General features: G+C 63.0%; 48 protein-coding genes, 3 pseudogenes and 1 other annotated feature (2 of these 52 running past the window's edge). Of the genes and pseudogenes, 19 read left to right on the top strand and 32 right to left on the bottom strand.

The genetic code is table 11. From position 1 onward, the window contains the following. The 3 genes from SBI20_RS08720 to SBI20_RS08710 form a co-directional block, all read left to right on the top strand. On the top strand, nt 1–794 hold the 3' portion of the coding sequence (locus SBI20_RS08720; protein ID WP_317974667.1) for a hypothetical protein. The gene continues 934 nt to the left of window position 1, outside the view; 794 of the gene's 1,728 nt are visible here — the last part of the coding sequence; its start codon lies beyond the left edge, outside the window; it ends in the stop codon at nt 792–794. A gap of 266 nt (nt 795–1,060) precedes the next feature. After that, nucleotides 1,061–5,701: a glutamate synthase large subunit gene (gene gltB, locus SBI20_RS08715; RefSeq protein ID WP_317974666.1), complete on the top strand. Its 4,641-nt coding sequence runs from the start codon at nt 1,061–1,063 to the stop codon at nt 5,699–5,701. 12 nt (nt 5,702–5,713) lie between these two features. Beyond that, nucleotides 5,714–7,147: a glutamate synthase subunit beta gene (locus tag SBI20_RS08710; protein WP_317974665.1), complete on the top strand. Its 1,434-nt coding sequence runs from the start codon at nt 5,714–5,716 to the stop codon at nt 7,145–7,147. Nucleotides 7,148–7,297: 150 nt separating this feature from the next. On the opposite strand, the gene SBI20_RS08705 is transcribed toward SBI20_RS08710, so the two are convergent. The 6 genes from SBI20_RS08705 to SBI20_RS08680 all read right to left on the bottom strand — a co-directional run bounded on the left by SBI20_RS08705 (nt 7,298) and on the right by SBI20_RS08680 (nt 12,887). Then, complete coding sequence (locus SBI20_RS08705; RefSeq protein WP_317974664.1) at nt 7,298–7,780, bottom strand: DUF2478 domain-containing protein; 483 nt, start codon at nt 7,778–7,780, stop codon at nt 7,298–7,300. Further along, on the bottom strand, nt 7,777–8,460 hold the full coding sequence (locus tag SBI20_RS08700) for a M24 family metallopeptidase (protein WP_317974663.1): 684 nt from the start codon (nt 8,458–8,460) through the stop codon (nt 7,777–7,779). The genes SBI20_RS08705 and SBI20_RS08700 overlap by 4 nt, the downstream gene beginning before the upstream one ends. Beyond that, nucleotides 8,457–9,149, bottom strand: coding sequence for a uracil-DNA glycosylase (ung, locus tag SBI20_RS08695; RefSeq protein ID WP_317974662.1), 693 nt, complete (start codon nt 9,147–9,149; stop codon nt 8,457–8,459). The genes SBI20_RS08700 and ung overlap by 4 nt, the downstream gene beginning before the upstream one ends. A 96-nt stretch (nt 9,150–9,245) precedes the next feature. Beyond that, nucleotides 9,246–10,067: a class I mannose-6-phosphate isomerase gene (locus SBI20_RS08690; RefSeq protein ID WP_317974661.1), complete on the bottom strand. Its 822-nt coding sequence runs from the start codon at nt 10,065–10,067 to the stop codon at nt 9,246–9,248. Then, on the bottom strand, nt 10,064–11,104 hold the full coding sequence (locus tag SBI20_RS08685) for a mannose-1-phosphate guanylyltransferase (RefSeq protein ID WP_317974660.1): 1,041 nt from the start codon (nt 11,102–11,104) through the stop codon (nt 10,064–10,066). Before SBI20_RS08685 ends, SBI20_RS08690 begins: the two co-directional genes overlap by 4 nt. A 301-nt stretch (nt 11,105–11,405) precedes the next feature. Beyond that, the gene (locus SBI20_RS08680) at nt 11,406–12,887 is read right to left on the bottom strand and encodes a phosphomannomutase (RefSeq protein WP_317974659.1); all 1,482 of its coding nucleotides are present in this window, start codon (nt 12,885–12,887) and stop codon (nt 11,406–11,408) included. A 281-nt stretch (nt 12,888–13,168) separates the two neighbouring features. On the opposite strand from SBI20_RS08680, the gene SBI20_RS08675 reads away from it, so the two are divergent. The 8 genes from SBI20_RS08675 (at nt 13,169) to SBI20_RS08640 (ending at nt 22,175) form a co-directional block, all read left to right on the top strand. Beyond that, nucleotides 13,169–13,789 carry a ribonuclease D gene (locus SBI20_RS08675; RefSeq protein ID WP_317974658.1) on the top strand — a complete coding sequence of 207 codons (621 nt, stop codon included), beginning with the start codon at nt 13,169–13,171 and terminating at the stop codon, nt 13,787–13,789. Between the two features lie 14 nt (nt 13,790–13,803). After that, nucleotides 13,804–14,457, top strand: coding sequence for an LPS export ABC transporter periplasmic protein LptC (gene lptC / locus SBI20_RS08670; protein WP_317974657.1), 654 nt, complete (start codon nt 13,804–13,806; stop codon nt 14,455–14,457). 27 nt (nt 14,458–14,484) lie between these two features. Beyond that, nucleotides 14,485–15,087, top strand: coding sequence for an LptA/OstA family protein (locus SBI20_RS08665; RefSeq protein ID WP_317974656.1), 603 nt, complete (start codon nt 14,485–14,487; stop codon nt 15,085–15,087). 190 nt (nt 15,088–15,277) lie between these two features. After that, on the top strand, nt 15,278–16,300 hold the full coding sequence (locus SBI20_RS08660; RefSeq protein WP_317974655.1) for an NAD-dependent epimerase: 1,023 nt from the start codon (nt 15,278–15,280) through the stop codon (nt 16,298–16,300). A gap of 324 nt (nt 16,301–16,624) precedes the next feature. Further along, entirely contained in the window at nt 16,625–17,272 is a 648-nt protein-coding gene (locus tag SBI20_RS08655) for a polysaccharide biosynthesis/export family protein (RefSeq protein WP_317976083.1), read from the top strand. Nucleotides 17,273–17,285: 13 nt separating this feature from the next. Continuing rightward, nucleotides 17,286–19,523, top strand: coding sequence for a GumC family protein (locus tag SBI20_RS08650; RefSeq protein WP_317974654.1), 2,238 nt, complete (start codon nt 17,286–17,288; stop codon nt 19,521–19,523). A 107-nt stretch (nt 19,524–19,630) separates the two neighbouring features. Continuing rightward, entirely contained in the window at nt 19,631–20,809 is a 1,179-nt protein-coding gene (locus SBI20_RS08645; RefSeq protein ID WP_317974653.1) for a hypothetical protein, read from the top strand. Nucleotides 20,810–20,864: 55 nt separating this feature from the next. Next, entirely contained in the window at nt 20,865–22,175 is a 1,311-nt protein-coding gene (locus SBI20_RS08640) for a lipopolysaccharide biosynthesis protein (protein ID WP_317974652.1), read from the top strand. A 163-nt stretch (nt 22,176–22,338) separates the two neighbouring features. Here SBI20_RS08640 and SBI20_RS08635 read toward each other — a convergent pair whose 3' ends face one another. Both SBI20_RS08635 and SBI20_RS08630 read right to left on the bottom strand, forming a co-directional pair. Continuing rightward, entirely contained in the window at nt 22,339–23,124 is a 786-nt protein-coding gene (locus SBI20_RS08635) for an acylneuraminate cytidylyltransferase family protein (RefSeq protein WP_317974651.1), read from the bottom strand. 5 nt (nt 23,125–23,129) lie between these two features. Beyond that, entirely contained in the window at nt 23,130–25,403 is a 2,274-nt protein-coding gene (locus SBI20_RS08630; protein WP_317974650.1) for an N-acetylneuraminate synthase family protein, read from the bottom strand. A gap of 323 nt (nt 25,404–25,726) precedes the next feature. On the opposite strand from SBI20_RS08630, the gene SBI20_RS08625 reads away from it, so the two are divergent. After that, nucleotides 25,727–26,689 (top strand): hypothetical protein, encoded by a 963-nt coding sequence (locus SBI20_RS08625; RefSeq protein WP_317974649.1) that lies wholly within the window; start codon nt 25,727–25,729, stop codon nt 26,687–26,689. A 14-nt stretch (nt 26,690–26,703) separates the two neighbouring features. On the opposite strand, the gene SBI20_RS08620 is transcribed toward SBI20_RS08625, so the two are convergent. The 7 genes from SBI20_RS08620 to SBI20_RS08590 all read right to left on the bottom strand — a co-directional run bounded on the left by SBI20_RS08620 (nt 26,704) and on the right by SBI20_RS08590 (nt 37,021). After that, entirely contained in the window at nt 26,704–27,855 is a 1,152-nt protein-coding gene (locus tag SBI20_RS08620) for a glycosyltransferase (RefSeq protein ID WP_317974648.1), read from the bottom strand. Next, the gene (locus SBI20_RS08615; protein ID WP_317974647.1) at nt 27,852–29,111 is read right to left on the bottom strand and encodes a hypothetical protein; all 1,260 of its coding nucleotides are present in this window, start codon (nt 29,109–29,111) and stop codon (nt 27,852–27,854) included. The genes SBI20_RS08620 and SBI20_RS08615 overlap by 4 nt, the downstream gene beginning before the upstream one ends. Nucleotides 29,112–29,330: 219 nt before the next feature. Continuing rightward, nucleotides 29,331–31,364 (bottom strand): acyltransferase family protein, encoded by a 2,034-nt coding sequence (locus SBI20_RS08610; RefSeq protein WP_317974646.1) that lies wholly within the window; start codon nt 31,362–31,364, stop codon nt 29,331–29,333. 143 nt (nt 31,365–31,507) lie between these two features. Continuing rightward, nucleotides 31,508–33,283 carry a hypothetical protein gene (locus SBI20_RS08605; RefSeq protein WP_317974645.1) on the bottom strand — a complete coding sequence of 592 codons (1,776 nt, stop codon included), beginning with the start codon at nt 33,281–33,283 and terminating at the stop codon, nt 31,508–31,510. Nucleotides 33,284–33,353: 70 nt separating this feature from the next. Continuing rightward, on the bottom strand, nt 33,354–34,985 hold the full coding sequence (locus SBI20_RS08600) for an O-antigen ligase family protein (RefSeq protein WP_317974644.1): 1,632 nt from the start codon (nt 34,983–34,985) through the stop codon (nt 33,354–33,356). Nucleotides 34,986–35,091: 106 nt separating this feature from the next. Beyond that, nucleotides 35,092–35,352, bottom strand: coding sequence for a hypothetical protein (locus SBI20_RS08595; RefSeq protein WP_317974643.1), 261 nt, complete (start codon nt 35,350–35,352; stop codon nt 35,092–35,094). 454 nt (nt 35,353–35,806) lie between these two features. Next, nucleotides 35,807–37,021 carry a polysaccharide pyruvyl transferase family protein gene (locus SBI20_RS08590; RefSeq protein ID WP_317974642.1) on the bottom strand — a complete coding sequence of 405 codons (1,215 nt, stop codon included), beginning with the start codon at nt 37,019–37,021 and terminating at the stop codon, nt 35,807–35,809. 585 nt (nt 37,022–37,606) lie between these two features. On the opposite strand from SBI20_RS08590, the pseudogene SBI20_RS08585 reads away from it, so the two are divergent. From SBI20_RS08585 to SBI20_RS08575, 3 genes and pseudogenes are all read left to right on the top strand, one after another. Then, nucleotides 37,607–37,911 (top strand): annotated as a pseudogene (locus SBI20_RS08585) (transposase); the annotation flags it as partial. A gap of 208 nt (nt 37,912–38,119) precedes the next feature. Next, the gene (locus SBI20_RS08580) at nt 38,120–39,058 is read left to right on the top strand and encodes an IS110 family RNA-guided transposase (RefSeq protein ID WP_317973750.1); all 939 of its coding nucleotides are present in this window, start codon (nt 38,120–38,122) and stop codon (nt 39,056–39,058) included. Beyond that, nucleotides 39,050–39,163 (top strand) — a sequence feature (AL1L pseudoknot). Its footprint overlaps the gene before it by 9 nt. Then, a pseudogene (locus SBI20_RS08575) lies at nt 39,073–39,996 on the top strand (IS3 family transposase); the annotation flags it as partial. (Overlaps the previous feature by 91 nt.) A 303-nt stretch (nt 39,997–40,299) precedes the next feature. Here the strand turns inward: SBI20_RS08575 and SBI20_RS08570 are convergent. From SBI20_RS08570 to SBI20_RS08555, 4 genes are all read right to left on the bottom strand, one after another. Further along, a complete protein-coding gene (locus tag SBI20_RS08570) occupies nt 40,300–40,911 on the bottom strand; it encodes a recombinase family protein (protein WP_317974641.1) in 612 nt (203 codons plus the stop codon). Continuing rightward, complete coding sequence (locus SBI20_RS08565) at nt 40,908–41,330, bottom strand: type II toxin-antitoxin system VapC family toxin (protein ID WP_317974640.1); 423 nt, start codon at nt 41,328–41,330, stop codon at nt 40,908–40,910. Before SBI20_RS08565 ends, SBI20_RS08570 begins: the two co-directional genes overlap by 4 nt. After that, the gene (locus tag SBI20_RS08560; protein ID WP_317974639.1) at nt 41,330–41,584 is read right to left on the bottom strand and encodes a FitA-like ribbon-helix-helix domain-containing protein; all 255 of its coding nucleotides are present in this window, start codon (nt 41,582–41,584) and stop codon (nt 41,330–41,332) included. Before SBI20_RS08560 ends, SBI20_RS08565 begins: the two co-directional genes overlap by 1 nt. Nucleotides 41,585–41,777: 193 nt before the next feature. After that, complete coding sequence (locus SBI20_RS08555; protein WP_317974638.1) at nt 41,778–42,428, bottom strand: recombinase family protein; 651 nt, start codon at nt 42,426–42,428, stop codon at nt 41,778–41,780. Nucleotides 42,429–42,867: 439 nt separating this feature from the next. On the opposite strand from SBI20_RS08555, the gene SBI20_RS08550 reads away from it, so the two are divergent. Beyond that, nucleotides 42,868–43,719, top strand: coding sequence for a hypothetical protein (locus SBI20_RS08550; protein ID WP_317974637.1), 852 nt, complete (start codon nt 42,868–42,870; stop codon nt 43,717–43,719). 515 nt (nt 43,720–44,234) lie between these two features. Here SBI20_RS08550 and SBI20_RS08545 read toward each other — a convergent pair. The 8 genes from SBI20_RS08545 to SBI20_RS08510 all read right to left on the bottom strand — a co-directional run bounded on the left by SBI20_RS08545 (nt 44,235) and on the right by SBI20_RS08510 (nt 50,521). Beyond that, nucleotides 44,235–44,843, bottom strand: coding sequence for an HvfX family Cu-binding RiPP maturation protein (locus SBI20_RS08545; RefSeq protein ID WP_008070457.1), 609 nt, complete (start codon nt 44,841–44,843; stop codon nt 44,235–44,237). Then, entirely contained in the window at nt 44,821–45,534 is a 714-nt protein-coding gene (locus tag SBI20_RS08540; protein WP_232281092.1) for an HvfC/BufC family peptide modification chaperone, read from the bottom strand. The genes SBI20_RS08545 and SBI20_RS08540 overlap by 23 nt, the downstream gene beginning before the upstream one ends. Beyond that, on the bottom strand, nt 45,521–46,360 hold the full coding sequence (locus SBI20_RS08535; protein WP_008070453.1) for an MbnB/TglH/ChrH family RiPP precursor modification enzyme: 840 nt from the start codon (nt 46,358–46,360) through the stop codon (nt 45,521–45,523). Before SBI20_RS08535 ends, SBI20_RS08540 begins: the two co-directional genes overlap by 14 nt. Next, entirely contained in the window at nt 46,348–46,641 is a 294-nt protein-coding gene (locus SBI20_RS08530) for a hypothetical protein (RefSeq protein WP_026166977.1), read from the bottom strand. The genes SBI20_RS08535 and SBI20_RS08530 overlap by 13 nt, the downstream gene beginning before the upstream one ends. Before the next feature lie 20 nt (nt 46,642–46,661). Next, nucleotides 46,662–47,639 (bottom strand): MBL fold metallo-hydrolase, encoded by a 978-nt coding sequence (locus SBI20_RS08525; protein WP_018075834.1) that lies wholly within the window; start codon nt 47,637–47,639, stop codon nt 46,662–46,664. A 33-nt stretch (nt 47,640–47,672) separates the two neighbouring features. Beyond that, the gene (locus SBI20_RS08520) at nt 47,673–48,755 is read right to left on the bottom strand and encodes a YeiH family protein (protein ID WP_050805637.1); all 1,083 of its coding nucleotides are present in this window, start codon (nt 48,753–48,755) and stop codon (nt 47,673–47,675) included. A 206-nt stretch (nt 48,756–48,961) separates the two neighbouring features. Then, nucleotides 48,962–49,852: a LysR family transcriptional regulator gene (locus tag SBI20_RS08515; RefSeq protein ID WP_008070444.1), complete on the bottom strand. Its 891-nt coding sequence runs from the start codon at nt 49,850–49,852 to the stop codon at nt 48,962–48,964. A gap of 360 nt (nt 49,853–50,212) precedes the next feature. Then, nucleotides 50,213–50,521, bottom strand: a complete 309-nt coding sequence (locus SBI20_RS08510) for a hypothetical protein (RefSeq protein WP_317974636.1) — start codon at nt 50,519–50,521, stop codon at nt 50,213–50,215. A 187-nt stretch (nt 50,522–50,708) separates the two neighbouring features. Between SBI20_RS08510 and SBI20_RS08505 the strand changes: the two genes are divergently transcribed. Further along, nucleotides 50,709–51,542, top strand: a complete 834-nt coding sequence (locus SBI20_RS08505) for a DUF3800 domain-containing protein (protein ID WP_317974635.1) — start codon at nt 50,709–50,711, stop codon at nt 51,540–51,542. A gap of 228 nt (nt 51,543–51,770) precedes the next feature. Here the strand turns inward: SBI20_RS08505 and SBI20_RS08500 are convergent, their stop codons facing one another. Beyond that, nucleotides 51,771–52,535 (bottom strand): IS6 family transposase, encoded by a 765-nt coding sequence (locus tag SBI20_RS08500; protein ID WP_063142267.1) that lies wholly within the window; start codon nt 52,533–52,535, stop codon nt 51,771–51,773. A 176-nt stretch (nt 52,536–52,711) separates the two neighbouring features. On the opposite strand from SBI20_RS08500, the pseudogene SBI20_RS08495 reads away from it, so the two are divergent. Beyond that, a pseudogene (locus tag SBI20_RS08495) lies at nt 52,712–52,798 on the top strand (IS5/IS1182 family transposase); the annotation flags it as partial. A gap of 87 nt (nt 52,799–52,885) precedes the next feature. After that, nucleotides 52,886–54,142: an IS701 family transposase gene (locus tag SBI20_RS08490; protein ID WP_317974634.1), complete on the top strand. Its 1,257-nt coding sequence runs from the start codon at nt 52,886–52,888 to the stop codon at nt 54,140–54,142. A gap of 121 nt (nt 54,143–54,263) precedes the next feature. Here SBI20_RS08490 and SBI20_RS08485 read toward each other — a convergent pair whose 3' ends face one another. From SBI20_RS08485 to SBI20_RS08470, 4 genes are all read right to left on the bottom strand, one after another. Continuing rightward, nucleotides 54,264–55,142, bottom strand: a complete 879-nt coding sequence (locus SBI20_RS08485) for a Pnap_2097 family protein (RefSeq protein WP_317974633.1) — start codon at nt 55,140–55,142, stop codon at nt 54,264–54,266. A gap of 86 nt (nt 55,143–55,228) precedes the next feature. Beyond that, nucleotides 55,229–56,512, bottom strand: a complete 1,284-nt coding sequence (locus SBI20_RS08480; protein WP_317974632.1) for an MSMEG_0569 family flavin-dependent oxidoreductase — start codon at nt 56,510–56,512, stop codon at nt 55,229–55,231. A gap of 21 nt (nt 56,513–56,533) precedes the next feature. Next, on the bottom strand, nt 56,534–56,821 hold the full coding sequence (locus SBI20_RS08475; protein ID WP_317974631.1) for an MSMEG_0570 family nitrogen starvation response protein: 288 nt from the start codon (nt 56,819–56,821) through the stop codon (nt 56,534–56,536). After that, on the bottom strand, nt 56,814–57,671 hold the 3' portion of the coding sequence (locus SBI20_RS08470) for a sll0787 family AIR synthase-like protein (RefSeq protein WP_317974630.1). Its footprint extends 117 nt past the window's final position; 858 of the gene's 975 nt are visible here — the last part of the coding sequence; the start codon falls outside the window, past its right edge; it ends in the stop codon at nt 56,814–56,816. The genes SBI20_RS08475 and SBI20_RS08470 overlap by 8 nt, the downstream gene beginning before the upstream one ends.

Here is a 57,671-nt window from a genome sequence, read left to right as displayed (position 1 = left end):
TGACGGACGAAGATGGGGCGCTGCACGGGGATCATGATCCGCTGCTGGCTGCGCACCCTGCGCGCACGGGTCTGGCCTCGCCGGTGGCCCAGGCCGATCTCGACGGATTGGGGCTGGTCCAGCTGGTCGAGCGTCTGGCGCTGGCGATTGCCAGCCACCGCGAGGACCGCGACGGTTCGAGCATGGTCGGGTCGAGCATAGTCGGGCGGGCCCCGGTTTTTGCGGCTTCCGAAACTGTCGGTGCTCCTGTCGGGCCGTCCGATGTCGTGACGATGCCCCGCTTGTCGCGCGCTTTCGATGCCGAGCCGCGCGCGGAAGCCCGAATCGCCAGTAATGACGGGTCTGGCAATGACGGGCCTGGCAATGACGGGGGTGTCAACGATGCTGGTCAGGGCGGGGTCTTCACCCTCGCGCGTGGCGAGCCGGCTGTGCTGGAGGATCGCTATTCCTCGCTCACCGATGTCGTGCCCGCGCTGCGCCGTGGCGACGACAAAATCTTGGGTGACAGCCTTTCCGGGGAAAGTCTCTCTGGCGACGAAAATTTTGCGCAAGGGCGCCCGCTTGTGATCTTCCCGGGGCAGGCACGGGCTCTGGCGGCTGATGGGCCGGTTCCCGCGCGGGCTTCGGCTGGCGATGTTTCGCCTGCGTTCGAGCGGCCGGTGCTGGCCTCGGTGCCGACGCGCTTTCAGGCCATCGCGCGTGGCGACGGGGCCCGGACCAGCGATCTCGACGATCCCGAGCAGGCCCTGCGCGATGCGCTGGCCACGCTCCAGAAGATGACCGCCAACCGCTGAGCGGGGGCTTGCGGGGCTTGCGGGTTCCGGCCCGGCCCCGAATTGTGCATACCTCTCTGCGACATGTGATCGCAGCGGGCCGACACACTGCGACATTTACGCATCGGCGCGACATTTCCCGGCGGGCTTTCCCGTCTGCGGGCCTCAGGGAGGTTGCAAAATAACTTTCTTCAAGTCATGGGGGATTCTCGCGCAATTTTCGGCACCTCCCGGTGTCGTGATTCGTGCGAGTTCTCTTTGTTTTTGGGGTAGGGACGATCAACGCGATGGGATTTCCGCCGGTTCAGGGCCTGTATGATCCGCGTAACGAGCATGACGCATGTGGCATGGGTTTTGTCGCCCACATCAAAGGCGTCAAAAGCCACGCGATTATTGGTCAGGCGCTGGAGATTCTGCGCAACCTCGACCACCGTGGCGCGGTGGGCGCCGATCCGCTGCTGGGCGATGGCGCGGGCCTGCTGATCCAGCTGCCCGACCAGATGTTCCGCAAGTGGGCCGCATCGGAAGGCAAGGAACTGCCGCAGCCGGGCGACTATGCCGTGGCCATGTGCTTCCTTCCCCAGGATGAAGCCGCGCGCACTTTCGTGACCGGCTTCTTCGAGAAGTTCATCGCCAAGGAAGGCCAGGAACTGATCGGCTGGCGCGACGTGCCCGTCACGCTCGACGGCCTTGGCAAGACCGTGATCGAATCGATGCCGGTGATCCGCCAGTGCTTCATCAAGCGCGGCGAGAACTGCGCCGATCAGGACGCCTTCGAGCGCAAGCTGCTCGCCATCCGCAAGCAGACGCAGAACCCGCTGGCGGCCATGGCCGAAAAGCATGGGCTGCCGGGCGTGACCCAGCTCTACATGCCCAGCTTCTCGTCGCGCACGATCGTCTACAAGGGGCTGCTGCTGGCCAATCAGGTCGGCTCGTTCTACGACGATCTGCGCAACCCGGACTGTGTCTCGGCGCTGGGCCTCGTGCACCAGCGTTTCTCGACCAACACCTTCCCGAGCTGGAAGCTCGCGCACCCGTTCCGCTTCGTCGCGCACAACGGTGAAATCAACACCGTGCGCGGCAACGTGAACTGGATGAACGCGCGCCGCCGCACCATGGAATCGGACCTTCTGGGCCCCGATCTCGACAAGATGTGGCCGCTCATCCCCCATGGCCAGTCGGACACCGCCAGCCTCGACAACGCGCTCGAACTGCTGATCGCGGGCGGCTATGGCATTGCCCATGCGATGATGGTGCTGATGCCCGAAGCCTGGGCCGGCAATGCCCTGATGGACCCCAAGCGCCGTGCGTTCTACGAATATCACGCCGCGCTGATGGAACCCTGGGACGGCCCGGCGGCGGTCGCCTTCACCGATGGTCGCCAGATCGGCGCCACGCTCGACCGCAACGGTCTGCGTCCGGCCCGCTTCTCGATCACCCGTGACGGTCTCGTGTGCATGGCCTCGGAAAGCGGCGTGCTGCCCTTCCGCGAGGAAGACGTCGTGCGCAAGTGGCGCCTCCAGCCCGGTCGCATGCTGCTGATCGACCTCGAACAGGGCCGCATTGTCGAGGACGACGAACTGAAGGCCCAGCTCTCGTCGGCCGAACCTTACGAGGAATGGCTCGACGCGGCGCAGTACAACCTCAAGGATCTGGAAATCGCCGATCCTGAAGTCGTCGCGCTGCCGGTGGCCACCGACAGCCTGCTCGATCGCCAGCAGGCGTTCGGCTACACGCAGGAAGACGTGAGCAAGTTCCTCGAACCCATGGGGATCATGGGCGAGGATCCGATCGGCTCGATGGGCACCGACACCCCGATTGCGGTGCTCTCGAAGCGCGCGCGCCTGCTCTACGACTACTTCAAGCAGAACTTCGCCCAGGTCACCAACCCGCCGATCGACCCGATCCGCGAGGAACTGGTGATGAGCCTGGTCTCGATGATCGGTCCGCGTCCCAACCTGCTGGGCCACGATGCGGGCAGCCACAAGCGTCTGGAAGTCGACCAGCCGATCCTGACCAACGACGACGTGGCCAAGATCCGCTCGGTCGAGGCCGCGCTCGACGGCGCGTTCCGCACCGCCACCATCGACACCACCTGGGACGCCAGCACCGGGGCCGAAGGCCTCGAAATGGCGCTCAAGGAAATGTGCTGGGCGGCCACCGAAGCCGTGCTGGCCGACAAGAACATCCTGATCCTGTCGGACCGTGCGCAGAGCGCGCAGCGCATCGCCATGCCCGCCCTGCTGGCAACGGCTGCCGTGCACCATCACCTCGTGCGTCAGGGCCTGCGCATGCAGACCGGCCTCGTCGTGGAAACCGGCGAAGCGCGCGAAGTCCATCACTTCTGCGTGCTGGCCGGCTATGGCGCCGAGGCGGTCAACCCCTACCTCGCGTTCGAGACGCTCGAAGCCATCCGCCTCGACAAGGGCGTGCCGCTTTCGGCCTATGACGTTCAGAAGAACTATATCAAGGCGGTCGGCAAGGGCATCCTGAAGGTCATGTCCAAGATGGGCATCTCGACCTACCAGTCCTATTGCGGTGCGCAGATCTTCGACGGCGTGGGCCTGTCCTCGGCCTTCATCGAGAAGTACTTCACCGGCACGGCCACCTCGATCGAGGGTGTCGGGCTCAAGGAAGTGGCCGAAGATACCGTGGCGCGCCATGCCATGGCCTATGGCGACAACCCGATCTACAAGAAGATGCTCGACGTGGGCGGCATCTACCAGCTGCGCCTGCGCGGCGAGGAACATGCCTGGACGGCGGACAACATCGCCAGCCTGCAACACGCCGTGCGCGGCAACATTCCTGAAAAGTACAAGGAATTTGCCCAGACCATCAACGACCAGTCGGAGCGCATGCTCACGATCCGCGGGCTGATGGAACTCAAGGCCGCCGACAAGCCGCTGTCGATCGACGAAGTCGAACCGGCCAGCGAGATCGTCAAGCGGTTCGCCACCGGCGCGATGAGCTTCGGCTCGATCAGCCGCGAGGCGCACACCACGCTGGCCATCGCGATGAACCGCATCGGCGCCAAGTCGAACACCGGCGAAGGCGGCGAGGAACCCGACCGCTTCAAGCCGATGGCCAACGGCGATTCGATGCGCTCGGCGATCAAGCAGGTCGCCTCGGGCCGCTTTGGCGTGACCGCCGAATACCTCGTCAATGCCGACGACATCCAGATCAAGATGGCCCAGGGCGCCAAGCCGGGCGAAGGCGGCCAGCTTCCCGGTGACAAGGTCAACAAGGTGATCGGCAAGACCCGTCACTCGACGCCGGGTGTCGGCCTGATCTCGCCGCCGCCGCACCACGACATCTACTCGATCGAAGATCTCGCGCAGCTCATTCACGATCTCAAGAACGTGAACACCAAGGCGCGCGTTTCGGTCAAGCTGGTCTCGGAAGTGGGCGTGGGCACCGTGGCCGCGGGCGTTTCCAAGGCGCGCGCCGACCATGTGACGATCTCGGGCTATGAAGGCGGGACGGGCGCTTCGCCGCTCACCTCGCTGACCCACGCGGGCAGCCCCTGGGAAATCGGCCTGGCCGAAACCCAGCAGACCCTGCTGCTCAACAACTTGCGCAGCCGCATCTGTGTCCAGGCCGATGGCGGCCTGCGCACGGGCCGCGACGTGGCCGTTGCCGCCCTGCTGGGCGCCGACGAGTTCGGCTTTGCCACCGCGCCGCTGATCGCGGCCGGGTGCATCATGATGCGCAAGTGCCACCTCAACACCTGCCCGGTCGGCGTCGCCACCCAGGACCCGGTCCTGCGCGCCCGCTTCACCGGCCAGCCCGAGCACGTGATCAACTACTTCTTCTTCGTCGCCGAAGAACTGCGGGCGATCATGGCCGAAATGGGCTTCCGCACGGTGGCCGAGATGGTGGGCCGGGTCGACCGCCTCGACTCGCGCAAGCTGGTCTCCAACTGGAAGGCGCAGGGCGTCGACCTGTCGCGCCTGCTGCACAAGGTCGAACCGGTTGCCGGCACGAGCCTCAACTGGTCGGGCCATCAGGACCATGGCCTCGAAGCCGCGCTCGACAACGACCTGATCGCTGCTGCCGCGCCCGCTCTCGAAGCCCGGGAACCGGTGCGTATCGAGCGTTCGGTGATCAACGTGAACCGCACCGTGGGCGCGATGCTCTCGGGCGAGGTGGCGCGTCGCTATGGCCATGCGGGCCTTCCCGACAACACCATCAACATCACGTTCAAGGGCGTGGCGGGCCAGTCGTTCGGCGCGTTCCTCGCCTATGGCGTGACGCTCGACCTGATCGGCGACGCCAACGACTATGTCGGCAAGGGCCTGTCGGGTGGCCGCGTGATCGTGCGCCAGCCTGCCCATGTCGACCGCGAGGCGACCGAGAACATCATCGTGGGCAACACCGTGCTGTACGGCGCTGTCTCGGGTGAGGCGTTCTTCAACGGCGTGGGCGGCGAACGCTTCGCCGTGCGCAACTCGGGCGCCATTGCGGTGGTCGAGGGCACGGGCGACCATGGCTGCGAATACATGACCGGCGGCGTGGTCGTGGTGCTGGGCAAGACCGGCCGCAACTTTGCCGCGGGCATGTCGGGCGGTGTGGCCTATGTCTACGACATCGAGGGCAACTTCGCCTCGCTGGTCAATGGCGCGATGGTCGATCTGCTGCCGGTTTCGGCACAGGCTGACGAAGACGATGGGGCTGGCCGTCCCCAGCAGCGCGGCAGCGGCGTCAACGACGCAGGCATGGGCGACATGCTGCGCCACGATGCCGAGCGTCTGCGCGTGCTGATCGAGCGTCATCTGCTCCACACCGGCTCAAAGCGCGCCCGCGCGATCCTCGACAACTGGGACGAGGAACTGGGTCGTTTCGTCAAGGTCATGCCGCGCGACTACGCGCGTGCGCTCCGCCAGCTGGAGGCCGAGCGCCTCGCAGCCGCCTCGGTCGCTGCGGAATAAGGATTTAGGACAATGGGTAAGGCAACCGGCTTTCTCGAAATCGAGCGCAAGGACCGCAGCTACGATGCTCCGGCCGAGCGACTGAAGCACTATCGCGAGTTCGTCATCCCCCACGATGCGGCCTCGCTTCAGGGTCAGGCTTCGCGCTGCATGAACTGCGGCATTCCGTACTGCCACAACGGCTGTCCGGTGAACAACCAGATCCCCGACTGGAACCATCTGGTCTACGAGAACGACTGGCGCGAGGCGCTGGACAATCTCCACTCGACCAACAACTTCCCCGAGTTCACCGGCCGCGTCTGCCCCGCCCCGTGCGAGGCAGCGTGCACGCTGAACATCATCGACCAGCCCGTGACCATCAAGTCGATCGAATGCGCGATCGTCGACAAGGGCTGGAAGGAAGGCTGGATCGAGCCGCAGGTGCCCACCCGCAAGACCGGCAAGTCGGTCGCCGTGGTCGGTTCGGGCCCGGCAGGCATGGCCGCTGCGCAGCAACTGGCGCGGGCGGGCCATTCGGTCACCGTCTTTGAAAAGTCGGATCGCGTGGGCGGCCTGCTCCGCTACGGCATCCCCGACTTCAAGATGGAAAAGCACCTGATCAACCGTCGTCTGGTGCAGATGATGGCTGAAGGCGTCGATTTCCGCACGTCGGTCGAAGTGGGCGTGACCGTTTCGGTCGACTCGCTGAAGGAAAACTTCGACGCGGTGGTCATGGCTGGTGGTGCGGAAGATCCGCGCCCGCTCGCCATTCCTGGCTTCGAGCTTCAGGGCGTGCGCTTCGCCATGGAATTCCTGACCCAGCAGAACAAGCGCGTGGCCGGCGACGACGAGATCCGCGCCGCGCCGCGTGGCTCGCTGACGGCGACGGGCAAGCATGTCGTGGTGATCGGCGGTGGTGACACCGGGTCGGACTGCGTGGGCACCTCGAACCGTCAGGGTGCCCTGTCGGTGACCCAGCTCGAAATCATGCCCCAGCCGCCCGAAAAGGAAGACAAGGCGCTCTCGTGGCCGAACTGGCCGCTCAAGCTGCGCACTTCGTCGAGCCACGAGGAAGGCGTCGTGCGCGAGTTCGCGGTGCTGACCAAGCGCGTGATCGGCGAAAACGACGTGACCGGCCTCGAATGCGTGCGCGTCGAGTGGGTCGATGGCAAGATGCAGGAAGTGCCGGGCAGTGAATTCGTGCTCAAGGCCGACCTGATCCTGCTGGCGATGGGCTTTGTCGGCCCGCGCAAGCGTGGCCTGCTCGACCAGTCGGGCGTGGAACTCGACCCGCGTGGCAACGTGAAGGGCAACACGGTCGACTACAAGACCAGCGTCGATGGCATCTTTGCCTGCGGCGACATGCGCCGTGGCCAGAGCCTGGTGGTCTGGGCGATCCGCGAAGGCCGCCAGTGCGCCCGCGCAGTCGACGAAGCGCTGATGGGGGTCACCGAACTCCCGCGCTGAAGGCAAAAGAAGGGGATGATCCCGGGGGCCATCGCCCCCGGACCCCCGAAACTGGTGTTTGCTGGCATTCCTGACATGGCCGCCAGCGCCAGTTCAGCCAAAGCTAATGGGGTGAAGGGGGCCATGCCCCCTTCATTCTCTTTTTCTTCTTTACCCGCGATTGCCCCACCATCCCGCGATGGCTTCAGCCTGCGGCGCCAGCGTCTCGGCCAGCGGCCCGGCAAATGCCTGCCAATGGGCGGCAAAGCGCGAGCTGATCGCGGTCAGCACCGGAATGTTCAGGCTTACGGCCATGGCAAAGGCATCGGTCAGCCCGCTGTTGCTTTCCGCTTCGAGCCTGCCGAACTTGTTGAGCACGACAAGGTCGCAGCCCTGTTCGATCCGGGGCAGGAGCGCACCGCAAGCCTGCGCCGGGCCTGCCGGATCGAGCGAGCAGGCGTCCGCCCCGCTGCCGAGCGGCTGAAACAGCCGGTAGCGCGCCCCGCTCGACAGATCGACCAGATCGTCCCCCACCTCGACCACCCCGATCACGCGCACTCCGGGGGCAAGCGACCGTGCAAAGGCGAGCATCAGCGCCTGTGTCGCTTCGCCATCGGAGCCCGCGATGGCCCCGATCGGGCGCGAGTGGGTCATGCCAGAAGGTCTTCGTAGAAGGCCCCGAACGGGCGCGTGGGGTGGCGGATCTGGATTTCGAGGATCCACAGGCCCGCGCTGGGCTGACCGGCAAGATCGCCCAGCTTGCCCGCCGCCTGTCGCGAGGGGTGAGGATAATCGGCCACGCGGTGGCCGCGCACGTCGAGGTTGAGGCGCCAGCCCATGGCCTGCGCCTCGGCCACGGCGCGGTCATAGAGGGCGGTGCCAGTGAGGGCTTCCTGCGCCCAGATCGCGGCGACGCGGCGCCACAGCGTCCTGGCGGCAGCGGCGCAGGCGTGCATTTCGGGATCGTCGCCCACGGCAAATCCGGCGCCCACGTCGGCCTCGTGGCCGAGCAGGACGGGGCCGATGTCGATGAAGAAGATGTCGTTTTCGGCCAGGGCGAGATCGGGCGCGTTGCGGTCGGCAAAGATGCGCAGGGTGTTTTCGCCAAAACGCACCATCAGCGGGTGCCAGGCCTGCCCCATGCCCAGATCGGCCAGGATCGTCTCGCCCAGCGCGCGCGCCTCGCTCTCGCGCATGCCGGGGCGCACGGCGGCGGCGATCTGGTGGACGCCTTCCCATGCGCGGGCCTGTGCCTCGCGCATGGCCTGCGGCGACCAGGCGGGGCCGACGGTATTTTCAGGATTGGCGGTATCGGGGGCTCTGGTCTGGGTCATGCCGGGGGAAGCGTCCAATCGATCGGGGGGCGGCCATGGGCCGCGAGGAAGGCATTGGCCTGGCTGAAATGGCGGCAGCCGAAGAAGCCGCCATGGGCCGAGAGCGGGCTGGGGTGGGGAGCCTTGAGCACGAGGTGCGGGCCGCTTTCGAGGCCGGGGACGCGCGCGGCCTTCTTCTGGGCATGGCTGCCCCAGAGCAGGAACACGGTGGGTTCGGCCCGCGCGGCGACGGCGGCCACGGCGGCGTCGGTGAAGGGCTCCCAGCCCTTGTTCTGGTGCGAACCGGCCTGTCCGGCCTCGACCGTCAGCGCATTGTTGAGCAGGAGCACGCCCTGCTGCGCCCAGTGGACGAGATGGCCATGGGCGGGCCGGGGCAGGCCGAAGTCGGTGCCCAGTTCCTTGAAAATGTTGACGAGGCTGGGCGGCACCTTGACGCCGGGCTGAACCGAAAACGCAAGGCCATGAGCCTGTCCGGGGCCATGATAGGGGTCCTGCCCGAGGATCACGACCTTGACTTGCGGCAGCGGGGTCAGTTCGAGCGCGGACAGGCGCTGGCCGCGCGGGGGATAGATGGTCTTGCCTGCGGCTTCCTCGGCCTTGAGGAAGCCGCCCAGCGCGCGCAGCGGGGGGCTGGCCAGAACGGGATCGAGGGCAGGGGCCCAGCTTGCGGGAACAGGAGAGGAGGTCATCGCCGGGGGCTTATCACGCCGGGGCGCCTCCACACCACCGGTCTTGCCGAAGCAGCGACCTGTTTCAGGCCGGGTGGGGATTCAGGCTGGGCTGCTTCAGGCTGGGCGAACGATGATGGCCTGTCCGTGGGGATCGAAGGTCAGGGCCGCGATGCCGGGGGCGGCGGCGCAATCGCCGGGGCGCAGCACGTCTCCGTTCAGGTGGACTTCGCCTTGGCGCGGGATCACCAGCAGGGGCCCGGCATAGTCTGCCGCCAGCGCGGCATCGGGCACGCCCTGAAGGCGATGCGCGGTGAAATAGGGGCCGCTGGCCAGTTCCACCGTGCCGGTTTCGGGAATGTGGCGGGCGAGCGCGGGATCGAGCGGCTGCGCGCGCGAGACGGCGATGCCCTTGTCGAGATGGAGTTCGCGCGGGCGGCCATAATCGTAGAGGCGATAGGTGATGTCGCTGTTCTGCTGGATCTCGATCAGGCTGACCCCGGCGCCGATGGCGTGGACGGTGTTGGCCGGGATGTAGAAGAAATCCCCGGCCTTGACCGGATGCCAGACCAGCATGTCCTCGATGCTGCCATCGAGGGCTGCGGTGCGCAGCACTTCGGGGCTGACCGGTTCGTGAAAGCCGACGCCCAGCGTGGCGCCCGGCTCGGCATCGATCACCAGCCAGCATTCTTCCTTGCCGCGCTCGGGATTGCCGGCGGCATCGGTTTCACCCATGGCGGTGGCCTGGGCATCGGTCGGATGGACCTGGACCGACAGCTTTTCGCTGGTGAAGATGTACTTCACCAGCAGGCCGGGAAGCCCGGAGGGAGGCTCGAACCAGATTTCGCCGATGCGCTCTCCGTCCGTCGCCACGAACGGGGCGGGGAGCACGTCCTTGCCCCAGGGCTTGGCGACCGAACGGATAGGCAGCTTGCTCACTGGTTGGCCGCGCCTTCGAGCTTGCCGACGAGTTGCGCGCCCTCGCTCGTGCAGATCATGATGTCGTCGCCATCGACGACCACGATCAGGTTGCTGGCGCCCACGACCGAGACGCGCGGGCCATCGGTGTGGACCAGCACGTTCGAGCAGTTCTTGAGTTCGACCCGGCCGCGCACGGCATTGCCGATCTCGTCCTTGTCGAGCGCCTCGTGCAGGGCCTGCCAGTTGCCGATGTCGGACCAGGCCATCGTGGCCGGGACCATGGCGGCGCGTTCGGTGTTTTCCATCACCGCGTAGTCGACCGATTCCCCTTCGATCTGGCCGAAAGCGATCGGATCGGGGTGGAACTTGTTGCCATCGACGGTGCCCTGTTCGACCGAGGCGCGCACGGCGGCGGCCAGCGCAGGGCGGTGCCGGGCCAGTTCATCGAGGAAGTGACCGGCGCGGAAGGCGAAGATGCCGCCGTTCCACGAATAGCCGCCATCGGCCAGGAAGGCGCGCGCGCGGGCGAGATCGGGCTTCTCGATGAAGCGTTCGACGCGGTGCCCCTGGCTGTCGGGAATCGCCTCGCCCTGCTTGAGGTAGCCATAGCCGGTCTCGGGCGCGGTCGCGGCGATGCCGAAGGCGACCAGCCAGTCCTTCGCGGCGAGTGCGGCAGCGGCGCGGGCGGCAGACTGGAAGGCGGCAACATCGCCGATGTGATGGTCACTCGGGCAGACGAGCATGATCGCATCGGCCGGAAGGCGCAGCGCAGCCAGCGCGATGGCGGCAGCGGTGTTCTTGCCTTCGGGCTCGATGATGATCCCGGTGTGCTCGGGATCGATCAGCTGCTCGGTCACATGGTCGAGATGGGCCGCGCCCGTCACGATCATGGCCGGGCCGAAATCGGCCTGCCCGTCGCAGCGCAGCAGGGCTGCCTCGAACAGGGTATTGTCGCCCACCAGCGGCAGGAAGGGCTTGGGCTTGATCTTGCGTGACCGCGGCCAGAGACGGGTTCCGCTGCCGCCGCACAGGATAACCGGAGTGATCATGGTCAAAGCGTTCCTGATTTCTTGGTACCGTATGCCGGTTTCGGTGAGAACACCATGGTATTGCCCGAATGATGATACAAAATGGAGGTTTCTTCAGGTCGTCTGTCTGTCGATTGTCTCGAAGTGCAGGTCCAATATGGAGGCGAATAGTTGGTGTGCCCCCGGTTGAACATACGATCAAGGCGTTCGGTAAAGCCTCTTTGGCAGACCGGGAGGAGCGGTTCAACGTGCTTCCGCCCGGCCCTGCCGCCAGCGAGTGCCAATCAGGGAAGGCCGATCATGGCGGTCCCGATCATGGCTGGCAAAATCATGGCAGGGCCACCACGACCGCCATCGCCTGTTCGAGCAGGGTGGCCGCGCGCTCGGGGGTGTCCCCTTCGGTATAGACCCGCAGTTCGGGAGCATTGCCGCTCGGGCGCAAGTGGATGATGTCGCCGCTTGCAAAGGTGATGCGCAAGCCGTCGACCTGGTTGAACAGGGTGGCAGGCCCGGCAAAGCTGCCGAACAGGTCGCCCACTTTGGCCAGCACGGCGGGCGCTTCGCCCTCGCCGAGGCGGGCGACGAGCGCCTGGCTCTTGGCCGTGGGATAGTTCTGCAAGCGGTCGCTGGCGGTGAAACGCGGCGGCAGCGTGGCGCGCAGGGCCGAGACGCTCAGCCCGCTGCGGCGTGCCTGGGCCAGAACGGCCAGCATCGGCAGGACCGCGTCGCGCGTGGGCAGCGCGGCGAGGGTGCGGCCTTCCTGTGTGACCGGACTGCCCAGGATGAAGCCGCCATTGGCTTCATAGCCGCAGGCGGTTTCGCCCAGCGCGATCAGCGTGTTCATCGCCTCGATCACGAAGGGCGAGCCGATCCGCGTGCGCACGACCTGGCTGAACAGGCCCGAGAGTTCGAGCGCGGAATTGGAGCTGACCGGGGTTGCCAGCGCGGTGATCCCGAGCGCCTGCGCGCACAGCACGCCCAGCACATCGCCGCGCAGCCATTGCCCGGTCTCGTCGGCGAGCAGCGGGCGGTCGGAATCCCCGTCGGTCGAAAGGATCGCGTCGAAGCCGAATTCGGCGGCCCACTGGCGGGCCAGTTCCTGGTCGACCGGGCGGACTGCTTCGGTATCGACGGGAATGAAGGTATCCGAGCGGGCCAGCGCCACGGCCTGCGCGCCCAGCGCGGTGACGATTTCGAGCACGTCATCGCGGCCCACCGCCGAATGCTGGTAGACCCCCAGCTTCAGCCCGGCGAGCGCATCGGGCCCGAAGAAATCGACATACCGCGCGACATAGGGCGTTGCCGCATCGCAGGGCGGGGTCGGGGCAGGGGCCGTGCGCAGCATGCCCGCTGCATCGAACAGGTCGGGCAGATCGACGCCTTGCGCGCGAATCGCGGCCTCGTCGGGCTTGAGCACTTCGCCGTCGGCCCGGTTGAACTTGATGCCGTTGCGGTCATCGGGAATGTGGCTGCCGGTGACCATCAGCGAGGGAATGCCCCGCGCGAAGCCATAGGCCGCCACCGCAGGCGAGGGCACGAAGCCGCAATGATCGACGATCCCGCCGCAATGCACGATCGCGGACGCGCAAGCCCCCAGAATGCGCGGCGAAGAAGGGCGCAAGTCACCCGCGATGGCCACGGCCATGCCCGGCGCGAACTGGCCGATCGCGGCCATGTGCTGAAGGAATGCGCAAGTATAGGTGAAGCATACCCGATCGGTCATCGCCGTGACCAATCCGCGTGCGCCGCTTGTTCCGAACGCCACACCGCTCTCTTCCATTACGGTGGCAACCAGGGTCGTCTTCGTCATTCTGCCTCGCAATGTGTGCAACAGCCGCAGATGGACCGGCGTGATGATTTGGTGGCCAGCAGTTATAGGGCGGGGCTGATGGTCACAAGGGAAGATTGTGCAGCGCAACCAGATTACAGGGAAGTGCCGGGTCGCTCAAAAACAGAGTATTTTGGCGCAACGTGACTGGGATGGGGGCGGCTGACGGGACTTTTACTTGAAGTGGCACATGGCCGCTGCGGGCGGGCAGGCCATCTGCAACCGGGCTTGCCGCTGGCGCGGATCGGGCCTAAGCACCGGCCATGGCCGTATACCTGCATGAAGAAGACCTGCCTGCTGCCGATATTCTGGCGCCGGGCATCGTAGCCGTCGATACCGAGACGATGGGTCTCGTGACCGCGCGTGACCGTCTGTGCGTGGTGCAGATCTCCGATGGACGCGGGGACGAGCATCTGGTGCGTTTCAAGGTGGGCAGCGACTATGCCGCGCCCAATCTGCGCGCGGTTCTGGCCGATCCCTCGAGGCTCAAGCTCTATCATTTCGCCCGCTTCGATCTGGCGGCTATTCATCACTATCTCGGGGTCATGGCGACGCCCGTGTTCTGCACCAAGATTGCCTCCAAGCTCGTGCGCACCTACACCGACCGTCATGGCCTCAAGGATCTCGTGCGCGAGTTGCTGGGCAAGGAAATCAGCAAGCAGCAGCAGTCGAGCGACTGGGGCGGCGCGGTGCTGAGCGATGCCCAGCTCGAATATGCCGCCTCGGACGTGCGCTATCTGCATGGCGCCCATGCCATTCTCGTCGACCGTCTGGCCCGCGAAGGCCGCACCGCGACGGCGCAGGCCTGCTTCGACTTCCTGCCCACGCGCGCCCTGCTCGACATTGCCGGCTGGGCCGATCGCGACATCTTCAGCCACGACTGAGCGCGGCGGCTTCGATGACCACCCAGGCCGATCGCATCCGCACCCGCCGCCAGCACAAGGCGGCGCCCGGCGGCACGCATGACCGCATCGTGCGGGCCATGGCGGTGGTCCTGCCCGGATTGATCGGGGTTTTGCTGGCGGTCATGGTGCTCACCCCGATGACCCCGCGTGGCGAGATCAGCTTTCTGCTCGACCGCAACAAGGTGGCGGTCGTCCAGGACCGCCTGCGGGTGATGAGCGCGATGTATCGCGGTGCGGACGACCGGGGGCGGACCTTCTCGGTCACGGCGGGGAGCGGTGTCCAGCATTCCGCGAGCCAGGATGTCGTCCAGCTCAAGGACGTGACCGCGCGGGTCATGCTCAACGATGGGCCCGCGATCCTGACCACCCAGCAAGGCGCCTACGATTTCGGTCGCCAGTTCATCACCGTGCCCGGCGTCGTCAATTTCGAGAGTTCGGATGGCTATCGCATGGTCACCAACGGCGCTTCGATCGATCTGTCGAAGCGTCTGCTGGTGAGTGACGGTCATGTCGAGGGGCGCCTGCCGACCGGGGTTTTCTCGGCGGACCGCTTTGTCGCCAATCTTGACGATCATACCGTGACGCTTGAAGGCAATGCCCGTATGCGGATGGAGCAGGGCAAGATGACGGTCCCCGGCAAGCCGTGATGCGCGATTCGATAAGGACACTTTTGCATGACTGATCCGCATACCCTGTCGCCGCGCCGCCTGAGCACGCGGGCGCTGGCCCTGCGTTCGCTGGTGGGCGGCTTCGCGCTTTGCGGGACGATCGTGGCCGGGGCGCAGGTTCTTTCCGCACAGGCCATTGCCCGTCACAATTCCAACGCACCGGTCAATTTCGCCGCCGACCGGATGGAGATGCAGGACAAGCAGAAGCGCGTCGTGCTCACCGGCCATGTCGACATCACGCAGGAAGACCTGCGCCTCCAGGCCGCGCGCACGACGCTGGCCTATACCGATGGCGCGTCCGTGCAGGTGCAGCGCATCAACGCGGCAGGCGGTGTTCTGGTCACCCGCGGCGACGAGCGCGCGAGCGGCGACAGCGCGGTCTATGACATCCCGCGCAAGGTGATCACCATGGTCGGCAATGTCGCGCTGCATCGGGGCAAGGACACGCTCAATGGTGGCCGTCTGGTCATCGACCTGAACACGGGTCTTTCGAGTGTCGACGGGCATCACATGGGGGCTGATGCGGGTGCGGCAGGCGGGACGACGACATCGGGCGGGCGCGTGACCGGCACGTTCAATGTGGCCAAGGCCCAGTCTGGCAAGAACTGACTGGCAAGAACTGATGCACACGCCCTTTGGCGGGCGGCGGGGCATGCGCTAGAGGTTGTGCGGGCATTGCCGATACCGGGGTGTCCGGGCGTTTCTGACCATCCGGCCAGATTATCCGGCCTGGCCATCGGGTTGTGATCGGGGCGAATGGTCGGGGTAGGGGCCCCTTGCGGGCGACGGAGGCTTTGGCGTGACAATTCTGGTTACCGGCAATGCCGGCTTCATCGGCTTTCATACTGCGCGCAAGCTGCTCGAACGCGGCGACAGCGTGGTCGGCTTCGACGTGGTCAACGACTACTACGATCCGGCCATCAAGGAGGCGCGCCTGCGCATCCTGGAGGAGACTGCGCAGCGCACCGGATCGTCCTATCGTTTCGTGCGGGCCAATCTGGCCGACCGGGGCGCGGTCGAGGAGGCCTTTGCGCAGAACGGCGTGAGCCGGGTGATCAATCTCGCGGCCCAGGCCGGGGTCCGGTATTCGATCGAGAATCCCCACGCCTATGTCGAAAGCAACATCGTGGGCTTCACCAACATTCTCGAAGCCTGCCGCCATGGCGGGGTCGGGCATCTGGTCTATGCCTCGACCAGCTCGGTCTATGGTGCCAACAAGGCGATGCCGTTCAGTGAGCACAAGGGTGTCGATCACCCGCTCCAGTTCTACGCGGCGACCAAGAAGGCCAACGAGCTGATGGCGCACAGCTACAGCCATCTCTATCGCCTGCCGACCACGGGCCTGCGGTTCTTCACCGTCTATGGCCCGTGGGGGCGCCCGGACATGGCGCTGTTCCTGTTCACCCGCGCCATTCTCGAAGGCAAGCCGATCAAGGTTTTCAACCACGGCAACCACACGCGCGATTTCACCTATGTGGACGATATCGTCGAGGGCGTGATCCGGGCGCTCGACCGTCCGGCCGCGCCCGATCCGGCCTGGGATGCCATGGCGCCCGACCCGGCGACCTCGAACGCGCCCTACCGTATCTACAACATCGGCAACAACAATCCGGTCAAACTTACCGAGTATATCGAGGCACTTGAAGTCGCACTCGGTCGTCCGGCCGAGCGCGAATTGTTGCCGCTTCAGGCCGGAGACGTGCCTGATACTTTTGCCGACGTGTCCGATCTGGAACGCGAGCTGGGCTATCGCCCGACAACGAGCGTGCGCGAAGGCGTTGCGCGCTTCGTGGAATGGTACCGCGCCTACCACAAGTGCTGACCCTTTTTTCGTAAAGGGTCAGTTTCTGTAAAGGACCGGTTTTCCGCAAAGGACCAGTTTCCCGTAAAGGGCCAGTTTCCCGCAAAGGGAACGTGCCTCGCACAAATTGATATTGTGCGAGGCAACATTTGCTGGCATCGCTGTTGCTCCAAGAATAAGTTCGTAGACTTGCAATATATCGTGCTGAAACAGCTGTATCGCATTTGCGGTGCAGTTGTGGTTGCCATGATTTGATTCGTGGCGTGCCCGGTCTATTTTGACCCAGGAGCAGGTGGCGTAGTGAGGCGGTTTTCCCAAGGTACGGTTATTGTGGCCAGTCTTGCCATGGCTGGTTGTTCGACGCCGCCAGCGCCCAATGTTGCGGTCGGAGCCCGTTCCTATGAGGTCGCTCCGCCTCTGGGCGAGAACAGCATGCCTGCCCATGCCACCATATCTGCTGGCGATGAAGTATCGCTGATGGTTGTGGGAGAGCCTGACCTGAGCGCGGCCAAGCTTGTCGTCGACGATGCAGGACGCCTTGAAATTCCGTTACTTGGGTCGGTCATGGTCGGTGGCCTGTCGCCCGATCAGGCCTCGCGGCTGCTCGAACGCAAGCTGGGCGAGCGGTACTTGCGCGATCCCCATGTCGCGCTCAACGTGACCGTGGCCGCCGAGAAGCTGGTTTCGGTCGAAGGACAGGTGAACCACGCCGGGTCCTACCCGGTGGAGGGCAACACCACCCTGCTCGGCGCGCTCGCCATGGCGCAGAGCCCGACCCGGATCGCCAAGCTCAACGAGACCATGCTGTTCCGCACGGTCAGCGGCCAGCGCATGGTGGCCCGCTTCGACATCAAGCGCATCCGGGCGGGGATCGATCCTGATCCGCAGATTCTGGCGGGCGACGTGGTCGTGGTCGGGTTCGCCCCGGCCAAGGCGGTCTATCGCGACGTCCTTCTCGCAGCGCCGATCCTCAATATCTTCACTCGTTTCTAACCAGGGCGGAACTGTGCAGACTCTCCCATCCCACGCTCCGCTCGATGGCCCCCTTGCGGGTTCGCCTTACGATACTTTTGCCGGTGGTTCCTTTGCCGGCGGGCAGGATTTCGGGGCAAACGGCCCGTCGTTCGACATACGCAAGGTCCTTACGGTCGTGCGCGCCAACCTCTGGCTGATCGGCCTGATCCTGGCTGTCTGTGTCGCGCTGGCGCTGACGCTCACGATGCTCCAGACCCCGCGCTATACCGCGCAAGTCTCGGTGCAGATCAACAACCAGTCGGCCCAGGTGCTCGCCGACGACCAGGACGCCACTTCGGGCGAGGCCGTCGCTGCGCAGGACACCGACCGCTTTCTCAAGACCCAGATCGATATCCTGGGCAGCCGCGGCATCGCCGAGCGCGTTGCGCAGCGCCTGCGCCTGATCGGCAATGCCCGCTTCTATGCGGCGATGGGCGTGTCCGCCCCCGATCAGGGCATGTCGGCCGACGACGCGCGCAAATATACCGTCGATGTGCTGCTCGATGCGGTGAAGGCCGATCTTCCGCAGTCCTCGCGTCTGGCCACGATCAGCTTTACCAGCATCGATCCGGCTTTCTCGGCGCAGATCGCCAATGCCTGGGCCAGCGAATTCATCCAGTCGAACCTGCAACGCCGCTACGACAGTTCGGCCTATGCGCGCGAGTTCATCGCCGGTCAGCTCGCCGAAGCCAAGGCCAAGCTCGAACAGTCCGAGCGCGATCTCAATGCCTATGCCCGTGATGCCGGGATCATTCGCATGCGCGACGCCACGGTCACCACCGGCACTGACCAGCCCAGCACCGACGTGAATACGGTGACGATGGCCAGCCTGCTTCAGGTCAATGCGGCGGCCAACCAGGCAACCGCCACGCGCGTGGCGGCCGAGCAGCGCTGGAATTCGCTGTCGCGTGCCAACCTGCTCAGCGCGCCCGAAGTGCTCGCCAATCCGACCGTGACCGCCCTGATGGCCGACCGGGCCCATGCCCAGTCCGACCTTCAGCGCGAGCGCATCAAGCACCTCGACGACTATCCTTCGGTGGTGCAGCTCAAGGCCCAGATCGCAGCCATCGACCAGCAGATCACGGCTGTCGCCCAGACCGTGCGCTCCTCGGTCAGGCAGCAGTACGACGCGGCGCTCAATGCCGAGCGCAACCTCCAGAAGGAAGTCTCGCAGCTCAAGGGCTCCTCGCTGGCCGAGCAGGACCTTTCGGTCCGCTACAACCTGCTGGCGCGCGATGCCGACACCAACCGCGCGCTCTATGACGGGCTGCTCCAGCGCTACAAGGAACTCAATGCTGCCGCCGGGATCAGCGCGAGCAACATCGCGGTGATCGATGCCGCCGATGCGCCGACCAAGCCCAGCGCGCCGATTCTGGTCAACAATCTGGTGATCGGTCTGGTCGCGGGCATCGTGATTGCCGCGCTCGTGGTGCTGGTGCGCTTCCAGTTCGACGATGCGGTGCGCGTGCCCGAGGATGTCGAGGAAAAGCTGGGCATGCCGCTGCTCGGGGTCATCCCCAAGGCGCAGGATGGCACGCCGGCCGATGCCCTCGTTGATCCCAAGTCGGCGGTCAGCGAAGGCTACAACTCGCTGCGCAGCGCGCTGCTCTATTCGACGGCCAGCGGCCTGCCCAAGACCCTGCTGATCACCAGTTCGCAGCCGGCCGAAGGCAAGTCGACAACCAGTCTGGCCATTGCCAGGGGTCTGGCCCGTCTGGGTCGTACCGTGGTCCTGCTCGATGTCGACATGCGCCGTCCGGCCCTTCATGCCACGATGGGCGTGTCCAACGAACACGGCATGTCGAGCCTGCTGACCGCGCAGGACAGCATCGACGACGTGCTGCGCCCGACCGATACGCCGGGGCTTCAGGTCATCACTTCGGGCCCGATTCCGCCCAGCCCGACCGAACTGCTGAGCGCGGGGCGCCTTCATCAGGTGCTCGACACCCTGCGCGAGCGTTTCGACGTGGTGATCCTCGACAGCCCGCCCGTGCTCGGCCTGGCCGACGCGCCGCTGATGTCGGCTGTCGTCGATGGCGTCGTGATGGTGGTCCAGTCGGATCGCAGCCGCCGCGGATCGCTGCGCGCCTCGCTGCGCCGCCTGCGCACGATGCAGCCCAATGTTCTGGGCGCCGTCCTGACGATGTTTGACCCGGCCAAGGCGCGGAATGGTTATTCCGAATATTATGACTATAACTATTATCACTATTCGTCCGAAACGCAAAAGTGATGGTGCAGGCCGGGGAGGGAGTTGAACCCGAAACCGCGTGGGATATTGCAGTGCCATCGGGTGGGGCGCCGGTATCGAACCTTGCAGGCGGCACCCGCGGATTGGTGTTGCGTGTGGTTTTGGCCGTGCTGCTGCTCGGTTATGCGGTGGTCGCGGTGGTCAGCGGGGTGGGCCGGATATCGACTCTCGATTCCCGCGTCGTGGGCCCGATGAACTGGCCTTATGACACGATGGCGGCCCGTCGGGCTGCTGACGATGCGCTGGCCGCCAAAAATCCACGTCTGGCCGAGGCGATGGCGGCGCGCGCGCTATTGTCCGACCCGGTCGATCCTGCGGTCGTCGGGCGTCTGGGATGGGCGCGGATGATGCAGGGCAATGTGGCCGGTGCCGATGCAGCCTTTCGTGTCTCGGCCACGATGGGCTGGCGTGATCCGTTTACCCAGGTCTATTGGATCGGGCAGAGCCTTCAACTCGGGCAACCCGACATGGCGGCGCAGCGTATGGATGCCCTGCTGCGGCAGAGTCCCGGACTCGATGCGCGCGATCATCTGTTTGCAGCCGTCGGCGCCACGCCGCAGGGCCGTGCTGCGCTGGCCCGGCAGATGACCTCGCATCCGGGCTGGACTCCGGCCTTTCTGACCCCTCCTGCCGAGATTTCGGCGCAGGATCTTGCCAATCGGCTCGATGTAATCGGGCAGGTGCCGGGGCAGGCGCTCGATTGTCCGGCGATGGCAGGCATGGTCAATGCCCTGGTTGCGGCCTCGATGGTGGCTCAGGCCGAGGCGATCTGGCGCAAGGCCTGCGGGGCGAGTGATGCGCTGATCTACGATGGCCGATTTGCCCATTTCGACGTGACTGCTCAGGGCGGAACCCGTGCTTTCGACTGGCAGGTGGCCAGTCGCGGCGATGTGTCCCTTTCGCTTACCCCGCTCGATGCGACCTCGCGCGAGCTTGAGGTGCGGGTAAGCGGTGCGATTTCACGGCCGGTGCTGCGTCAGGTGCTGGTGCTCAGGCCGGGGCGTTATCGTCTGACGTGGACGATGCCCGATCTCTCTGTGACGCAGGCCGCGATGGTCCGTGTCGGCCTTGGCTGCAACCTTGGGCGCGGCGCAGCCGAACCGGGGCAGCTTTTGGGAGAGCAGGCCCGTGGCGGGGGGGCTTCGAGCCGTTATGCCCGCGATGTGGTCGTCGATGGTGCGTGTCAGGCGCAAGGTCTGATTTTCTGGGTGGAGCCGGGGGTCGATGTGCGGCTCTCGGATGTGCAACTGGTCAGGACGGGTGGGTAGGCGCCGCATGGCGGTCGGGCGATTGGCGGCGGGATGGATGTCCGGGAACGGGCCGATGGCGCGGCTTTTGCGCGGGGTTCTGGGCTCTGGCGGGGTCTGGGTGCTGCGTCTGGGGGTTACGCTCGGAACGGCATTCCTGTTCGGTCATTTGCTCGGGCCTGCCGGATATGGCGATTATGCCACCGTGGTGGCCCATGTCACGTTGTTCGCGCCGATGTGCAGCCTGGGCTACGACATGCTCGCCACGCGTGAATTCGTGGCGGCGCGGGCTGCCGGCGATGTCGCGCAGGAGGCTGCTCTGGCCCATACCCTGCCGCGTGCGGTCTGGCGAACGACGGGGCTTATGCTCTTGCTGTTTGTGCCTGTTTCGCTGGCATACCAGGCCTTCAGGGGGCAGGGGCTGGCCAGTACGATCCTGTTCGAGGCAGTGGGCATTGCGATGACGGCACATCTGCGGCTGGTTCAGGGCTCGTTGCGGGGGCTGGGCAGGGTGTCGCAGGGGCAGGTGTTCCAGCTAATTCTGCCTCCGGTGCTCAATCTGGGCCTGTTCCTCGTTCTGCTTGTGATGTTCAGGCCCAGTGCCACGCTGGGGATCGCGACGTTTGTGGCCGGGCTGGTGCTGGTCTGGCCACTGGGCGCGCTGGCGGTACGCCGGCGCGTGGCGCGCGGTGCGACGGGGCAGGCGGCCCTGCCTTCGCGCCAGACACGCCGGGCCTGGGCTCACGCGGCCATGGTGCTGGGGGTGGGGCAATTGATGTTCGTGGCCAACGAGCAGGTGCCACTGGTGGTGACGGCGGCACTGTCCAGCAATGCAGAAGTGGGCCTGCTCGATATTGCCCGGCGTTTTGCCCTGTTCGCCGCGATCGCGCTCAATGTGATCCAGTTGCCGCTCGGGCCGATTCTGGCCGAGATGTATCGCAAGGGGGACATGGAGGGCTTCCGCCGCGCTGCCTTGCGCACGACGTATGTCGCCTGCGCGCTCTCGATCTCGGTCACTCTGGCCTATTGCGTGGCCGGGCACTGGCTGTTGGGGCTGCTGGTTCCCGGCTTCGACGAGGCCTATCGGGCGATGCTGATCATGTGTCTGGGCTATGTTATCAATACGATGACCGGGCCGGTCCCGATGGTCCTGACCATGACCGGCCATGAGCGGGACGCGCTCAGGGGCGTGGTGGTGGGGCTGGGGATCAACCTCGTCACATGTCTGGCGCTGGTGCCTTTGGTGGGGCATGTGGGCGCGGCGATTGGGGCTGTTCTGGGGCAGTTTGCGTGGAACAGCCTGCTGGCATTCATGGTCCGCCGCCGGTTCGGCATGGCGCTCGACATCTTCGCCGTGTTTGAAAGGCGCAAGACTGTTTCGGACTAAGAGCCCGACCCAAAAGTCGGACGACGGAGGTTTGGCGAGGGATTTTGGGTCACCACAAGGAGGCTGAGAGCCCAGCGATGCTGGAAGCATCGTGGCGAACAGCCGACGCCGTGGTGGCGCAAAAGACCCGCCAAACCGACCCGAAGGACTTTTGGGTCGGGCTCTAAAGGAATGTGCGGGGTGTTTGCTGGGCCAGCCAGTCGATCAGGGCGGCGGGCATCTGCTCGGCAAAGCGCAGTTCGGTAATCTGGAAGTCGAGCAGGGTGTCGATGTCGGCGGCGCTTTCGATGGGGACGGTCAGCCCCTCGATATGCTCGCCGGTCATCGAGCCTTGCAGCAATGTGCGCGTGCGGATCACGTCGAGCTGGCCGGTGTGCCAGTAGACCGTAGGGAGCGACTGGCGCGGCATGTTGAACGGTTCGGCAACGCCCGGCAGGGTGAGCAGCGGGGAGAGCCGCTGCGCGTCATCGGCGAGCCACATCTTGTAGGGCGTGTGCGGCGCGGGCGCGATCGTGCGGATGCAGGTGATTGCCGGGTCCGCCTTCATCCGGGCGAGCGCCTCGTCGATCCAGCCCGCCTCGCGAAAGGGCTGGGTGGGGCGCAGTTGCACGAAGAATTCGGGCAGGCGCCCCTCGGCCTGCGCCAGCCATTCGACCGCATGGGTGAACACGTCGAGGTCGGTCGCGGCGCTGGTGGCAAAGGCGGCGGGGCGCAGGAAGGGCACGTCGGCCCCGGCGATCCTCGCGGCTTGGGCAATGGCGTCGTCGTCGGTCGAGCAGAGCACCCGCGCGACCCCTTGCGCGAGGCGGCCAGCCGCCACTGACCACGCGATCAGCGGATGCCCGCCCAATGGCCGAACGTTCTTGCCGGGAAGCCCCTGCGAGCCGCCCCGGCCTAGCGTCAGCCCATAGGCCAGCCCCGGCACGATCAGAGACGCCAGATCGGTCATCGGGATCAGGCCTGCTGCGCGGGGGAGGCGCTGCCGAACCACGGTTCGAGCGCGTCGAGCGCCTGCCAGAAGCCCGCGCCCCCGTTCTTGTGGCCCTGCCAGATCTCGGGGATGAACGAGGCCTGCGGGCAGGTCTCGTCGAGGATTTGCGCCAGCGCGGCAAAGTCCATGTGCCCCTCGCCGATTTGCAGCCCTTCGCCATCGACGCCCTTGGCATCGACGACATGGAGGTGCGCGGCATAGCGCCCGACCTTGCGGCAGAATTCGCTCATTGACCAGCCGAAGTGGTTGCACGCCAGTTGCGAGTGCGAAAGATCGAGGCACACGCGCATGTCGTTGGCCATGCAGAAGGCGACGATCTCGTCGGGGTCCATGAACAGGTTGTGGTGGCTCTGCCCGCCGAAATGCCACGGGAAGGGCGGCATCGTCTGGGGAATGATCTCCACGCCTGCGCTGTCGAGCCGCGACAGGCTGTCGACGATGCGGTCATAGAGGGCTGCGCGTTCCTCGCGCGGGAGGAAGCCCTTGGCGTTGAACCCGCCCATGTTGGTGACGATGACCGGGCGCTCGGGCCCCTGATGCCATGGCTTGAGCGCGCGGGTGACATCGATCACGCGCTGGAGCTGGGCAATCGAATGGGCGCGATAGGCTTCGTCGGGAGAAGCCAGATCGAGCACGTGGTCCCCGGCGAAAAGTTCGGGGGCATGGACGGCAAAGGAAATCGGCAGCGGGGCATCGAACCAGGTGCGCAGGTCTTCGTCCATGTCCTTGTAGGAAAGGTGATATTCGAGGAACGGCAGCGGCGCGAGGTCGAGCATCGCGCGATAGTCGTGATAGCGGACCGGAATGCCCCACGGGCGCGCGAAGGCAAAGGCGCGCGGTTCGATCCGGCGATCCTCGATATCGGTGGGGAAGAACGGCGTTCCCGCCCTGATCGCGCGGGTGGCCGTGCGGCCGACGAGGGCCTCGCGCTGGTTGGGCTGAAGGCCCTGTCCGGGGCTGCGCACGAGGATATGGGCATGGGTGATCACCGTGCCGGGCGCGATGTCGGTCGCGGCATGAAGGCTCTTGGCCAGAACCTCGCGGTTCATCATCTCGCCTTGCGTCACCTCGCGCTCGGCGGCGGTGCCCATCGATTGTTCGGTGGCGCGGATCGCCTCGACCATGGCGCGCAGTTCGTCGGGCAGCAGCGAGACGCGGTGGTCGTTGCCTTCCATCGCGCGGTCCACGGTGAAATGCTTTTCGATCACGCTGGCGCCCAGCGCGATGGCGGCCACCGGCACGAACCAGCCGCGTTCGTGGCCCGAATAGCCGACCGGGCAATCGCCCAGTTCCTTCAGCCGGTTCATGTAGGCCAGATTCACGTCCTTGTAGGGCGCGGGATAAGTCGAATTGCAGTGCAGCAGGGCGAACGAGGCGCCTTCCTGACGCAGCAGGGCGACCGAGGCGATGATCTCGGCCTCGCTCGACATGCCGGTCGAGGCGATCAGCGGCTTGGCCGTGCGGGCCATCGCGGTGAGCAGGTCGTGGTTGGTGAAATCGGCCGAGGCGACCTTGTAGCCGGCCATGCCATAGGCTTCGAGCGCGCGCAGCGAGGCTTCGTCCCAGGGGGTGCACAGCGGGGTCATCCCGCGCGCGAGGCAATGGTCGAACAGGCGGTAGAGGTCGTCCACGCCCAGGTTGAAGCGGGCCAGCAGGTCGAGCGTATACTGTGCGCCCAGATCCTGGCTGGCATCGTCCGGGTTGCCCTGCGCGGCATAGAGGCTGGCCATGTCGCGCATCTGGAACTTGGCGCAATCGGCCCCGGCCTGTGCGGCCAGATCGATCAGGCGGCGGCCCAGTTCGACATCGCCGTTATGGTTGTTGCCGATTTCGGCGATGATGTAGCTGGGGTGGCCCGGCCCGATCAGGCGCCCGTCGATGGCAAATTCGGCCTCGCCCTGACGCGCGATGGCAATCAGGTGCTGGTATTCGTCGACCAGCGGGATGAAGCGGACCTTGGAATCGAGCCTGCCCGCGATCTGGTCGCGCGGGGTCTGGAACGGCAACTGGGTGAAGGCGGTGTTGGCGATGGCCTGGATCGGCAGGTTCACGTCGATCAGGGTGGCCGCGGCCATCCAGCGGCGAATGTCGCCATCGGTCACCGTGCCGACCACGCGCCCGCTCTCGCTGACCACGATGACGAAGCCGGCCTTGTTGGCCGAGATCTTCTGGAGGCCGACGAGAATCGTGTCTTCGGCAAAGACACGATAGGCCGCCGTGCTGCGGTCGATGATCATGCAACCGGCCTTCTTGAAAATTCGGAATTTTTCCCTTTTCGCAAACCCGAATCCTTCCATCCCGGCCTGAAACGATATTGCTGTTGTACAAGACCAGATGCATTCATCAACAAAGCGCCCTGAGATTTTATATTTGTTCTGTGATCGCGTGCTGAGGAGTCAATTGCCAAGAAATGCGTGAAAAATGCACAATAAGTTTGAATGGAACTCTAGGCATCGCATATTTTACCGGCAAGGGCTTCCTGCGATAAATAAAGTTTGCGGTGGAGAAAGACGGGCAGTTTCGTGTGAGAAAAGGAGGGGGTTTCCGTATGAAAATAGGCATGAACGCTGCGCTGGTGCGTTCGAGTCTGCATCTGGGACTCTTGCAGGAAAACGAACCGGGCATCGATATTGTCCTGTTTCGTGATGAACGACTGGCTGGTGTTATTGAGGCTGCTTTTCCGGGGCGGGGCCTGTTCCTGGGGCGCGAGGCGCGGCTCGATCCCCATCCCTTGCGGTTTGTGCGCAACGTGCGTGCCAACCGGCAGTATTACAGGGATGTGCGCAAGCGCGTCGAAGCCCTGGGCATCGGGCGGCTGATCCTGTTTCTGGAGGGCGAGCCGCTCGAACGCTCGATCCTTGCCTGGTATCGCGGCAAGGTCGAATTATGGGAGGAAGGCCTCTCCCACTATGTCGATCTGACCACTCCGCTCTGGTATGCGGCGCGTGGCTGTGTGCAGATCCTGGCCGGGTTCTATCCGCGCGGGGCGCTCGTGCGGCGGGCCGACCGTGGCGGGATGCTGGTGCGCGACCGGTTTGCGGCCCGCAATCTGACACTGGCCAGTCCGGTTCTGGCCGCGCCTGAAGAGCAGGTTCTGGTGATCGGTTCGCCGCTGGTGGAGGATCGTCTGATTTCCCGCGCGGTATGGACGCGCGGGCTTGCCGCGATTGCCGGGGTTTCCCCCTGGCCGGTACGCTATTTGCCCCACCCACGCGAGGATAAGGCTGCGCTTCCGGCTCTGCTGGCGTCGATTGTCGGGGAGGGGGGCGCAGGCGTGACCCTGGCGCCCGAACCGCATGGCATAGCCCCCCATGCCCAGGCTCATGGTTATCGCGCTTTCCTTGCCCCTGTTTCTACTGCGCTGCTCGATCTGGGGGCTTTCGGGGCTTCGCTGTTCGTGGCCGACCTGTTCGGGCAGCGCCGGATCAGCCGGGTCTTGCGAGGCTGGGCGGACAATCCGGTCGATGTGGCGGCTGATGAAGCGGCCTTGCGCGCCTTCTTTGCCGAGCGGGCGGGGGACTGATACCGACAGCGTGGTCAGCCCTTGCGCAGCATCCGATAGGTATCGAGAATTTCGCGGTTCAGCCGCTCGCTGGTGAAGCATTCGAGAAAGTGTGTCCGGGCCGCGCGCCCCAGTCGTGCCAGGGTTGCACGGTCGAGACCGCGAATGGCATGGGCCAGGGCATCGGGATCTTCGGGCGGGACGATGATCCCGGTCACTCCGTCGATGACGATTTCGGGCAGGGCATCGACATCGGCGGCAATTACCGGCTTGCCCTGGCGCATGGCCTCGATCGCGGCGATGCCGAAGCCTTCCCAGCGCGAGGGGATCACCAGTGCATCGGCCTGCTCAATGAAATCGTAGACGACCCGGCGATCATGCCAGCCATAGTGGACGATGTTGGGCAGGGTCTTGCACTGCCGTTGTACGATATCAGTGCCATTGACCACGAACCCGCCCACGGCATGAAGCGTGACAGGCACGTCGTTCAACTGTGCCATGGCCGCCTCGGCGATGTCGAACCCCTTCTGTTTGTCGAAGCGACCGATAAACAGCAGGTTGATTCCTGCACTGGCGCGAAACGGGGCCTTGCCGGGCGACTGGGGCTGGCTGGTGATCGCATTCTCGATCATCGTCATGTGCGAGGGAGAGATCCCCCGCGCCAGGGCGCTGCGATATTCGAAGGCGGAAATACAAATGATGTGGTCGCAAAAATGGGCCAGTACCCTCTCGACCATGGCATAGATGTATCGCCTCCAGCATTCCGTGCGCATGTTGAAGGCCCAGCCATGGGCGCAATAGACGATGGCCGGACGAGATTTGCCAGACAACAGCATGAGTACGGGGCGCAACAGCCCCGCAAAAGTGCTATGAAGATGAACGATATCGGGGCGTTCGGCGCGCACGACGGCAAGAGCCCGGCGGGCGAACCGATAGAGCTCGCGCAGCGAGCGACCACTCTTGGGAAAGGTGTGAACCGTTCCGGGGGCCATCGTTGAAAGCAGTTCTGCATCCTTGGTCGCGACGAGGGCCATGATGTTTTCAGCCCCGAACTGGGCCATTTGCGTGGGCAACAGTTCCTCGATGTACGAGATGATGCCTCCGGGCAGCATCTGCGCGATATGGAGTACCTTGAGAGCATCGGGTGGGCGTGTCGTACCGGCGCTGGCAGCCTCGGGCAGGGTCACTGAACGGGGAGCCTGCTCGAGGCCAGCCGCCCGGCCATGACCGGTTGCAGGAGCGTGGGATGGAGCCGGTCAAGGCTGATAGCCGGTCCCATGGGTAGGCGCGCATCGGGATGGAGGCCGCGCCGGTAGACCATGGCCGAAGCAAACAGGAACAGGACGAACGTGGGCGGCAGGATGAAAGCGCCGTCAATGAGTGCGGCGATCAGATAGCTGGCCGCGCCGATGGCCGCGGCGCGGCGCAAGGGGGAGAGGGTGGCCCAGTTCAGCAGCGCATAGGCCGGGGCAAAGGCCATCGCGGCGAGCGGGAAGAGCATGCCCAGCATGCCGAAGCTTTGTGCGAAGCCGAAATAGACCATTTCGGGCACCCGCATGTGATCTGCACCAAGCAGGGTGAAATCGAAGGTGTCGAAATAGGCCGAACGCCCGCCCAGGTTGGTGTCGACGAGTTTGTCGGGTGTCCAGCCCATCATCGGCATCAGGGCGATCACGCCCAGTATCCCCGCAGCCAGGCCCAGCCAGACGAGCGGATTGGCCAAGCGGATCTGTCCGCCCAGGATCATCAGCAGCCCCATACCCACCATGCCGAACCATACCGTGCGGCTGAGCGTGCAGACCAAGGCCACGAACAGAAGACCTGTGAAGATGCGGTTTTTTTCGAACAACAGGTACATCGGCGTCATGATCACCATGCACACGCCATAGATGTTGCCGTTGTTGAACGTGGAGACCAGCTTCATCATGCCACTGCGATTGTTCATCTTGCTGAAGATCTCGCCCACATCGGCGGCGTTGACGGTGACATAGGGAATCTCGATGAACAGGCCTGTCACGATATGCAGAACGAAGTTCATGAGGCCCCAGAGTACCGTGAAACGCATTGCATAGCGCAGGAATGTGCCCAGCGTTTCGGCAGGAACGTCTTCAAGATAAGGCGCCAGCGTGATCAGGATCGCGCTTGTCAGCACGCCGAAGACGGTCATGTAGACTGCCCAGACTTGCGTCGGCAGGTGGTAGAGAAAGGCCTTGGCCATGATCAGCACGGCGGCTGGCAGGAAACAGGCGAAGGCCTGTATCAGCGGCGCATGCGAGATGTTGCGACGACCCAGCAATCCAATTCCGGCAAACGGGGTCATCGCGAGCAGCAACAGATAGCCCCAGGTAAGCGGGAGATCGGACACCTTGATACCGCCCTTGGGGATGGCGACGTTGAAGGTGATCAGCAGGCAGAGGCCAATGACCGGCAGTTGTGAACGCAACCGGGGTGAGGCAGGGGGAAATGCCGAATGTATTGTGGGTCTGAGCCCTTGGAAACGAATCGTGCTCATGTCAGGCATGCCTGGAAATTCCATTTGGGGTCATTGGTGTAATGGCCCCAGGGGCTGGAGGCTTCTTTCCGGTTAATGTTATATTTAGGAGACTTGATCGGTCGATGGCAAGTATCGCATGGGGGCTTGGCGCATGGTATTGATTGTCTGTCATTGAAACAGGTGGCGAGCTGGGAACAGGGCAAGCCCGGTCAGGGCGACCTTGCTGCCCGCCGGGGTCAGATGTTCGAGATCGTGGGTGAGCAGGATTCCATCACGAAAGCCGCGGCACTGGCCGTCGGGACACAAATGTGGGGCGGGATCGAAAATGGTCACGTCGGGATGCTTTGTCGCCAGATGCGTGAAAATCGCATTGATCGGCCCCCTGAACTTGTCTTCGTCGATGGTGGTGATCGCGCAGCGATCGGGCGAAAGGCTATGCCAGAGCGCGCGGGCGATGCATGGTTGTACGGCCTGCGGGTACCGGGGCGGTTCGCGCAGCAGGGCGACTGCGATGTTGCGCGCGCGCAGTATTGTCAGGGTCTGGTCGAGCGAGGCTTCCATCGCGCCGAGTGAACTGTTCAGGCTGCGATGAGGATGGTTCGCGTCGGTCAGGAAGCGGGCGGTTGGGTCGAAGGCGCCGCCCGGTGCCTGGAGCCCGTACAGATTGGACCAGCGCCCGGCGATGATCACGCCACGAATGTCATGGCGGTTCTGGAGTTGATCGAGGATTGCGCTGTTCATGCGCTCGCAGCGCGTGTCAGCGCGGCCTTTGCCGAAATACTGCCCTGTTCCCGGTAGCGGGCTGCACCCTGTGGCAATGACCGAGACGACATTCTGGCCTGCGGTCTGGAACTGCTGCTCGATGGTTTTGATATGCTGTCCGGCAAATGAGTCGCCCCAGAGTACGATCTTGGCGCCCGGCGTGTGGTCGGCGCTGGCAAAGCACCGTGGTCCTGCGTCGGCAGGAACCCTGTCGGAAAAGACACACCCGTCGCGCGTCGCATAAGGGGCGCGCACGATACTGTCGATCCGTGCTGCCTGTGGTGGCAGGCGGCCGGGGAGTCCATGGAGGGCGACCATGCTGCCGGTAAAGACGGCCAGCATGGTCAGCGCGGCGCCCCCCAGAGCCAGAGTGCGCCTGGTCCGGTCTGGCCGAGATTGTGCCGGGGGCCGGGATTGGCGCCGGGTGCGGAAGGGCTGTTCGATGAACCGCCACGAGAGCGCGGATACCGCCAGCGTCAGGGCCAGCAGGGCCCAGAGCGCGGGTCCCGTGGGCAGGCTGCCGCGTGCGATCCACGCGAACGAGAGGATGGGCCAGTGCCAGATGTAGAGTGAATAGGAGATCGTGCCGATGAAAACGGGGATTTTGTGCGAGAGCAAGCGTGCCAGGAACGAGGGATGGCGTTCGTCGCGGTAGATCGCCAGAGCGGTTCCCAGGCACGGCGGGATTGCTGCGACGCCGGGAAACTGTGTGGCCTGGGTATAGGTGAAGATGGGCACCAGAATAAGGACGAGCGCTGCGGCTCCGATGGTGTGTGCGATCCAGCCGGACTTGAGGCGGGGCCAGTGCCCGCAAGCCAGCAGTGCGCCCGTCAGTAACTCCCAGGCGCGAAGCGGAGCCATGTAGAACGCGGTCTTGGCCGAGTATCCGAGCATCAGCTGTGAAGCGGCCAGTGTAATGACGAGGGTTGCCACGATCATTGGCACGCGCCAGCGCGCCAGACCCAGGCGATAGAGCAGCAGTACGGCAACCGGCCAGACGATGTAGAACTGTTCCTCGACCGCCAGCGACCACAAGTGCAGCAAGGGGTGACTCAGTGGATCACCGGAAAAGTAACCGGCTCCGGTCCAGAAATGGATATTGGCGACAAACAGCGTGGCAGCCAGTGCGCTCTTGCCCAGATCGGTCAACTCGGAAGGGAGTAGCAGAAACAGGCCCGCAAGCAGTGCGGCGAGGATGACTGCGCCATAGGCAGGAATGATTCGCTTGATCCTGCGTTCATAAAAGCGGGCAATGGAGATGCCCTGAGTCTCTGCATCCTTGAATAGACCGGCTGAAATCAAATATCCTGATATGACGAAGAAGATATCGACACCGACAAATCCGCCAGACATGCTGCCAAGGCCGGCATGGAAGAGGACGACCGACCCGACGGCGATGAAGCGCAGTCCGTCGATGTCACTTCGGTATCCGATATGCATTTTGCCTCGTGCGGATTATTATTTCATCGCAGCATAATGATGGGCTTTAGGCAAGCCTTTAAGGGGGTTTGATTCCGTTTTTGTAAATCTACTTTTTGAAATGACATGTGGTGAATTGAGGATTTTCCATTCAATTTATTGCACTATTCTGAAAATTTCGGGATCAGCACGGTTGCTCCGGAAATTGCGCCGGTGCGCACGGGGGCTCCTCTGTTGCCCGAGAGTCGGGCGCCAGAGGCCGCCACAGCAATGGGAAGCGGGTGGGCGCCCTGAACCAGATTGTTGGTCAGGGCGATGTCGGTAGGGCCGTTGCCAGGAAACGCATAGGCGATGGCGACCGATCCGGCAGGCTGGGCGGCCTCAATGGTTACGATATTGTCGCTGATCTGCCCTTTGGCTGCCGATGCGGCGAGCATGGTCACCGGATTGGTTGCAGACTTGTCGAAGTTCAGGCGGTTTCCGGTGAGGATGACAGCTTCGCCCGTCCGGGTGCTGATGTCGCATACCACGTTGCGCATGGTGTTGCCGATAAAGGCAAGGCGATTGAATGCGCCGGACAGGCATCGCCCCAGACCGTCATGGCCGCTGAAGACGAACGTATTGTCGGCAAAAGTCACGTCGATGACATCGGGCGTGTTGGCGAAACCGGCACCGCGCAGCGCCGCCAGGCAGACACCGCGCGGTGTGCCGATAGGGTCGGAACCGAGGCGGTCATTGATGTCGGCCGCCGAGCCATCCTGTTCGCCGTAATTGCGTTCGAAGCGCACGTTACGGGCCATGTAAAAAGCAGAATAGACAAAATTTCCGGCATTGCGGCAATGGTTCAGGGTCGCGATGCAGTCGATGCATCCTTCGAAGTCGATGCCGACATCGGTCGTATCTGACACCATGTTGCGTACGACGGCGATAGACTGTCCGTTGTTTCCATAAATGCCGCCGTTCACATTGCTGATGGTGTTGTCTGCAATGTAGACGTCGCGCACACGTCGCAGGAACTGGGGCATCCCCCCTTGGAGTCGCTTGGCTCCGCCCCCCCACCAACTGATTCGGGCAAAGCGGCCCTTGTTGCCCTGGACGAGGACGCGACGAGCGAAGTTGAAGCGGATGATGCTACCCATGTAGGTACCATAGTCGACCTCGTTGCCCAGAATTGCGATGTCCTCGTTGAGGTCGTTCACGTCGCTGGCCGAAAAGCCGGCGAGTACGGCCGGGTCGACCGTTTCGGAGCCCTTGGTGCGGTCGTAGGCGCTCATGCGGGCGTGGCTGACGTAGGCCAGGCTCATCCGCATCATGCGGCAATCGGCTATGGTCAGTCCGCGTACGTTGATGGCCCGGACTAGCATGCCGCCGGGGGCTTGCCCATCCGCACGGACAGCGTGGAGGCCTGCAAGGGCAACGTCATGCACGAACAGGGCCGGGTCGTTGTCCTGGCGGCGGACGGTGAAGATGGCATCGCGGGGCATGCCGTCCCAGACGAGGTGGGGCCCGGCGCCAGAGCCGAAGATGGCCAGAGGGCGGTCAACGCAGATGGTTCCGGTCACGCGGGCAGGGCCATCGACAAGGAGGGCGTGTACCCCTGCGGCCAGGGCGCGGACAAAGGCGGGCGTGTCGTCACTTTTGCCGTCGAGCGTGGCGCCAAACTGGCGCAGGCTGATGGCCTGATGGCGCAGCACGGCCAGCTTGCGGCGTGTTGTTTCGGGGGTAGGGGCCCAGCTCGGCCACCGGGAGGCATCGGGCAAGGTGCCCGAGGCAGGGGAATGCGGCTGGCTTGCGAGAGTGCGGACTCTTTCTGTTTTGGCTATTCCTGTCTTGGCAAGGCTGGTGGCAATCGCGCCGCCACATAGTCCGCTCAGAAGCGCCCGGCGTCCCAGCAAGGCTGAAAAAACACGAGGTGAGGCCTTGGGCAGGTGTTCAGGCATTCGGTGCGGATCTCGGTTCGGCGTGAACGACTGGCATGGGAGAGATGGCCTTGCTTCGTTCTGGATACGATCAATGGCGTGGCGAGGAAAGCGTTTCGGGTGCCGAGAGGCGTGGCGGGGTCAGCAGGCCGACGGCGACTGCGGCCAGGCAGGCCAGAGCCATGGCCCGGACCGGGAAGTCGTCGAGGGCATGGGCGCCCAGCACAAGGAGGGTGCCGCAGGCAAAAAGCGTCTGGGCACGTGCCACAAGGCTGTTGCCTGTGCCCTGACGGCTTGCTCTGTGCCGCTTCATGAAGGCTCGTGGGGACACTGCCGTGATGCGCATGGCCTGCCAGGCCAGGAGGCCGATCAGACCCAGAACCAGGACGAGCACGAAAATCCCCGGCAGCCCTGCCTCAAGGGCCCATTCGAGCCAGTCGTTGTGCGCGCGTCCGGCCTGGATCGGGCTGACGACCTCAAGCCGTTCGGCGGCGTTGAAAAGGACGGGGAAACTTCCGATACCTCCACCTATCGGCCAGACCGTGCCCAGTGCATGCCAGGTGTCCGTCCAGATCTCCGCGCGGGTATTCTCCAGATCATTGAAGCGGTCGAATACGGCCTTGATCGCGGGGAGCCGCGCGAGAGCGAGGCTGCCGACTCCTGTCAACACCAGGCCTGCTGCGCCAAGGCCGATGATGATCCGTCGTTTTGCGCGCAAGATGATGCCGTGGGCGGTGGGCAGGAGGATGGCAGCGGAGACGAGCATGGGCAGTGGCATGAGCGCGATCCCCGTGCGTGATCCGGTCAGAAAAAGCGCGAGTGCCGCAACCGTGAGGCCGGTTGCGGCCAGTATCCAGACGAGCATCGGCCGTGATGTGCTCTGGTGGAGTGCTGTGCAGCCCACCGCAAAAGCCATCAGGGCAATGCCCAGAACGTCGGCCTGTGCATTGTGATTGGCCTGGAAGCCGTCGAGTTTTCCGTTGTTGTAATAGGGATAGAGCGACCAACTGAAGCCATCGGCATGGGAAAGTTGCAGGACGCCCAGCACGATCGAGACCAGGCCCATGGCTGCGATCGTGATGCACAGCCAGGTCCGCCCAGCCTGATCCAGTCCGGCCGCCAGCAGCAGAACGAGCACCGGTCCGACCATTGCCAGAAGCGAAATAAAGGTCCGCGCTGGTGCCATCGACCAGGGCATCCACGCGTGTCCGGCATGAACCAGCGCGAGGCTGGCGCTCTCTGCGGCGCGACCGGGCAAGGCCTGCCACAGGCTTGGGGGCAGGGGGATCAGTTGCAGGATCGGCACGATCAGAACGAGAAATGCCAAAATCCACGTTGAGCGTGGTGGCGCCGAAAGGCCGATGCGCAGACGGGGCAGAATCAGCGGCAGGCCCGCCAGCACGGCCAGCAGCGGCTGAAGGATGGTTTCGGTCAGTGGATTGGTGGTGCCGCCGCCGCCCAGAGCGATGGCGCTGGCAACCGCGACCATCGCGATCATCTCGCCCGCAGCGGGCCGGGAATGCACGATGCTGCGCGCACGCCGATGGCGACCTTGGGAGGTTCCCTGATCGGCTGGGTGCCGCGTGGAGCGTTCCCGTTCAGCCGTTCCGGATGTGCCGTGCCTGTGTCTGTGCGAGCGCCTGCGCCGTTGCCTGCTTTCATGACTGGTATCGGGCGAGGCCGGACCGGCATGGGTTGAAAGCGCGTGGGAGGGGGCCTCCATGACATCTCCTCAGCGCGGCACCATGTGCACTGGTCACCGGAAAACGGAAAAGGGGCCGAAAAGTAAAACTCTTTGGCCCCTCAATCACGTTCGAATATCGGGGGCATCAGCTTCCGGTGGAAGAATCCCGAACCGCGAAGTAGAGGCCGGTTCCCAATGCGCCAGCGCCAGCAATGCCCATGAGTATCATGGCGCTGGTCGGAACTGCCTTGTTTTTACTGGAGACAGGAGCTGAGGTGCGGATCAGCTTCTTGGCTGCAATCGGCGCAACTGGCATGCCTGATGCGCGCGTCGAAGACGCCTGAGCCGTTCCCGTAATCAGTAGAGATGCTGCCATGCCAGCCGTAGTGATCTTCAAGAGCTGCATCGGAGAAGACTCCCACAATCGGACTATGTATTTTTACTACGTGCTTTTTTTCATAAATTCAACGCAGATTATCCGTTGTGGTGTGATTTTGCCTGAATCAACGATGTAAATCGTTATTGTTTAGCTATTTGCAATTTATGATCGTCGTTTAACGGCAAATAGGCTGCGGCGTCGTCTCGGATTATAAGTTAATGATTTAATGCAATAATGTTGATTTCGCGGATGATGCGGATATGTGTGCACGGTCGATCATGGCTGAAAAATTTTTGATGATTTGTGTCTGGTGAAGCGCCTGCTTGTTTTTGGCGTGGGGGCGATTCGCGATGAAAATTTGCCAGTTTTGGGGGGCGATCTGTATTTCCAAATAACCTTTATGGTTTTTTTAAAATCAGTTGTGCTGTGATTGTGGTGAATTTGGGGTCATGTCTTCAGGTGTCCCGGTTTGTCGCCCAGCTCAAAAGGCATCTGCGCACAAGGTCAGATTGTCCTGCATTTGCTTCCACAAGCGGGCTTGGGCTGTCTGGAGTGTGGCGTATGTAGCTTCCGGGGCGGCGACCACGCTTTCCATGCCTGCAATCAGGGCGTCACGAAAACCGGGTTCACGAATGTCAACGCCCCAGCCGGGCTGTCCGATATCTTCGAGGAAATAGTCCATTTTAGGATGTGATGAGAGCGTGAAGATCGGGCGCTGGAGTCCGAAGGGGACCATTTGCCCGTGACCGCGCATCCCGATGGTCAAGTCGGTGGTCCGGTAATAATCCAGAATTGTGCGCAGCCCGGCATGGGCAATGTCGATGATGTCGAATGTGAGGTCGAAGCGGCGCAGAAGCGGCAGAAAAAAACGGTCGCGCGGATCGTGGATGGCCACGCTCACGCGCCATCCGTGTGCCACCATATGGTGTGCAGCGTCGGCAATATCCCGAACGCAGGCCTCGACCTGACCGTTGAAGCGCCGCTCGACCCGGTCAAAGGCCAGGTTGATCGACAAGTGACGCCCTGGTGTGTGCTTGAAGTCGCGGGCAGGGGGGCTTGTGGCCTCATGAGCGGGGAGCAGATACGAAAGAACGGTTGTCGGGCAGGGTTGGTGGCGCAAGCGTGATGTCAGTTCGGGCGGAAGGTGCGTGCTAAGGGAGCGGATCGAACCGGTATTACGCAGTCCGACGAAGGCTGACTTGCGGACTGTCTCCACGACATGTGCCCCAAATCGGTCGGCGAAGTTCGATTGGCCGTGGAAGGCATTGTAGCCCACTGCGTTGAGTACGAGGGGGCGATCAAGCCGCTCGAGATCTTTGAGTGCGATGTTCCATTGCCAGCCCGACAGGCTGTTCGAGACCGAATCCGGGATGATCAATCCGCCTCCGCCGACCACCACGGCCCTGGCGTGAGCGTTGATGCGGTCTATATCGGCAGGGCGGACGGGGGCGCGCACCGGCAGTCGGGTCCAGGTCTGGGCGCCGAAGCGGGTATCGAACAGCATTCGCGTTGCCGTGAACAGGGCGGTATCCCCGGCATTGCCATTGCGGTGAACGCCATAATGCACGACGCTGCCGGCGGGCATCCCGAGCAGGCGAAAGGCGTCGAGCCTCCCGCGTTCTGCCATGGCACTGGCAGCGCGCCGCGGAAATCCGGCGGGATCGGTGCGAAGTGCCTTGGTGACTTTACTGAGCATCGCGCCCTTTCTCCCCCGCGCGCCGGTCGCGTCCCGGCGCGGTCCTGAATATTGTAGTATGTATCTGCTTTATATAACTTCCTGATGCGCATCAGTCCAATCTGTGTCGAATAAAAAATGGTATTTCTATTGCGCATTATATTTTTCAAATTTCAGTGTAATATATATTTGAATATAGGCCGGAGTAGCAAGGGGATCATATTCCGACCATATTTTAGGGAAGATTTGCAATGCGTTGCTGTCAGGTCGCATTGCCGCGTCACTGACGGGCCTGCGTGGTCTTGCTGCACAGGCAGTCGTTTTGCATCATGCGGACAGTCAACTTGGGCGTGTACCTTATTGGCGTGGCCAGCCCATGGTGGATATCTTCTTTACCCTGATGCCGGCGTGGGTCACGGGAGGTTCGCGCCTAAACAACTGGCGGGCCATGGTGATCTTTGCGTTCTGCGCGGTCGCTGGTCGGTTTTGGATGGGGGCTTACCGCGTCGCGGTCACCTCACCATCGCTTGGCAATGGATCGCCTGGATGGTGTTGAAGCGCCCCGGGTTTCCCGGAGGCTCCGATTTGTGAGAAGGAGCTTTCGTGATGAGCAAGACCCGGAACAAGTTTTCACCTGAAGTCCGCGAACGCGCGGTGCGCATGGTTGGCGAGCATCGCGCCGATTACGGCTCGGAGTGGGAGGCGATGACCTCGATCGCCAGCAAGATTGGCTGCACGGCCGAGACTCTGCGCCGCTGGTGCCGTGAGGAGGCGAGCCGACGAACGGCACCAGCGGCGCTGGCCGCCGATGACCAGGCCCGGCTCAAACTGCTGGAGCGCGAGGTCAAGGAACTGCGGCGCGCCAACGAGATCCTGCGCAAGGCATCAGCGTATTTTGCGATGGCGGAGCTTGTCTTATGAGAATTCCCGGCTCCTGAGGCAAAAGGGAGCCACAACCCGGCACCGCAGCTGCGGTGCCGGGTTGTGGCGGAGGCGGCGCCGTGCGGAGCTTGGTCTTGCAGGACCGCGGTCGAGTTTGGCGAGCCTCCGTCTTTTCTTACGACCTGAACGGATACGTGGGCTCCGGGCCCGAACGACAAGCAAAGGTAGAAAGAAGAGATGGCCAAGGATACCATCGGGATCGACGTGTCGAAAGACCGCCTGGATGCGTTTTGGCATTCCCAAGACGCAGCACTCAGCCTGCCCAACACGGTTGAGGGTTTCGCCCAGCTATGCACATGGCTGGGTAAGAATAAGGGGGTGTTGGTCGTTTTCGAGGCGACCGGCGCATATCATCGTGGGCTTGAACGATACCTCAGCTTGGCGGGGCAGCCTTTCATCAAGGTCAATCCGAAGCAAGCGCGGCGCTTTGCTCAGGCTATCGGCCGTCTGGCCAAGACCGACAGCGTTGATGCCAGGATGTTGGCACGAATGGGCGTGGTCCTTGATCTGGCCCCACAAGGCATTGAAGGCGAAGATATTCATGATCTCAGAGAGTTGCTGACAGCTAGGCGGGCCATGGTCAAAGATCAGATCACCGCAAAGACGCGTCTCGCCACAGCGAGCAACCCGCTTGTGAAGGACCAACTTTGCCGCCGGATCGATGACATCGACACGGACATCAAAGCCCTGGATCAAGTGATTGCGCAGATCGCTCAGCAGCGTGGCACCCTTGATGAGCGCATCAGACGCCTCATGACCATTCCCGGGATCGGCAGATTGACCGCGACCACGTTGGTGATCGACATGCCAGAGCTTGGACATCTCGACAGCAAAAAGATCGCCGCTCTGGCTGGGCTTGCGCCTATGACGCAACAGTCAGGCAAGTGGCAAGGCAAAGAGCGGATTATTGGTGGTAGGGCATCACTTCGACGGGCAATTTACATGCCTGCGTTGGTTGCCATTCGCTTCAATCATGATTTCCGTGACAAATATCAGCAGTTCGTAAATGCAGGGAAAGCAAAGAAGGTGGCTATCACCGCCGTCATGCGGCGCATCATCGTTCTGGCAAACACGTTGTTGCGTGAAGGACGCGATTGGCAACCTGTTCGCCCTTGACCAAGACGGATACTCGACCGCCGCGAGAAATGATGATGTCGTTCATCGACGCCCATCGTGAGGATCTGGGTATCGAGCCGATCTGCCATGAGTTGGCGATCGCCCCGTCCTCCTACCATGAACATGCACGTCGCCTGGTCGATCCCGGCAGGCGCCCCGCGCGTGCCCGTCGTGATGACGAGATCAAGGCGCAGATCAAGCGCGTCCACGAGGCCAGTTCCGGGCTCTATGGAGCACGCAAAGTTTGGCACCAGTTGCTGCGCGATGGCGTGGCTGTCGCCCGGTGCACCGTGGAGCGCCTGATGGCGGCCATGGGGCTGGCGGGCGCTCGGCGTGGCAAGACGACGATCACCACGGTCAGCAATCCGAAAGCCCCGTGCCCATTGGATAAAGTCAATCGCGAGTTCCGCGTTGAACGTCCCAACGCATTGTGGGTGGTCGATTTTACATACGTCCACACCTGGGCCGGCTTCGTTTATGTAGCTTTCGTGATCGACGCCTATGCCCGCCGGATCGTGGGCTGGAAGGTCAGCACGTCGGCTACCGCCGGCTTCGTGCTGGACGCCTTGGAGCAGGCGATACAAGCCCGCAGGCCAGGGCCGGAAGATGGCCTGATCCACCATAGCGACAGGGGCGTTCAATATCTCGCCATGAACTACACCCAGCGTCTGGCCGAAGCCAACCTCGTACCATCGGTCGGCAGCGTCGGCGACAGCTATGACAATGCCTTGGCCGAGACCATCAATGGCCTCTACAAAACCGAGGTGATCTGGCGTCAGAGGTCATGGCCAAGCGCATCGGCAGTCGAAATAGCAACCCTGCGCTGGGTGGATTGGTTCAACAACCAGCGCCTTTTCGGCCCCATCGGCTACATCCCGCCCGCCGAGGCCGAGGCAAACTACTATGCAGCCAGAGAGACCCTCGATATGGTTGCATGACTCAATTGAAAATGCCTCCGGGAAACCCGGGGCGCTTCACGTCGTTGCTGACGCACATCCCCGGAACGGCCACCTGGCGCGGGCAAGCTGAAAAACGGAGGGTCCGTTTACGGAAACCGTAGTCGCACAGCGACGGTTATCCGCTTGGGGCGAAGCCCAAACACGCAAGGGCAGGGGAGGCGTTCAAGTGCGTCAGACAGCAACACGCCCATGAAGGAACGGGACAATGCCGGATCAGCATCACTCAGGCGGATGCGAGCCTGAACAGGAGGGGGCGAACAGACCGCTGAGACCTTCGCGCAACTAACCGACCGGGCAGGGCAGGGGGCCTGCCTCTGAAGCGGATGCCTCTGTGGCTTGCTCGCGGCGGAGCCGCTTGTAGATAGCTTGGCGGCTTACCCCCAGCAGATCGGCGACGGACGCCACACTCATTTCAGCAGGGCCAGACATCAGCGCCTTAACCTGCTGCCATTGGGAATCGCTGATCGACGGAGGCCGCCCCAAGCGTTTGCCAGCGCGCCGTGCCGCCTGAAGCCCAGCATTAGTACGCTCTCGGATCACATCCCGCTCAAACTGAGCAAAGGCTCCAACCATATGAAAGAACAGCCGGCCACCGGGCGTCACCGTTTCGATCTGCTCGGTCAAGGACCGAAAACCAAGATCAAGTTTGGCCAGCAACTCCAACTCGGTGATGAGGGAGGTAAGGGACCGGCCCAGTCGATCTAGCCGCCATACAATGATCTCATCGCCAGCCCTGGCGTGCCTCAGCATGTCCGCAAAGGCCGGTTTGAGAACCATCGAGCCGCTGACCCCCTTATCCTCAAAGATACGCTCAACTCCCGCCGCGCGGAGCGCGTCAATTTGCAGAGCAAGGTTCTGCTCCCCCGTGCTGACCCGAGCATATCCCAGCTTCATTCCCCAGCCTCCCAAGGATTGATGACAGCCACTCCGCCAGCCTCGAAGGGGGCAACATCGCGCGTGGCAACAGCAAACCCCTTCGATGCGGCTATGGCGGCAATGTAGCCATCTGGTGTCGGAAAGCCCTGGCCGTTGCTCCGGGCTTCAACCGCCAGATCGGCATAATGCTGCGCGGCATCGCTATCGAAAGGCAAAATGCGCCCGGCAAACAGAGGCTCAAGGCCGGTGAGCACGGCAGCAAGGTTTTCCTTGCGACGACCTGCCGGAAGCATGACGATGCCAAACAGCAGCTCGGCCTGGCTAACCGATGTGAGAAACAGAACCTCCGCTGGCTGATCGTCAAGCCAGCGCCGCACACTCTCTGCCGGCTCAGGCTTCATCATTTCCGAAATGACGTTCGTATCAAGGACAATCATCAATCGAAGCTCAGCGGCTCAGCGGGCTTGCTGGCGCGGGATGCTTCCATTGCAGCAATGTCGTCACTGGTGAGCCCGGCCTCACGGCCAAGCTCCCAAAGAGCTTGCCCCATCTTCAGGCGTGACGCCGGCTTAACGGCTGCCGCGAGAATGGCACGCACTTCCGCCTCCGTGCTCTGACCGTGGCTTGCAGCGAGGGCCTTGAGCCCCCGATGGACGTCATCGGGTATATTGCGGATCGTCAAAGCTGGCATAACGCCATCACTCCTGCTATCAGAGTGGCAAAAATGATAGCATCTTCCAAAAATGTCAACTTAATCTGAATTTTTTCTGATTAAGTTGACAGTGCCGAATTAGGCCATTTTGCTGCACTGCACAATCCGAAGAAACCTCGGCCATTCCCAAGGTCCGCACCGCGCGAGGTTGTCAGTCAACAAAACCACCGTTTCACAGGGGGGGGCAGGGGGCCTCATCTGCTTCAGCGCGTCGCTCCCGAACGTCACGCGCAATTTTCGCTAGAAGCGTTCGACTACATCCTGTGGCGTCCATGACCTCACGCCAGGTGCGACCGTCTCCCAACATAGCAGCGATAGCGACATTGCGAGCCTTGTTCTCAGGTCGCCCTTTATACAAGCCCGCAGCCTTGGCACGCGCTGTGCCTTCGGACTGGCGCCGCCGCCTGTCATCATAATCCTTTCGGGCAACAGCAGCGAGAACATCGAGCATCATATTGTTGACCGCAGAAAACATCCGCGCGGTGAACTCGTCGCTAGTGGCGGCAAGGCTCCATGACGTGGGCAGGTCCAACGCCACGATCCGAACCTGCTTAGCGTCGATCTCCGATCGCAACTTCATCCAGTCCGGAGCCGTGAGGCGGGACAGGCGGTCAACCTGCTCCACCAAAAGAACGTCGCCGGGGTCACAATCTGCTAACAGACGAAACAACTCGGGCCGATCGAGCTTGGCCCCACTTTCATTCTCCATGTAGCGGGCGGCGATGCGCAAGCCCCGTTCGGTTGCGAACGCATCAAGGGCACCTCTCGCCCGAGAGGCGTCCTGTTGCGAGGTCGAGGCTCGAAGATAGGCACGAACGAACATGGGCGGTCTCTTTTAGGCAGTCTTATTTATTGCAGTCTTTTTTACGTTGTCAAACCGCAATAATGAGACCGCGCTGACGCTGGTCCTTATTAGGTACACCCATAAAAGACCGAGAATAATCCGATTAGTCGCCCCCGATGGCTGGCTACCTGACGATCCTCTGGAACAGCGGACTGACCGGACGCGACCACTTGCCGCCATTCAAGGGCCTAGAGGGCAACGACCGGTTTACGAGAATTCTGCCGCTAAAGTAGGTTGCATCCGGCCGGCACGCTTTGCACTTAGTGAATGGCGACAATGGCCTGGATTCAGAAGCAGCGGGTTTGGAGACCAGATCGGAGGTAGCTGCCGCCCGGACTCTGAAATTTGCCAAATCAGATAAGTTGCCTTACTGGTGCAATCGTATTGTTCTGGAATATTTCTCTTTTTTGAGGTGAATATGAAATATCTCGGGTTGGCAATGTCAGCTGCGCTCGTCACTGCGTCAACCCCGTCGGTTGCCCAGACCAATATTGCAGGGGCCATAGTGCCAGCTAAGTTTGACCTGCACAACGTTCCGGTTGAGTATGGCGTTGTCTCGTCTATCGATGTCAGGGTTCCTGTCAGCGCTTCCGTGCGGGCGGCGACATGGGACGCACTTACCAACAAACCATCGGCCTCCAGCCATGTGCGACTGGCCTGTATCGTCTGGACACATTCGGGCGCAGTTGGGGCGTGTGTTGCCGCATCACTAGTGCCTGCCGGTCAGGCGACCATCGACTGGGGTCAGTTGCGAGCGGCAGATAAGGCAGCAGAGCGATCAGCTAAATCCGTTGCCGCAAGTCTGAACTACGTTGCAGCACAGCGGATACACACTGCGCTATTGACGGCGCGGCGCGACAGTCCAATAATATTCGTAGTACGCTTTTTCGATGAGGTTGTGGCACCCGCCGATGCGCGCGAACCGTTCTCACCTGGAGAGACGGTTATGCTCCGTGATGTTACGCTCAAGCGCCCCCTAGATGGCACACTGTTGGCGGACCTCTATCCCAACATCGCTGTTCGAAAGACGATCAAAGCGCATATCACAGTCTCATGTCTTATCGAGCCATCCCTCGAGTTACTGTGCCGTGACCCTGGTTCGATACAGTTGAACCCCGCCGAGATCGGTAGCGACACAGACGAAGTTGTAAAAGATTTTCGCTTCTCGGCTTACCAGCTCGTTTCTACCTTGCAACCGGAGGCGCTGGATAAGGCAGGACATTCTGTAGTCGGAAAACTGCTCCGCGTGACTGTAGCCTTCAGCATGTAGTAAGTTTACAGCAGCATATCAACGACAATCGTTCGCCTGCGCGACATGTAGAAGGTCTCGAACAAACCATCTCGTTTCTTGAGGCGGTCGCATTCTCACTTTCTGTGCGAACCTAAATCATCCTCGATATCATCATTTATTGAAGAGAATTGCCTGACTGATAGGCTTGTCTGCTTTCGGTCGTGTACATTCCCGGTTGGGATAGCAGCAATCGTATCGCAAATTACCACGACAGTCAGCAAGGTTCGAACGTCCACTCCTGTCTAATGCCGTCGTTCAGCTTGCGTTTCACGAAGGGAAGCAATGTCCCACGACTGCGCGTTCCGATGCCAGCGGCACCCGACCAGATTGCGTCGTTCCGTGGCGCTGGCAGGAGTGTCCGCAATGACCGCAACTGGCCGTTTCACGTTTCGAGCATGCTGTGGGCGATATGATCGGCCGAAGTGAACAGCGATTTCAACGGCATTCGCGGCGTAGAAAAGCCAAGAATACCGTCGAAACCAAGGAGCTAGGTGTCAGACATGCGCCGCAGCCAGGGCGCCGTCCGGGCGTGCCCGGAACTGTCCGAGCCAATAGTCCAGACTTACAAAACGTCCGCCGCCGTAGAAGAAGAGGACAGCAAGCATGATGACATAGGTGACCGTAAACTCGATGCCGTTGTTGAGCACCACCGGGTCGCCATATTGGGTGATGTAGTTGAACCGGCCGGGAAAATTCTGTGCCAACCATTCCATGAAGGCCTGGAGCCGCATGGTGGACTCGGCGGTCTTTCCCGCGATTGCCGCCCACCCGTGCGACCAGTGGACCGACAGGCCGGCAACCGTCATCGTCACCATCAGCGGGATCGAGATCAGACGGGTAAACAGGCCGAGCGCCAGCAGGATGCAACCGGCGGTTTCCGTCGCCGTGGCGAGAGCCGCCATCAGCAGTGGGGCGGGCATGTTCAGCCCACCCTGTGCAACGGGGGCGCCAAACCACTGCACCAGCGCCTCGAAGCCGGTCAGCTTTGCGTGCGCGCCTTCGTAAAAGATGGGCAGCAGATAGAGCCGGATGGCGAGCGGGGCGAGGAAGTCCAGCGCGCGGGCCTTTTCCAGCGCGGTGTCAACAAGAGCGATCAGTTTCATGCGGGGTCTCCGATGGTCTTTGGGATGGGCAGAACAGGCCGCAGACCAGACCACGCGTCAGGCTGGTCTGGAGTTCGACGGCCGAGCAACAGGGCATGAGCGCGTCGAAAAGCCCGACAAGCGGCGCCGCTTCCTTCGCACGAACATGCTCGACCAGCAGGCAATCCGGCAGTGTCAGCGGCAGGGTGAGCACCTGATGACTGGCGGTTCGGAAAATCGCATGCGGGCGATCGACGGCGTCCCCCGCGACCGCTGGCCGGGCGGGATCGAACTGCAACAACACCAGACGGGCGGTGGGGTTTAGCGAAAGCCTGTCTACATCCGTGCTGGCGGGTGGCACCGATGCGGGGTCGATCTCTGCAGCGAGCAGCGCCCACTCATATTCCAGCAGCGCGATCTGTTGGGGCGACAATACAAGTTGGCGCTGCGCAAAAAGCAGAAACTCGGTGGCGATATGGTGGAACTGCGGGCGCGTCGCCGGGTGGCGCTGGATAAAGGCTTCGATCGCCGCATCCAGTGCCGCGCTGCCGATACCGCCGGTGAACAGCGGGAAGCTAGCCCGCAGGACGTCGGCGACATTCTCGCGCAGCAACTGGCCGTATATCTCCGAGCCGATTGTGCGGGCGGCCCGGCAGAAGCCGGCGAATTCCATCGCCATGGCGGGCGGTGCGGCGGTTTCAGGCGAGGACATGGCGGCCTTCGTCGACGGCGGTTGCGATATAGCCGAGATCAGCAAGCAGGACATCGAGCGCGGGCACTTTGTTGTCGCGTTCGAGCAGCAGCGGGCGCGCGCCATGCAGCGCCCAGGCCTTTCCTGCGAGCGCCATGACTGCGTCGGCGACTGGCGTGCCATGGGTATCGAGCAGAAATCCGTCGGCAAGTTCGAGATGCCCGGCGATGTGATAATAGACGATGGCCTCGGACGGCAGCGCGCGGAGGAACGCGTCGGCATCGGTGCCGTGGTTGCGCGCATTCACATAGGCGTTGTTGATGTCGAGCAGGATGCCGCAACCGGAGCGCGCGACGAGTTCAGCGAAGAACGCGCCCTCGGTCATCTCGCCGGGATAGCGATAATAGGCGGAGATATTTTCCAGAACGAGGCGGCGGCCGGTGAAATCCTGCACCTGCGCAATGCGGCCTGCAAGATAGGGTAGGTTCTCCGCGCGGCGCGGAACCGGAAGCAGATCGTAGAGATAGCCGGTGCTGTCGCGCGCGGCGCTCAGGTGATCGCTGTAGATGGCAATACCATAGTCGTCGAGGAACCGGGCAACATCGCGCAAGAAGGCGGTGTTGAGCGGCTCGGTATCGGCGATGGACAGGCTCAGGCCATGCGCGACCAATGGATAGCGATCAGCGATGCGGTCGAGTTGGTCGCGCTTGCGACCGCCGATCTGCATCCAGTTTTCGGGGGCGACTTCCAGAAAATCCAGACCTTTAACGGCCGGCAATTCGAGAAGGGTGTCGACGAACTCGGGCCGAAGCCCAAGTCCGCGCGCGCCTTCGGTCAGCGTCCGCATACGCCCTCCGCCAACCGGCTTTGGCTGTTTTCAGCGACCTTGTAGCCCTTGCCGGTCAGGCCGCACTTGCCGTCGCGGGCGCGGACCAGGACGCCGTTCGGATCGTGCCGGAGCTTGGTCTGGCTGTAGATCTTTTCGGTGCCGCACTTGCCGCTGGCGCATTTGCCGCCACCCTTGGCGGGCTGTGATGCGGTGGCCGGGGCGGGAGCCTGCGGCGCTGCATAAGCCGGGGCGGCAAGCAGAGAAGTGGCGGCGATGCCCAGGATCAGTTCATGCTTCATGATGATATGCTCCTTTTCATTCAATGGGAAAGCGGGAAGCAGGAGAGATCGCGGCCAGCAAAGACGGGGCCGTGATAATAGCGCTGGATGATCGCGACATTCTTGTCCTTGTCCTTCAGCGAGCGGCCCATGAAGTGGTCGAGGACGAGCATCTTCGGATGGATCTGTGCCGCGATCTTGCCGACGACCGTTGGCGTCGCATGGAGGAAGCGGGACTGGGCATCGGCATCATCGTCGATGGCGGCGGGCATCATCAGCAGGTCGGCGCCCTTGGCGAAATCGATGAATTCCTTGCGGCTGCCGTTCTGGTCGGCCGAGAGCACCATCACGCCCTTGGGCGTGTCGATGCGATAGGCGAGCGCAGGCACATCGCCATGCGGGATGCCCAGAGCGGAAATGGTGACGCCATCGCCCTGCCAGACCTTGGTGGCGACGGGGCTGGCGACGTTGACGTTCGAGGGGTGAACCGACAGGTTCAGGCCATCGGTGCCGCCAGACAGTCCGGCCAGATATTCAAACGCGCCATGGCCTCGGCCGAATTCGCGATCAAAGAAAGCGGTCATGCTGGGGAAGTTTGCATTGCCGCCGGGGCCAACCAGCGCCACGTCATGACGGCCGCTGAGGAAATAGGCGCCCTTCAGGATCGCCGGCAGGTCCGCCACGTGATCGGTGTGGAAATGCGAGATGCCGATGAAGTCGAGATCTTCGAGCCGGGCGCCGGTCTGGCCATAGCGCAGATAGGTGCCGCCGCCTGCGTCGATCAGCAGTCGCGCCTTGCCATCGATCCACACCACCGCGCCCGATGACGCGCGGGCGTCGTCCGAGACGGGGCCGCCCGATCCCAGCAACTGGAGGGTGATGCCGCTCTTGCAGGTGGTGGCATCGTCGGCGGCGGCTGTGGCGGGCGCCGCAGCCTTGCCGGTGGGCGTGGAGGAACCGGAACATCCGGCCAGTGCCAGCGCGGCGGCCAAGGCAGAGAGGGGGAGATACGGCTTCATGTTGGTCTCCGATGCGAGAAAAGAGGGGCCGGTTCAGGCCAAGGCCAGCAGGTGGATCAGGCCGAGGCTGATCGCCCCGAGCACGAGGAGCGAGAGGACGACAGCAGCAGTCACGCGGCCTCCGGCATGGGCCACCGTGCGGACATCGACCCCCAGACCGAGCGCTGCCATCGAGACGACGGTGAGCAACGTGGCGGCGTCGTTCGCCGGAGCCAGCGCGGCCTGCGGGATCAGGCCGAAGGAACGCAGCCCCATCAGGCCGAGAAAGCCGATGATGAACCATGGCACGAGGTGGTGCAGGGGCAGCCTGCCAAGGGCGGGGCGTTCGCCGGTGGTCACATGCGGGGGCAATTCGTCGGCTTCCTCGCGCAGCTTTGGCGCGATCAGCGAAAGGATCAGGCAGACCGGGCCAAGCATCAGCACGCGCACCAGCTTGACGAGCGTCCCCATCTGGACGGCGGTGGCCCCACCGGGCGCGGCGGCGGCGATCACCTGCGGCACGGCATAGACGGTGAGGCCTGCAAGCGCGCCGAACTGGTGGCCGCTCAGGTGCAGGCCAAAGGCGAGCAGCGGCAGCATCAGCACGACCACCACGCCCAGAACGGCGGTAAAGCCGATCGAGGCCGCAACGTCCTCGCCGTCCGCGCCGATCACCGGCGCCACTGCGGCAATGGCCGAGTTGCCGCAGATCGAATTGCCGCAGGCGACGAGCAGCGCCATTCGCGTCGGCAGCCCCAGCAATCGCCCGATCAGATAGCTGCTGGCGATGGCTGCACAGACCACGAAGGCGATGCCGATCAACAGGCCCGCTCCGGCGGCCATGATCGTCGCTGCGCTGACCGAGGCGCCCAGCAGGACAACGGCGAGTTCGAGCAGAACCTTGGCGCTGAACGTGATGCCGGGAAACCAGCGCTTGTCCGGCGTCCAGACGGTGCGGACGGTTGTGCCGATCAGGATCGCGAGGACGAGCGCTTCCAACCAGGTGCGCCCGAAAACCGCCGCTTCGATCCGTTGCAGGATGAGGGCGCCTCCGGTCACGGTCAGGCATAGTGCGAGGCCAGGCAGAAGGGCGCTGCCGGGCAGTTCGGGGTGGCTGGACAGGCTCTGTGTCGTCACGTTGCATCTCCTTGGTGAGACACAGATGCGACCAGCCGACCGATCAATCCAACGATCAATTTATATGGTTATGATCGATTTAAGTTGTTGATTGGCCGCGCTCCGGCCTGATCGCGCTGGCGATGGAGCGTCATCAACGCCCTCCGGCAGCGCGTTTTCTTGATCCGTCGAAAAATCCTCGTGATCAAACCAATCACTTGAAACGATCAGATCACCCAGTCCGGCTGCGCGTTGAAGCTCTTGATCGTATCGAGCAACGCATCGGCCGCCTTGCTCCGGTAACGCTCCTTCTGCCGCAGCCCATGGAAGGGGCGCGGGGGAAGCGCGAGCGGCAGCGCGAACAGCGCGCGGGCTTCCAGAAGCGGGGTTACGACCAACTGGGACAGCATCGCGCTGCCCACGCCCGCGCGCACCGCCGCAAGAACGGCCTCGTTGGACGGCAAGGTCAGCACCACGTTGAGCGTGTGCGGGTCGAGGCCTCGATCCAGAATAGCGGCCTCGAAAGTCGAGCGCGTGCCGGATCCGGGCTCGCGCATCACCCATGGGGCCGCCGCCAGCCATGCATTGGTGATCGCCTCGGCGGGGGTGCTGCTCACCAGCAACATGCGGTCTTCGCCCACCTTCCAGTACGCGAGCGATGGATCATCGACCGCCCCTTCAATGAAGCCCAGTTCGGCCTCGCCGTCCCGCACGCTGCGTGCGGCGCCTTCGGTGTTGGCGATCGCGACGGAGAGTTCGATCTCGGGATAGCGGCGGTGAAAAGCGGCCAGTCGCTCGGGCAGCCAGTAAGCGGCGATGGTCTGGCTGGCAACAAGCCGCAGATGGCCGCGCTTGAGCCCGGCATATTCGCCAAGCGCCAGTTCCGCCTCGGCCGCCCGCGTCAGCACGGCCCGCGCCTCACCAAGGAAGAAGCGACCGGCATCGGTCAACTCGATGCCGCGCCCCACGCGGTGGAACAGCTTGATGGCGTGCCGTGCCTCCAGCGTGGCGATGGCGGCAGAAGCGGCGGACTGCGTGACGCCCACAGCGTCCGCCGCTCGCGTCATGTGCTCGCGTTCGGCAACGGCGACGAAAATGCGAAGCTGTTCCAGGGTCATGCGCGGAGGTTAGCAGCTTCCTCGGATTTGTCATCGTCGATGGACGGCGTCGGTCGGCGGCGGTGCCGTTGGCCGACACCATGCCCCAACCGATCAGCGGCAGGGAGAGCCGAGCCGCACAGCGCAGCACACACGGCCTCCTATCGCAGTCACATTTCTGGCTAGCGGACAGTTCTCGCCATGCCGGATTTTGCCGATGAACCTGCCATTCAACCCTTTGCGCGGGAATGGCGGCATTGTCCCAGCCCCCGTCATTAACGGTACGCAGTGCGTTATAGGCATACCCATAAAACACCGAAAATAATTCGATTAGTCGCCCCCGATGGCTGGCTACCAGCCAATCGTCTGGAAAGTCCGCGCTCACCCAATGCGGGCAGCCTGCCAAATCTTTACCGCCTCGCTGACCTCTTCGGCGCGTAGTTGTGCCAAATTTCGTGACTTATATGGGGAATTGCTCCCCCGAACTCCCGGCGCACTATAGTGAATGTCATAGGCGAGTTGGTCCAGAAAAGATCGTCCATCGCTTTCGAAATTTTGCAACTCTTGTTTGTCAAGTTCGATCAAAACGGAATAGTCGACAAAACTATGGCTGCATGCAGCGTCGATAAATAGCACACCGTTATCTTCAAGCAGATACCAAGCATGTGGCTGATGATCGATAACGTTCATACTGGGATCATAAACCAACGTGGGCTGCTATCAAGCCTGCGGCCTCTGCTTCAGAATGAGGGCAGTCATTGCGCCTACTTGACAAAGGAGAGTTGACTGGCCATAACCGTCGGTGGACGCGGCTCATGGGCTGCCCCAATTCCGAAGCCCACGCTTAGCGTGGGCTTTCGCGATTCTGGGGTGCTAAATGCTGTATTTCGCCTATCTCGATGAATTTGGTCACATCGGCCCGTATGTCGCGCGCGACGATCCGGCATACAACGACAGTCCAGTCTTCGGGCTAGGAGGCATGATCCTGCCGGCATCGTCTGTTCGGCAGTTTTCGACTTGGTTCTACCAGCTGAAATGCAACATGCTGGCATGGGAGATCCAGAAAAGCGGTCAACATCCCGCGACATGGGAGAAGAAGGGTTCAGCCCTTTTCACCACCATCAACGTCGAGAAATATCGTCAGGTGCGTACAGCGGCCAACCGCATCCTCAACAAGATTCGCGCAAGCGGCGGACACGTATTCTATGTCGGCCTTGAAAAGAACCGCCCTGTCGCCGAGTTCAAGGCGCAAGCACTTTACCTGACCGTTTTAGGTGAGGCGATGAAACGCCTCAACCAATTTGCCGATCAGAACGACGCCGACATGGTGATCGTCATGGACGAACATCAGGATCGCGATGCGATCCTGACTCGCGCCAGTCAGGCGATGTATGGCGGCCCCTCGCCCCGTCGCCGAATTGTAGAACCCCCCTTTCAGGTGGAAAGCGAGCGATATCAGACCTGTCAGTGTGCAGACTGGTTGTGCGGCCTCATAGGCCGCGTAGGCGCTTACCAGGCGCGTCCCGACGAATGGGCCGACATGGCGTGGTCTCAGACCTACTTCCAGGATCGTCTCGATGCAGCGTCAATCCGCAGTTCTATCCGCCTGCAGACAGCCTCGGCCGAGGTAGACTCGGCGGAGGCCCTTCCTGCCGTTGTCGACACCGGTCTGGCCCAAGGGGCACCCGCCGGCAATGACGGGCCCTTGTAACTGAGGGGTCCGCAGCGCTTATAGGTTTACAACGTGCTAGAGCCGGTTGTCAGTCAACCAAACCACCGTTTAGTTTACAAAGAGAAGGGGACACGATTGAAACGGTAAGTACAGAACGAAGGGTAAGTGCTTGACGCGAAGGATCACCCCACATAGCAATATCTTGCAGTTCTGCGGGCTCTGTTGCAAACATTGGTGACGGCCGGGCAGCGTCACCCCGTCTGGGGATCAGGCAGCATTGGCAAAATGCTGATTGAGCACGTCCATGGCCTCGGTCATGACCGAGGGGCCAATGCCAAATGCTCTTTCGATCAGACGCACCTCTCCCCTGATCCCTGGCTGCAGGCACCATGCCCGGGCTTGCCCTTTGCGCAGGGCGCGCATGACCTCGAAGCCCTTGATCGTGGCGTAGGCTGTCGGCATCGATTTGAAACCACGCACGGGCTTGATCAACAATTTGAGCTTGCCATGGTCGGCCTCGAGCACGTTGTTCAGGTATTTTACCTGCCGGTGTTCGGTTTCCAGGGCGAGCTTCCCTTCTCGTTTCAACTCGGCGATTGCGACGCCGTAGCTGGGGGCCTTGTCGGTGTTGAGTTTCGTTGGTTTCTCCCAGCCCTTCAGCCCGCGAAGGGCCTTTCCCAGAAAGCGCTTCGCGGCTTTGGCGCTGCGGGTCGACGAGAGGAAGAAGTCGATCGTGTCGCCCCTTTTGTCGACCGCCCGGTACAGGTAGGTCCATTTGCCCCGAACCTTGACGTAGGTCTCATCCAGACGCCAGCTCGGATCAAAGCCTCGCCGCCAGAACCAGCGCAACCGCTTCTCCATCTCCGGCGCATAGCGCTGCACCCAGCGATAGATGGTCGTGTGATCGACATCGATGCCACGTTCCGCCAGCATTTCCTCGAGATCGCGGTAGCTGATGCCGTACCGGCAGTACCAGCGGACCGCCCATAGGATGACCTCGCCGGTAAAATGCCGCCCTTTGAAATCGTCCATCACAACTGACCTTACCAATCCAAGGGCCCAACCTTGGCAACCGCATCAGAGTTTGCAACAGAGCCGTTCTGCGCGTGAGCATGCGGATGAAGGCGATTGTGACCCAGACGGGGTGACGCTGCCCGGCCGTCACCAATGTTTGCAACAGAGCCGCAGATACGTCACTTTCGTGTAGTCACCCCAAGCTGGCCGAGAACTTCCTCGCGATGGTCCAGTTGGCTTCAATGCGGATTTGGCTCCGCGTTTATGAGTCTACGGCCTAGCACTACTTTGGCAGAAGTTTAATTTTTGGGATTCCCATGGCGCTGATTGCGTGATTCATGGGGAGCCAGCTTTGACGGAGGCTGGCGATGGACGAGGACTGGCAGTCGGATCTGGAGCGGTGGCTTGCCCCGTATCTGGAGGGGTTGGGGAACAAGACGCGACGCCGGATGTGTCCGGCCTATATCGCGGGCCTGATTGGGCCAGGTGATCGCAAGAGCATCCAGCCCATGGCGGCCCGTTCGGACGCCGTCGCTTATGATCGGCTGCATCATTTCATCGGGGCCGGTCTGTGGGATAGCGCCCCGCTGGAAGCGACCTTGTGGCGCCAGGCGGATGAATTGGTCGGTGGCAATGGAGCCTGGCTTATCATCGACGACACTGCCCTACCCAAGAAGGGCAAGGCTTCGGTTGGCGTTGCGCCCCAATACGCGACGGCACTGGGCAAGAATGCAAACTGCCAGACACTGGTATCGGTGACACTGGCCTCGGGTGAAGTTCCGCTTATGCTGAGCTTGCGGCTGTTTCTGCCCGAAAGCTGGACGAGTGATACCGCACGCATGGACAAGGCGGGTGTGCCTGCCCCTTTGCAGGAATATCGTACCAAGCCCGAGATCGCGATCGAGGAGATCGATCGTATCATCGCTGCGGGCGTGCGCTTCGGTTGTGTGCTGGCCGATGCCGGTTACGGGCTGTCCGCTCCATTCCGACAGGCACTGAGTGCGCGCAGCCTTTGCTGGGCGGTGGGCATCCCCCGGCACCAAAAGGTCTATCCGGCCGATGTGCAGCTGATCTTCCCGGTCGCAGGACGCGGGCGCCCACGGGTGCGGCATGTGCCGGACGTCAAATCCATTGCCGCGCACGCAATGCTCGAAGGCGCGAAGTGGCGACAGGTCAGTTGGCGCAAGGGAACCAAGGGACCGCTGACGGCCCGCTTTGCGGCCATGCGCGTGCGCATTGCCGATGGTGCGCCTCAGCGGATCGGCTCTGCCGGGGCCCAGCACATGCCGGGCGAGGAAGCCTGGTTGGTGGGGGAGCATCGCTCGAATGGCGAGCGCAAATACTATCTCTCCAATCTGCCTGGCGACACCCCGATCAAGGCTCTCGCCGGCGCGATCAAGGCGCGCTGGGTCTGCGAACAAGCTCATCAGCAACTCAAGGAAGAACTGGGCCTCGATCACTTCGAAGGACGATCCTGGGCCGGACTTCACCGCCACGCCTTGATGTCGATGATGGCCTACGCCTTCCTGCAATCCCGAAGGCTCGCTCAGGCGGGACGGAAAAAAAAGAGTCCTCGGTCCGCCTCCCCAACCCACTTTGCCAGCAGTGCGCCAAGCCATCCTTGACCGCTTGGCCCGCTCACCGCCCGACCATTGCCCTCACTGCGGATGCAGCCTCATCAAACACCCAAGTGAACTTCTGCCAAAGTAGTGCTAGTTTTGGATCGGGCTCTCAGGTGTTTGAAATTCAAGATAATGTGAAATGTTTTCTTTGGGTGAAGGCTACTCCAATCATGGCATTGTCGCTGTTGCGGCGCATTTCAACCCAGTGGCTGTGAATGCCTGCATGTTTGCGTATGCCGCACAGCGTGACTTTGACTTTGTCTCCGAGTTCTGCATTGCCAAGATAGAAGATATGGCGCCGATGCGTTACGAACAACGGTGCTGTCTGTCGGCACCATTGCCATTCTGCTCGATCGAGCATGGCCTGGAAGGCTGAGAAATAGAGAAATTCAGCCCCGTTGAAATCTTCATGGGGGGCAGGGTCCAGCACCAGATCTGCCAGTTCGGCCCGCTCGCGGCGCGCAAAGCCTGCGATCGTGTCCCAGGTATCGGGTCGGAAGGGCGGCGGGCGGTGTCCGGGTGCGGGCAGCAGGCGGCAAGGCCGCGCCACCATCGCGCGCGTGGCCGAACGGTTCATGCCGGGCACGGCGCGGTGGACAAAGGCCGTGGTCATTTCCACCTGCGCGATCGCCACCCCCTGGGCGCTGACCGTGATTCGACTGTGAAAGCGTGTGCGCCCAACGCGCTCCAGGCACAGGGCAAAGTCCAGCCTGTCATGTTCACCCACGCTGTCCAGCCCCGCACCCAACCCTTTCACGTCAACCGCAACGAAGGCAGGGTACAGCCGTTCGCCAAGGCTGCCGTGAAACTCGGGCCTCACCATCCCGTGTGCGGCGGCCAACGCCAGCCAATGCCGATGGCCACATGCCTTCAGAAGCCAGTTTTCCGACAGCCCGGCGCGGCACAGTTCCGGCATCCCGACACGCACCGGATCGAATGAGGGCCATTCGAGCCGGTGCGTGTCGGGTGCGCGCGTCAATTCGGCATCATCGCTTGCCACCATGTCAGCAACCGCAGCTTACATGGGTGCGCCGGGACAATGATTCCATGGAACTCTCTTTTCTGTGGGACAGTGACAGGCGGGGGCTATCAGGCCATCGCCTGCTCGCGCGGGGCCAGAGCCGCGGCGATGTGGTCCACAATATGCGCGGCATCGCGCGCCACCCCGGCAAAGCGGCCCGATCCCCATGTGTGCAGCCACGGCAGGCCAATGAAATAGAGCCCGTCGTGCGTGGCAATGCCGCGATCATGCCCCGGATAGCCGCGCCCATCGAACACGGGCGCGTCGATGAAGCTGAAATCCATGCGGAAGCCTGTGCACCAGATTACGCTGCCAATGCCTTGCGCTTCCAGATCCAGCGTTTCGGGATCGCTTTTCGGCGCCCAGCAAGGGACATAGGGCTCAGCTTGCGGGGCGTTGATCCCTTCGCGTTCGATATAGTCGTCGATGGTTTTGCGAATGCGCAGATAAGTGGCGTCGGCCGCATCCAGATGCTGCGTCAGGTCCTGGCGGAAACGGATGGTCTGCCCGTCCACGCCATCCAGCATGCCGTAAAGCTTCATCCCGCGCAGCGCAAAGGCGCGCAGGTCGATCTCGCGCCCGCCATCGCGGCCGGTCAGGTAATGGTTTTCGTTCTGGCGCACCTTCTCGCTCGACGGGTGCTCGGCAATGGGCATGTCGTAGTGGCCCATTTCCTCCAGCCAGTCGGTGGAATCGCGCCCGCGATAGACACGCGGTGCCCGTGGCGCATCGCCCACGGCCAGATGCACCTGACGGCCCGCCAGCATCAGGTCTTCGGCAATCTGGCAGCCCGATTGGCCTGATCCCACCACCAGCACGCCCCCTTCGGGCAGGTCTTGCGGGTTGCGGTATTCCAGAGAGTGAAGCTGCGGCAAGCTGGCGGGCAAGGCGGCGCCCACGCGCGGCACGATGGGTGTGTGATAGCCACTGATGGCGATGATAACCTTGTCTGCGGTCATCGCCCCGGCGCTGGTTTGCACCGCATAGCCGCCGCCCTCACGCGGGGCCACGCGCGTTACGGCGACACCTTCGCGCACGGGCGGGTTCACACGGCGGGCATAGGTTTCCAGAAAGGCGACGATTTCGTCCCTCAGCATGAAGCCGTGGGGATCCTTGCCGCCATATTCACCGGCATAGCTGAAGCCGGGCAGGACGCACTGGCGGTTGGGCGTGACCAGGCAGAAGCTGTCCCACCGCTCGGCGCGCCAGGCATGGGCAATGCGGTTCTTTTCAAGGATCAGGTGGTCAATCCCCTGTTGTTGCAACAGAAAAGACAGCGAAAGCCCGCCCTGGCCGCCACCGACGATCAAAACTGGTACGTGTCGGGGCAGGGCATTGGCAGAGTCCGGCATGGTCATTCTCCAAAGAAAAGGTCAGGGCAGGAAGGCTTCGATCACGACCTGCGCATCGGGTTGGCCGGCAAAGCGGGCGGCGGTGGCGCTGATGGTGGCGATCTGCATCACCGCCTGGGAACAGCCCATGCCGAAGCGGGCGCGCACGCGGGCATTGGCGGCTTCCAGCCCGGCCCGTGCCAGCGTGGCGAACAGTGCGACGGAATAGGGCTGGCCCACCGCCAGATGTTCGCGAATGATGGTGGAGGGCGAATATCCCTCTTCGAGCGAGCCATCGGGCCAGCGGATGCGAAAGCGTTGTTCAGGCATGAAGGGTCTCCAAAACAGGATGGCAGCCGATCAGCGGTTGATCGCCCCGCCACACGGGCACCACATCGTCGCCCATGCGCAGGCGCACGGCGCGATCAGCGGTGGCGCAGCCGATGGCCGCACAGGCGACGCCAGCCTGTGCGAACCGCGCGATGATGGCGGGCCCGTGGTGGGCCGCAGCGGTCATCACAAAGCCAAAGCTGGGAAAGGCGGGTAGCCAGCGGTCCCATGTCGCCGCTTCCGGGCGCGGCGCGGCGTCCAGATCGATTTCCAGCCCCACTTGTGATGCTTCGGCCAGCATGATCGCGGTGCCAATGGGCCCGGCCATGCTGATGTCCTTGGCGGCGGAGAGCAGGCCCTGTGCGGCAAGATCGGGCATGATGGGCAGCAGGGCGCGCAAATGGTCATCGCTGGCGCCGGTGCTGGCATCCCACCATGGAAAGGGATCGCGAAAGCGCCCGGCCAGATCCACGGCCATCAACAGCGTATCACCAGGCCGTGCGTCAAAACTGGTGACCAGCGCTTCGGTCCGGCCCAGGATGGCGACAGCCAACTGCCCGTCTTTGGCCCGCAGGTTGGAATGTCCCCCCACGATGGGCACGCCATAACGCCGCGCCGCCTCGCGCATGCCGGCCAGCAGTGGCGCGGCCTTTGCCGCATCCGTGGACCACAGCGCGTCCACCACGGCCAGCGGGCGGCCGCCCATTGCCAGCACATCGCTGACGTTGACCATCACCCCGCAATAGCCTGCGAACCATGGGTCGGCGGCGATGAAGTCCTCAACAAACCCCTCGATGGCGAAGAGCAGGTGGCCATCACCATCAGGGATGGCGGCCGTGTCGTCGCCCAC

The organism is Novosphingobium sp. IK01, assembly GCF_033242265.1.
Taxonomy (GTDB): domain Bacteria; phylum Pseudomonadota; class Alphaproteobacteria; order Sphingomonadales; family Sphingomonadaceae; genus Novosphingobium; species Novosphingobium pituita.
This window is presented reverse-complemented; position numbering and strand designations above follow the sequence as displayed.

What these genes read in the sequence shown, in the direction of transcription:
- SBI20_RS08680 (WP_317974659.1), bottom strand. Translation starts at nt 12,887, where the DNA reads ATGACGAAGACGACCCTGGTTGCCACCGTAATGGAAGAGAGCGGTGTG.
- SBI20_RS08705 (WP_317974664.1), bottom strand. Translation starts at nt 7,780, where the DNA reads ATGACCCACTCGCGCCCGATCGGGGCCATCGCGGGCTCCGATGGCGAA.
- SBI20_RS08500 (WP_063142267.1), bottom strand. Translation starts at nt 52,535, where the DNA reads ATGGACGATTTCAAAGGGCGGCATTTTACCGGCGAGGTCATCCTATGG.
- SBI20_RS08555 (WP_317974638.1), bottom strand. Translation starts at nt 42,428, where the DNA reads ATGTTCGTTCGTGCCTATCTTCGAGCCTCGACCTCGCAACAGGACGCC.
- gltB (WP_317974666.1), top strand. Translation starts at nt 1,061, where the DNA reads ATGGGATTTCCGCCGGTTCAGGGCCTGTATGATCCGCGTAACGAGCAT.
- ung (WP_317974662.1), bottom strand. Translation starts at nt 9,149, where the DNA reads ATGACCTCCTCTCCTGTTCCCGCAAGCTGGGCCCCTGCCCTCGATCCC.
- SBI20_RS08635 (WP_317974651.1), bottom strand. Translation starts at nt 23,124, where the DNA reads ATGACCGATCTGGCGTCTCTGATCGTGCCGGGGCTGGCCTATGGGCTG.
- SBI20_RS08515 (WP_008070444.1), bottom strand. Translation starts at nt 49,852, where the DNA reads ATGACCCTGGAACAGCTTCGCATTTTCGTCGCCGTTGCCGAACGCGAG.
- SBI20_RS08675 (WP_317974658.1), top strand. Translation starts at nt 13,169, where the DNA reads ATGGCCGTATACCTGCATGAAGAAGACCTGCCTGCTGCCGATATTCTG.
- SBI20_RS08625 (WP_317974649.1), top strand. Translation starts at nt 25,727, where the DNA reads ATGAACGCTGCGCTGGTGCGTTCGAGTCTGCATCTGGGACTCTTGCAG.
- SBI20_RS08710 (WP_317974665.1), top strand. Translation starts at nt 5,714, where the DNA reads ATGGGTAAGGCAACCGGCTTTCTCGAAATCGAGCGCAAGGACCGCAGC.
- SBI20_RS08590 (WP_317974642.1), bottom strand. Translation starts at nt 37,021, where the DNA reads ATGCTCAGTAAAGTCACCAAGGCACTTCGCACCGATCCCGCCGGATTT.
- SBI20_RS08540 (WP_232281092.1), bottom strand. Translation starts at nt 45,534, where the DNA reads ATGTCCTCGCCTGAAACCGCCGCACCGCCCGCCATGGCGATGGAATTC.
- lptC (WP_317974657.1), top strand. Translation starts at nt 13,804, where the DNA reads ATGACCACCCAGGCCGATCGCATCCGCACCCGCCGCCAGCACAAGGCG.
- SBI20_RS08510 (WP_317974636.1), bottom strand. Translation starts at nt 50,521, where the DNA reads ATGAACGTTATCGATCATCAGCCACATGCTTGGTATCTGCTTGAAGAT.
- SBI20_RS08665 (WP_317974656.1), top strand. Translation starts at nt 14,485, where the DNA reads ATGACTGATCCGCATACCCTGTCGCCGCGCCGCCTGAGCACGCGGGCG.
- SBI20_RS08600 (WP_317974644.1), bottom strand. Translation starts at nt 34,985, where the DNA reads ATGGAGGCCCCCTCCCACGCGCTTTCAACCCATGCCGGTCCGGCCTCG.
- SBI20_RS08560 (WP_317974639.1), bottom strand. Translation starts at nt 41,584, where the DNA reads ATGCCAGCTTTGACGATCCGCAATATACCCGATGACGTCCATCGGGGG.
- SBI20_RS08530 (WP_026166977.1), bottom strand. Translation starts at nt 46,641, where the DNA reads ATGAAGCATGAACTGATCCTGGGCATCGCCGCCACTTCTCTGCTTGCC.
- SBI20_RS08630 (WP_317974650.1), bottom strand. Translation starts at nt 25,403, where the DNA reads ATGATCATCGACCGCAGCACGGCGGCCTATCGTGTCTTTGCCGAAGAC.
- SBI20_RS08535 (WP_008070453.1), bottom strand. Translation starts at nt 46,360, where the DNA reads ATGCGGACGCTGACCGAAGGCGCGCGCGGACTTGGGCTTCGGCCCGAG.
- SBI20_RS08610 (WP_317974646.1), bottom strand. Translation starts at nt 31,364, where the DNA reads ATGCATATCGGATACCGAAGTGACATCGACGGACTGCGCTTCATCGCC.
- SBI20_RS08480 (WP_317974632.1), bottom strand. Translation starts at nt 56,512, where the DNA reads ATGCCGGACTCTGCCAATGCCCTGCCCCGACACGTACCAGTTTTGATC.
- SBI20_RS08580 (WP_317973750.1), top strand. Translation starts at nt 38,120, where the DNA reads ATGGCCAAGGATACCATCGGGATCGACGTGTCGAAAGACCGCCTGGAT.
- SBI20_RS08550 (WP_317974637.1), top strand. Translation starts at nt 42,868, where the DNA reads ATGAAATATCTCGGGTTGGCAATGTCAGCTGCGCTCGTCACTGCGTCA.
- SBI20_RS08640 (WP_317974652.1), top strand. Translation starts at nt 20,865, where the DNA reads ATGGCGCGGCTTTTGCGCGGGGTTCTGGGCTCTGGCGGGGTCTGGGTG.
- SBI20_RS08570 (WP_317974641.1), bottom strand. Translation starts at nt 40,911, where the DNA reads ATGAAGCTGGGATATGCTCGGGTCAGCACGGGGGAGCAGAACCTTGCT.
- SBI20_RS08700 (WP_317974663.1), bottom strand. Translation starts at nt 8,460, where the DNA reads ATGACCCAGACCAGAGCCCCCGATACCGCCAATCCTGAAAATACCGTC.
- SBI20_RS08595 (WP_317974643.1), bottom strand. Translation starts at nt 35,352, where the DNA reads ATGCAGCTCTTGAAGATCACTACGGCTGGCATGGCAGCATCTCTACTG.
- SBI20_RS08545 (WP_008070457.1), bottom strand. Translation starts at nt 44,843, where the DNA reads ATGAAACTGATCGCTCTTGTTGACACCGCGCTGGAAAAGGCCCGCGCG.
- SBI20_RS08655 (WP_317976083.1), top strand. Translation starts at nt 16,625, where the DNA reads ATGGCTGGTTGTTCGACGCCGCCAGCGCCCAATGTTGCGGTCGGAGCC.
- SBI20_RS08475 (WP_317974631.1), bottom strand. Translation starts at nt 56,821, where the DNA reads ATGCCTGAACAACGCTTTCGCATCCGCTGGCCCGATGGCTCGCTCGAA.
- SBI20_RS08485 (WP_317974633.1), bottom strand. Translation starts at nt 55,142, where the DNA reads ATGGTGGCAAGCGATGATGCCGAATTGACGCGCGCACCCGACACGCAC.
- SBI20_RS08605 (WP_317974645.1), bottom strand. Translation starts at nt 33,283, where the DNA reads ATGCCTGAACACCTGCCCAAGGCCTCACCTCGTGTTTTTTCAGCCTTG.
- SBI20_RS08525 (WP_018075834.1), bottom strand. Translation starts at nt 47,639, where the DNA reads ATGAAGCCGTATCTCCCCCTCTCTGCCTTGGCCGCCGCGCTGGCACTG.
- SBI20_RS08565 (WP_317974640.1), bottom strand. Translation starts at nt 41,330, where the DNA reads ATGATTGTCCTTGATACGAACGTCATTTCGGAAATGATGAAGCCTGAG.
- SBI20_RS08505 (WP_317974635.1), top strand. Translation starts at nt 50,709, where the DNA reads ATGCTGTATTTCGCCTATCTCGATGAATTTGGTCACATCGGCCCGTAT.
- SBI20_RS08490 (WP_317974634.1), top strand. Translation starts at nt 52,886, where the DNA reads ATGGACGAGGACTGGCAGTCGGATCTGGAGCGGTGGCTTGCCCCGTAT.